The following is a 56936-nucleotide window of genomic DNA, read 5'->3' as shown; positions in this document are numbered from 1 at the left end:
CGGCGGTGGGTTTGGGGGATCGCGTCCACTACTACCCGGAGCAGCTTTCGGGAGGGCAGAAGCAGCGGGTAGCCATCGCGCGGGCCCTGGTCAGCCACCCCAAGTTGGTGCTGGCCGACGAGCCGACCGCAGCCCTGGACAGCAAGTCGGGCCGCGAGGTGGTGACCCTGATGGAGAAGTTGGCGCGAGAGCAGGGCTGCACCATCCTCATGGTGACCCACGACAACCGCATCCTCGACATTGCCGACCGGGTGTTGCACATGGAGGATGGCCGCCTGGAGAGCCAGGTTGTTGCCTAGTTTGCCGGGGCGTGGCGGCGGTACCACTCGATGGTGCGCTGCAGCCCCTCCCGCAGGCTCACCTTGGCCACAAAACCTATCCTCTCGCGGGCTTTGGAGACGTCCAAGCAGCGGCGCGGCTGGCCGTTGGGCCTGTCGGTTTGCCAGCGGATCTCGCCCCGAAACTCCATCAGCTCGCAGATGAGGGCGATGAGATCCCGAATGGAGATCTCCTCGCCGGTGCCCAAATTGAGTGGCTCAGGGCTGTTGTAGAGCTGGGTGGCCAGGAGAATTCCCCGAGCCGCATCTTCGGCGTAGAAAAACTCGCGGGTGGGGCTGCCATCTCCCCACACCTCGACGTAGTTCTGGCCCCGCTGCTGGGCTTCATGCACCTTGCGGATCAAGGCCGGGATCACGTGGGAGCTTTCCGGATCGAAGTTGTCCATGGGGCCGTAGAGGTTTACCGGCAGGAGGTAGATGCCGTTGAAGCCGTACTGCTGCCGGTAGGCCTGCAGTTGCACCAGCAGGGCTTTCTTGGCGATGCCGTAGGGGGCGTTGGTCTCCTCCGGGTAGCCGTTCCAGAGATCTTCTTCCTTGAAGGGGACGGGGGTGAACTTGGGATAGGCGCAGATGGTGCCCACGCAGACAAACTTCTCCACCCCCGCCAGGTAGGCGGCGTGGATGAGCTGGGATCCCATGATCAGGTTGTCGTAGAAGAGCTCCGCCGGCTTGGCCTGGTTGAGGCCGATGCCGCCCACATGGGCCGCCAAATGGATGACGACATCTTGTCCCTGCACCACCTCTTGGCAGACCTCCCAGCGGCGCAGGTCGTGGGTGCGGGAGCGTGGGATCCGCACCTGCTCCGGCTTGACCCCCAGGAGTTGCAACTGCTGCAGGACGTGTTTGCCCAAAAAGCCGCTCCCTCCGGTAAGCAAGATGCGCTTTTGGCTGAGATCGATGGCACTGGACAAGCTGTTGGGCGTCATGGCTGGCGCGGAAAATCCCCGGCTTTCATTATGGGGTAAGGCGGCAGCTCCTAACTGCCCAAGCCTGAAGACAGCTCTGCCTGTAGCCGCTCCTGGGCCACCTGCAGGGCTTGGGCCAGTTTCTCTGGCTGTTTGCCGCCGGCCTGGGCCAGGTTGGGCCGCCCACCGCCACCGCCGCCTGTCAGCTTGGCGATCTCGCCGATAAAGGAGCCCGCTTTGAGACCAAGTTTCTGCACCGCCGGGCTAAAAGCCGCAACCAGGCTGACCTTGCCAGCTTCCGGCACCGATCCCAGCACCACTGCCCCTTCTCCCAGTTTGTGGAGCAGATGTTCGGCAGCAGTTTTCAGCGCCTCGGGGGGAGTGGATCCCAGTTCCGCCGCCAAGATCTGCAGATTGCCAACAGCTACAGCCTGGGGCAGGAGCCGCTCTGCCTGCAGCAAGGCCAATTGGCTGCGCGCCTCCTCGAGCGCCCTCTGGGCGGCCTTCAGCTCCGCCTGCAAAGCCGCCACCCGCTCCGGGATCTCCTGGGGCTTGGCCTTGAATTGGGCGCTCAGCTCCCGCACGACGCTATCCCGCTCGTTTAGGTATTCCAGCACCGCCGGCCCAGCTACCGCCTCGATGCGGCGGATCCCGGCCGCTACGCCACTCTCGGAGATGATCTTGAACAGGCCGATCTCGGCAGTGTTGCTGACGTGGGTGCCGCCACAGAGCTCCATTGACACCCCCGGAAAGTCAACCACCCGTACCTCGGCGCCGTATTTTTCCCCGAACATGGCTATTGCCCCCCTGACCTTGGCCTCTGCCAGGGGCATGATGGAGACTTGCGCAGGATGGGCCTCGGCAATCCAGGTGTTGACCAGATCCTCAACCTGCTGCAGCTCTTCGGGGGTGAGGGGACGCGAGAGGGTAAAGTCGAAACGCAGCCGGTCAAAAGCCACTAGAGATCCCGCCTGGCTAATAGAGGGATCGACAACCTTTTTCAGGGCTGCCTGCAGCAGGTGGGTGGCTGTGTGGTGGGCCTGGGCGCGCCGCCGGCAGGCCAGGTCAATCTGGGCCTGCACCGGATCCCCCACCCGCAGGATCCCCCGTTCTACCCGGCCAAAGTGGACAAACAGATCCCCCCGCTTCTGCACATCCTCCACCCGCACCAACACTCCGTCGCCGGCCAGGTAGCCGCGATCCCCGATTTGGCCCCCGGACTCCGCATAAAAAGGCGTGCGATCCAAAACCACCTGCACCGACTGCCCGGCCTCTACCTGGGGCACCGACTTCCCTTCCACCAGCAGGGCCTCCACCACGCCGCGGGCAGAAGACTGGCTGTAGCCCAAAAACTCCGTCTCGATTAAAAACTCGGCCAGCTCGTCCAGGGATCCCTGGGCCGTGACGTCGAGGGTTTGGTGGGCGGCGCGGGCCCGCTGCCGCTGTTTTTCCATCTCTTGCTCGAAGCCCTGCACATCCACGCTAAAGCCGCGCTCCTGGGCAATTTCCTGGGTCAGCTCCAACGGGAAGCCGTAGGTGTCGAAGAGCTTGAAGGCGTCGGCACCCGAGATCTGCTTGGGCGCGCCACTGGCCGTGACGTTGGCAAACAGATCAAACAGCAGCCGTTCCCCCCGCTCCAGGGTCTTGAGAAACTGCTCCTCTTCCCGCTGCAGCTCGGCCTTGATCACCGCCTCCCGCTCCCGCACCTCCGGATAGGCGGCCTCCGCCAACTGGATGGCCGTCTCCACCACCGGCAGGGTAAAGGGCTCGCCGATCCCCAAGAGGCGCCCGTGGCGCACCATCCGCCGGATCAGCCGCCGCAGCACATAGCCCCGGTCCACGTTGGAGGGGATCACCCCATCGGCAATGAGATGCATCACCGCCCGCGCGTGATCCCCAATTACCTTGAGGGAGACTTTCTGCTCGGGGCTGGCCTGGAAGTAGTCCACCCGGGCAATCTCGGCCGCCTTCTGCACAATAGGGAAGATCAAATCGGTCTCATAGTTGTTGGGGACTCCCTGCAGCACCTGAGCCAGCCGCTCCAGTCCCAGGCCGGTGTCGATGTTTTGCCTGGCCAAGGGAGTGAGGCGGCCCTCGCTGTCCCGGTTCAGCTCCATGAACACCAGGTTGTAGATCTCCAAAAAGCGAGAGTCGTCCCCTAGGTCGATCTGCTCATCCCCCAGCTCCGGCTTGAAGTCGTAGTAGATCTCCGAGCAAGGGCCACAGGGGCCGGTGGGGCCGGCAGCCCAGAAGTTGTCCTCCTCCCCCATGCGCCGGATGCGGTGGGGTGGGATCCCGATCGCATCGCGCCAGAGGGCAAAGGCCTCCTCATCTTCTCGAAAGACGCTCACCACCAGGCGCTCTGGCGGCAGGCCAAACACCTCTGTCACCAGCTCCCAGGCCCAGGTGATGGCTTCTTTTTTGAAGTAGTCGCCAAAGCTGAAGTTGCCCAGCATCTCAAAAAACGTGTGGTGGCGGGCCGTCCGTCCCACGTTCTCGATGTCGTTGGTGCGCACGCATTTCTGGGCAGTCGTGACCCGTGGGTACTGTGGATCCTGATGGCCGAGGAAAATCGGCTTGAAGGGCAGCATGCCGGCGATGGTCAGCAGCACCGTCGGATCCTCCGGCACCAAGGAGGCGCTGGGCAATACCTGATGGCCCCGCTGGGCGTAGAAATCCAGAAAAGCCTGCCGGATGGCGGCACCGGAGAAGGATGGAGACATGGCCAAGGCAAAGGGTAACTGTATTGATCAATTCTAGGTTTTTTGGCTCTGGGGCAGTTGAACTCCCGCTCTCGGATGGGGCCAGTGTCGCTCCCCAAAGCGACACAATCTAAGCGATTTCTCTGATTGAGCCCAAGTGGGCAAACGCTAGGATCAGCCTGTTCGAGGCGGATGCGCAAGATTTTTCTCTCCTTGGTCTAGGCTAGATGTATCTCTAGCAACTTGCTTGCCCGCCCATCGGCCCCGTCTCGGTTACCTAGACGTCAGCCGGTAGCGCCTGAATGATATGCCCAACTGCTACTGCCTCAATCCGGACTGTCTGCGGCCGGAAAATCCCCCGGCTGCCTCCACCTGTGCCTTCTGCGGGCAGCCGCTGCTGCTGCGCAATCGCTATCGCGCCTTCAAGCGTCTGGGGCAGGGGGGATTTGGCGCCACCTTCTTGGCCCGCGATGAGGACATGCCCTCCAAGCCCTGGCGGGTGATCAAGCAGTTGCGCCCGGCTGAAAATTCGCCCCAACTGGCCAGGCTGGCGGAGGAACTGTTTAACCGCGAGGCCGAGGTGTTGGAGCGCCTGGGGGAGCACTCGCAAATCCCCAAGCTCTACGCCCACTTCCAAGAAGGCGGCAAATTCTACTTGGTGCAGGAGTTTATTGAGGGGATCACGCTTGCCCAGGAGATGCGGCGCAACGGGCCTTTTTCCGAAGAACAGGCTCGGCAGGTGATGCAGGAGGTGCTGCTCATCCTCAGCTATGTCCACAGCCACAACACCGTCCACCGCGACATCAAGCCGGCCAACCTGATTCGCCGCAAAGAAGATGGCCGCCTGGTGCTAATCGACTTTGGGGCGGTGAAGCAGCTTGGGCCAGGCCACACGTTGTCGGAGGAGGGAACGGCCATTCGCTCCCTGGGCTTTTCTCCGCCGGAGCAGATGGCCGGCCAGGCGGTAGGCCCCGCCAGCGATCTCTACGCGCTGGCCGCCACCTGCCTCAACTTGATGACCCTGGAGTCGCCGGCCAAGTTTTACGACCACAACACGGGCCAATGGGATTGGTCGGATCGCCTGCAGCTCAGCCCCGAGTTCGACGCCATTTTGCGCCGCATGCTGCACCCGGTTATCAGCCAGCGCTTTGCCACGGCTACCGAGGCGTTGCGGGCTCTGCAAGGGATCCCGGTGCAGGAGGGCCCGCCTTCCTCGCCGGTCATCTTGCCCCCTTCTCCCTTGACTGCCGGCTCCAGCCCGTTGCTGATCTCCGACCATTGGACCAGACGCCGTTCAACCTCCCCCCCCCCTGCCCGAACAGATGGGTTCTCGCCTACGCCGCTCCCTCGGCCCGGCGCGGGAGACATGCTGCCCCTGGGATCGGTTCCCACCGGCTGGGGGAGCACCACCGGTTTTACCCAACTGGGCCAAGCCAGCCGCATCACCGGCGGCGGGCAGATCAAGCCAGCCACCCCGCCGCGCATCCCGTCTTTGGCGGGGGCGGATCTGCGGGGCAAGTCTTTTGCCAACCAGAACTTAGCCGGTTACGACTTGCGCTGCGCCGACCTGCGGGGGGCCGATTTTTCGGGGGCCAACCTGCAGGGAGCCGATCTGCGCGGGATCCGCTTCAACACACCGCAACCCCGCTGGCTGCGCTTTTTGAGCCGGCTCCTCGGCTCGGCCAAAACCTTGGGCGAGATCCTAGCAGGCCTGGGAGGGCTCTTGGGAGCCGGGAGCCTGGCGTTTTTGCTCGTCCATCTCGCCACGCGCAATGTGGTTTATGCCTTGGGGGCGGCTGGGATGGCTTTGGTGGTAGCCGGGTCGGTGCTCTGGTCTGCAGGCGGCAGAACTTCCCTGCCACGCCAAGCCGAAGAAAAGGGCAAGCGCTTCACCAGCTTTTACAAAGCGGATCTGCGAGGGGCACAGATGGATAGGAAGCTGCGGGAGTTCGCCCGCCGCCAGGGTGCCATCTTGAGCTAGAGCAGATCCGTTCCCGCCTTAGGCTATGGGAGGAAGGCCTCTGCGGAGGGCCTGGCTCACCTGCTCCGCCAGAGGTCGGCAGGCCACGGCTTTCCCTTGCCGCCGATCCCCTGCCTGGTCGTAAAAGACGATGCCTTCGGCGCGGGAAAGGCCCAGGGCCAAAAACAGCAGCTCCAAAACCCCAAAGGAGGTGGCCTCTAAGTCCGGCGCTTGCTGCCGAAGTTCCGCCAGCGTGGCTTGGGCATCTTCCAGGTGGCCAAAGGCCGGGATCCACAGATGGCCGGGGGGCTCGGGTTCTGGGGGGGAGTCCGCCCCGGCGGAGCTTTCCACCACCCGCACCGTCAGCCAGCCACCATCGGGGTAGCGCAAGGTGGTGTACTGCAGGTGATCCAGGTGTTGGGCCACCTGGGTGAGCACCTCCGCCACCTGCTGCATCGCCGCTGTCGGGATCCCGTTCTGCGGGGCCTCCTCTACCAGCGTTGCTGCCTGGGCCGCCAGACTAGATACCATGATTGACAACCATCCTCATCTAAGTTCAGAATAGGTATTCGCAGCTCCTGGGGCTGTAGTTCAATTGGTTAGAGCACCGCCCTGTCACGGCGGAAGTTGCGGGTTCGAGCCCCGTCAGCCCCGTACCTGTTAGGAACACTGTAGCCTACATCGGCAAGCGGGTCAGCCCTGCTATTATAGGTACCTTGCTCCGTTAGGGTAGGGAGATGTGTGCCTTGCGGTATCTGCGCCCGGATTTGCTTCACCTCAAGCCCTATGATGCCGTGCCGCCCCAAGCTGCCGACAAGTTGGATGCAAACGAGTTTCCCTGGGATTGGCCGGTGGGCTTCAAGCAGAAACTCTCCCTCCTCTGGGAAAAAGGGATCCCGAGCAACCGCTACCCCGATGCTCATCACCAGGGCCTCAAGCAGGCCATCGCCGCCTATGCCGGGGCAGATCCGGCCCAGATTAGCCTGGGCAACGGTTCCGACGAGCTAATCCGCTCCCTGCTCATCGCCACCTGTGTGGGCGAGCGGGGCAGCGTTTTGGTTGCAGAGCCCACCTTTTCCATGTACGCCATCCTAGCCCAGAGCCTGGGGATCCCGGTGGTGCGGGTGCCCCGCCATCCCGAGACGTTTGCTCTGGATCTGGGGCGGTGTCAACAGGCCGTAGCGGAGCAGCGGGTGCGGGTGGTGTGCTTGGTAGATCCCAATTCGCCCACCGGCAATGGCCTGAGCACCGCTGAGTGGGAGTGGGTTGAAGGGTTGCCCGCCGAGATTTTGGTGATCCTCGATGAGGCCTATTTTGAGTTCAGCCAGCACACGGCCCTGCCCAAGCTGGCGGAGCACCCCAACTGGGTTATCTTGCGCACCTTCTCCAAAGCCTTTCGCCTGGCAGCTCACCGGGTGGGCTATGCCATCGGCCATCCGCAGCTTATCCAGGTGCTGGACTCCATCCGCCTGCCCTACAATCTCTCGGCCATCTCCCAGTGGGCCGTTCAGATCGCCCTGGAACATGCCGAGGAGTTTTTGGCCGACCTACCCCTCATCCGTCAGGAACGAGATGCCCTCTACCAAGCCCTGCAGGAACTGCCGGGGGTGCGGGTGTGGCCCAGCCAGGCCAATTTTCTCTACTTCCGGGTGGCAGGATGGGATCCCCAGGATCTGCAGCGGGCCTGGCAAGAGCTGGGAACTTGTGTGCGCTGTACCGGCGGCGGGCTGCGCCTAACGGTGGGCACCCCTGAAGAAAACCAACGCGCCCTGGAGCGGCTGCGGCAGATCTTGCGGTAGTTGGCTCTACTTCCAACTCCTTCTCAACCTGGGCCGAGCAATCGCTGAATCAGGCTATGAACTTGCTGGAGCTGCCTCTCGTTGAGCCGCTTCAGTTCCTCGCGGATTGCCACTTGCAGTCTCTGAGCTTCAGTTTGCTCCCGCTGCAGCAGCCAACTTTGAACAGGGCTGGGGTGCTCCACGAAGTCATGTGGCCAGGGATCCCATTCCTCCAGCTCGGGCTCTGCCTGGGGCAGTTGCTCACGCCAGCGCTCTTGAGCGCGGCTAAACTCCTCCGCCAAAAGATCGGTCGGTCGTCCCTCCGCCTGCAGAGAATCTCTGTACTTCTTGTGAACCAAAAGCCAGCGCTGCCGAATCTGAGAGCGTTGCCATCTTGGGATTCTACCGATTCTGTTTTCAGCAAAGCGCTCATAAAACCTGAGCGCATCTCGGTAGCAGCCCAGTCGCTCGTAGGCTAGGCCCACCTCCAGCGGCTGCAGCCACCAAGCGTGCTCCCCGCGCACACTGCTTACCACTTCCTGCAGAAAATCCCGCAGTCCAGGGAGCTTCCACCTCAGCTCATCCCAGTTGGTTTCCATGTCTCGAGCCATGCTGGCCACCAACTCGTAGTCATGTCCGCGCTGCCACGCCTGTGGGTGGGCCTGAACCACTTCCCAAAGCCTGCACCACTCGCGGCGCCGGATCAGGATTCGCAGCAGCAGCGGCCACTCTTTCAAGCGCTCCAGGCTGAGAATGACGTCGTTGATGTACTCCTCCCACTCGCCCGCGAGGGGACGTCCCGCCTCCTGCCATTTGCTCACCACTGCTGCGTCCTGCCGGTCTTTGGATAGCCACCTCACCTGGCCAGGCGGCTTCTCCAATTGGATCTTGGCTCGGTAGTAGCGGGAATGCTCCGTTTGGCCACCTTGATCCCAAATGGCAACTGCCTCCTCAAGTTTTTGTTGCTGGAAATAACAGATGCCGAGAATCTTGTGATATTGCCCTGCGAACGGCTGCCGCTGGCCAAGAAAGGCCAAACGCTCCCTCAAAGCCTCAAGAGTCTCTTGCCAAAAAAGTTCACGATCCTCCGGCTTAGGACAAAAAGTCCCTAGGTTATCGAAAACTTCCTCCAGCTCCGCCAAAAACTTCTCCACACAAACCTTCCAAGTCAGATCCGAATGCTTCGGGCTGACCTCAACGCTCAACCAATCTCGCACTCGAACTATCTGTCGAAAGCGCTCCATGGACTTGGCAGAGCTGCTTTGGGTTACCACCATCAAATCCACCAGAGGACCGTAGTTAGGGATCTCGGAGCACCTGGCAAAGTGAGTAGAACGATGCTGCTGCAACTCTGACCAAGCTTTTGCCTTCCAAAAGCACTCCCAGGCTTCTCGGATGAGATTTCTATTGGGTAGGGCGGATCTTTCCAAGCTTAAAAACTGACGGCCTGCAGAAACGTAATCCCTCTGCAGCTTGAGGATCCAAGCTTGGCATTCCTGTTCTAATTTCTGGTTGCCTGCCTGCCGAGCAAAGGCGCGCGCATCTTCCAAGAGCTCAGGATTTCCCTCCTCTACCCCTTGCCTAAGAAACCCAAGAGCCAAGTCCAGCACATCCTGTAAGTTTTTATCCGTCCAGTATTGGATGCCAGTGCCTTGAGCGAAGCCGGCCAGTACAGGCGGATGCGTTTGCCATTGGGATCGATCGGGCTGCAAATGAGAGTGATTGAGCCAAAAGTCAATCTCCAAGGCAGGATCCCAGAATTCCCGCCAGCCGGCTGCAGTATCCACAACAGCTAAGGCTTCGATGGGGCGGGTAATACCAACGTATAGCTGGTTGAGAAAATAATGTAGTTGCAGGGATACCTTCTCTGCAGCTTCTTGAGCGTAGTGGTTAAGCCTTCGGCTAAAGTTTTGTCGATAGCAGTCGCCAAACTTGTAGAGAATGATCTTTTTGAACTCCATGCCCTTGACAGCGGTAACAGTCTGCAGCAGCGCCGGCTTGAGATTTTGCTCCAGCTCTTCGGCAAAAACCCTCTGGAGGTCGGGATCTTGGCGCACGTAGTCCAGCTCCTCTCCTATAGAACAAGGCAGGATGCAAACTGTACCCGTGCTGTTCCTGAGCATACTCCTCAGCTCATGTTGAGTTAAGTTCTTGTCTTGGCCATCCAGTACAAACTTTTGAGCTGGCCTCCCCGGTTCCTGAAAACGCCAAGGCTGCTGTGGGCAAATCCCCCGATCATTGCTAAGAACTCGCCGCCACAAGTTGATAAGGTTGCTAAAACGAGTAATCTGAGGGCTACAGCGGTAATTATTTTTTAACTCCCGGGGACTTGGAATCTCGAGAGAATGGCCGGGCAACAAGTAAGCACGGATATGCTCGTAGAGATACCTCCTCAGGGCACCCCAACGAAATCCTGTAGGATTGATAGTTTGCAGAGGATCCCCAGCAAAAGCATAAGGTAAACGCTCGATAGCCCAATCCAACTTATATTTTCCCCAGGGGGACAAGCAGAAAACAATATTCAGTTCAAGCTGGGTAAAGTCTTGAACCTCATCACAGAAAATGACTGGGTGAATTGATCTAAGAAAACCATTCTGTAACACATCCCTAGCCAAATCTTGATCGTCCCAGTAGCTTCCGTAGGTAGTTCGTTCTTGATAACCCGGCCAAACTTGCTCGTATATTCGATCAAAGACTTCTACATTTACAGTGCGGTCGGCTTGAGGCAATTCCCGATAGCAATCTGGATCCAAGTAGTCGCTTACTCCATAGCCCTTGATCAGAGTACGAATCGTATGCCAAGCTAATTCTACATCACTGCGGCCGCGGTACCAGCTCCGGAATCGATAAAAATTGACATATCGCTCCGGTTGATAGCGTTCTTGTCTCTCTGGTGGAAGGCAGCTTAACAGGTAGTCCTGGAAGGTGCTAAAGAAAGCTTGACATCGCTCAATTTCCCCTTCTGAGAAGTCACTGCCTCTCTCTCGGTAACGATGGTTGACCCGCAAAATTGTACTTACCTTGCTGCGGGCTTGCTGTACTAGACTCGGGCTATAGGTTAAAAAGAGAGGACGGTACTGAAAGCTTCCTTTGCTTGAATCCTTCAGGTAATGGCTGCAGTAATCAGCAAAACGGTAATACAACATCAGAGATTTGCCGCTCCCAGCTCGCCCGTTGATTAGTAGAGGCATAGAGGTGCTTTGGAGAATTTCTTCTTCCTCCATCGACAAAGCTAAGTTCCCCTCTGTAGTCTCCTGGATTTCCAGCCAGACGTTTTCATCTGCAACCATGGAGTCGGGGTAGGCGCGGCGGGCATATCGCTTCCAAATCTCTAAAGATTGTGGGTGTTGGAGAATATCCGGCTGATCGGCCCCCCTCCCAAATAGGCAAGTTCGGCGCCCCAGGTCAAACCGCTCTCTCTGCTCCGGAGCGTGGTCGTAAACTCCAATTAAAAATGGAGATAAGACTTTTTCCTGCTCACATACCTGCACCAGGCTGATAGCCAGATGTATCGAGCCTTCCCGCCAGCACCTAACCTCAGTTTCTGGATAAAACAGTGGTAGTTTCCAGTAGAGATTCCCTTTCTCATCGCCAATGATGAATTGCTCTACCGCCCGATACACTTGGCGCCGCTGTTCTAGAGAAAGGGCTTGCACTTGCCGAACCCATTCCCCGCTTTCCAACACAAGCCGCTCCTGGCGGTTGGGAGTATTTAAAAACTGTATCCAATCGTACAGTTCGTTGGGCAGAGGGAGGAGCTGGTTTTGCCGCGCTTCTTCTTGTTCATTTTCCGCTTGCCTTTGTGCCAGCCATGCCTGTAGCTGATCGTCAGACACCCAGTTCCTCACCCGCTCTTGATAGCTGGGATCCTGCCGCCGCTCCAGGAACTCTCGGTACTCGTGGCTGCCTCTCCCCCAAAGGCCAAACAAGACCAAAACCGGCACCTCTCCCAGATAGCGCAGATCAGCCACCAAGCGAACGTTGCGCCGGAGGTTGCGTTTCCAGTAGGGGTAGCGAACGTCGAACAACCGGCTTAAAAGGGTGCGATCCCCCTGCTCCAGCCGTTCTATCAGCTCCTCAAGGTTGTATGGCGCTCCTGCCTCCAAAACTTCTTCTGGGCAATACACGTACATGGGATCCCACTGCTCAAGCTGTCCTGGTTTGAAGGCCATCTTAGAGGCGGCCTGCCTTGTCTGTCAGGTCTCTCTCAAAACTTGCTACCAAACTGAGAGACTAACCAAACAACTTCAATTGAAGCTAGAGTTAGACTTTTAAGCTTTGATAAACTGTGCTGAACTGTTAGAGAATCCAGGCTGTTACCGCGCGGCCCTAACGCCCATGCCTCTGTCAAGCTGTCTGGCGGCAGCATTCTCAGCAGAAGCCGATCGAACCGGCAGAGAAAAGGTTGCGACAGGGATCCCGCTGGCTCTAGATGAGGTTGTCCAAAGTGAACTTTGGAGAAAGGTGATGGGATCCTCCCCTAGCTGGATCGGTTTGCCCTCCCTGCTGGCAACAGCGGTCTTGGATCATTGAAGCAGAACGGGGTTTGGATCCCATCTCGTCTCAATACAGCTTTTTCCGACGTGGGGGGAGTTCTGTAGAACGGTGGGATCCGGTTGTTACCCCTGTTGACCGGTTTTTCAAGAATTGTCCACCCTACTACCCAAGGAGCGGCTATGCAATTGGTTTACTTCACCCCCATCCTCGATGTGCGCGTGCAGCAAAGCACCCTTGACTTCCCGAGGCAGCAGAGCTCTGGAGAGCACCCTCGCACTTTCTTCCCCACGCCATTACAGGTTTGGGAGAGCGGCGAAGCCTACATCGTCCAGTTGTGGGCGCCGGGGGCCAATCGGGAACGCTTCCACATCGAGGCCACAGCCCAGCAGCTCTCCATCAGCGGTGAGATCCAGCTTCAAGGCCCTGAAGGTGCTGAATTACGCTACCAAGAGGTGGAGCCTCAGCCTTTTCAACGCACCCTCAAGCTAGCCAAAAGCATTCAGCCGGAAAAAGTCTCGGCCATCTACCGGGATGGCATTCTCACCCTCACCCTGCCCAAGGCCGATGCCGTGCGGGCGGTCAAAGTTCAGATAGGAACCTCAACTTCCGCAGCTGAGCCGGAAACTTTAACGGTGGAAAGCCAGCCTGCCTAGTCTCCCTTCTCCCCAAGCGAGAGGGGGCAGGGGGGAGGGAGTTCGGCTAGCTATCCCACTGCACGCGCACCTCGTCCCCTACTTTGAAATCCAAGGTGCGGCTGGCGTTGCCCCGGTTTTGCGCGATCTCCACCCAGCCGGAGCTGCCCACCAGGGCAAGCAGCTCGCCCTCGCTTCCCTCGGCAAAGGTGGCGGCGGAGCGGATGGTGATCCCCTTGATCCAGGCCCTCCAGTTGCGGCCCTCTACCCAGTTGCCAGGGAGAGTGGTGATGCCGTTGCCGAAGCGGTCGATGGACTGGATCACGCCGCGGCCGCCGTCGGGTTCTGCCTGAGGTGGCGGCCAGTCCCAGCGAACCAGCTCGGCCACATCCAAGGGATCCCCCAACTCTGCCAAGGGGATCCCGTTGGCCAGGTGGGCGGCCACGGGGGCAAAAATATCCCGCCCGTGAAAGGTACGGCTGGGGGAGGGGGTGCGCCAATAGCGGGGTCGGTTGAGTTCCACAGCAGCTAGAGGTGGGGATTGCTCCAGAACGCCGCTGAAGAGGCCATTGTCAGGGCCGACCAAATAGCCTCCTTGGGTTTGGATGGCCACCGCCCTTCGGCTGCTCCCCACCCCTGGATCTACCACCGCTAGGTGAATGGTTTCAGAAGGTAAATGGGGATAGGCCGTCATCAAGGCAAAACGGGCCGCTGCCACGTCCTGAGGCGGGATTTCGTGGCTAAGGTCGATAAACTGAACCTGGGGCGCGATCCCCCAAATCACCCCCTTCAGAATGCCCACGTAGGGATCCTGAAGACCAAAATCAGTGAGTAGGCTAATGACCTTCATTGGCGAGCTAAGCAGCGCTTGCCAGCCCTCTGGGAACTTTTAGCTCTCCTACGGCAGGTGGTTTTTACGGGGAAGAGGAGTCTTTTGCCAGTTCCGGCTGCAGCGGCTGGGGATCGGCAATGTTGGGCAGCTCCAGACAGTAGCCCGCCCCGTAGACAGTTTTGATGTACTGGGGGTGGCGCGGATCCGGCTCCAGCTTGGTGCGCAGATGGCGGATGTGGACGCGAATGGTCTCGATGTCGTCGTCGGGCTCGTAGCCCCACACTTCCTGCAGGATTTCGCTGGGGGAGACTGTCTGGCCGTGCCGCTGCATCAGGCAGTGGAGCAGGTCAAACTCCAGGTGGGTGAGCTTAATGGTTTTGCCAAACCACACCGCCTCGAAGCGCTCTGGCACCAGGGTGAGGGGGCCATAGGTGAGGATCTCGCCGTGTTTGGCCGTCTGGGGAATGCGATCGGCACGTCGCAGCAGGGCCCGCACCCGCACCAGCAGCTCCTGCACCTCAAAGGGTTTGGTCAGGTAGTCGTCGGCGCCAGCGTTGAAGCCTTCAATCTTGTCTTGGGTTTGGCCGAGGGCGGTGAGCATCAGGATCGGGATCTCGCTGGTGCGCTCCTCCCGCCGCAAGCGCTGGCAAACCGTCAGGCCGTCCACCTGGGGCAGCATCAGGTCGAGAATGATGAGATCCGGAAGAACCTGCAGAGCCAGTGCTTGTCCGCGTACCCCATCGGTGGCCTTCACGACCTCATAGCCCGCCAACTCCAGATTGATACGCAGAATATCCAGAATTGAAGGGTCGTCCTCAATGATGAGTATGCGAGCCATAGCCGGTTGCAGCCCAAACTGCGGATAAAACGTTTTGTTAAATCAGCTAACAAGAGTCCAAAGCTTTACGACTCAAAGTTTACTTAATTCTAGCCTCATTGCAAATCTGGCCGGGAGGCGGGTGGGCGCCGCTCCAGGGGAGACCCTTCATCCGGCTTGGCGGGCACGCTTTTTCGGATCCCCTTTGGGAATGGCGGCGATGAGGCGGCGGGTATAGTCCTGCTGCGGGTTCCGGTAGATCTGAGCGGCAGGGCCAATTTCTTCGATGCGGCCTCGGTTCATGACCAGAATGCGGTCGCTCATGAACTTGACCACGCTCAGGTCGTGGGAGATGAACAGATAGGTCAGTCCCAGCTCCTCCTGCAGATCCTTGAGCAAGTTCAGCACCTGGGCCTGTACGGAGACATCCAGGGAAGACACTGCCTCGTCGCAGACGAGCAGGCGCGGCTCCGAAGCCAGGGCGCGGGCAATGCAAATCCGCTGCCGCTGCCCGCCGGAAAACTGGTGGGGCAGACGATCCAGCGCCTCGGGATCCAACCCGACTCGTTCAAACAGGCGTTGGGCTCGTGCTCGCCGCTCGGCGGCGTTTCTCCCCATCCCGTGCAGCACCATCGGCTCCATGACGCTGGCTCCCACACTCATGCGCGGATCCAAAGAGGCTGCCGGATCCTGAAAGATAAGCTGGATCTCGCGGCGCAAGCGGCGCAGGCGCCGAGGCGGCAGGCGGAGCCAGTCTTCTCCGTCGTAGATTACCTGGCCGGAACTGGCGCGGATTAGACGCAACAGGGTTCGCCCCAGGGTGGTTTTGCCGCAGCCGGACTCGCCCACCACCCCCAGGGTTTCGCCTGGATACAGGTCGAAGCTGATCCCGTCCACAGCTCGGATCTCGCCCACCTGGCGGCCCAATGGCCCGCGACGGACGGCATAGTGGGTGCGCAACTCCCGCACCTGCAACAGAGGGGGCTGGCTGCATATCTGGCGCAGCCGTTCTTCCTCTTCGGCGGCTGGGATCTCCAGTTGCTGCCACCGCTCCTCGAGGGATCCCCCCTTTTCCTGGAAATCCTGGACGGTGGGCAGCCGCCGCAACCGCCGCTCCAACGGTGGGCGACAGGCCAGCAGGCCGCGGGTGTAGGGGTGCTGGGGATCCCAAAAGATCTGTTTCACCGATCCTTGTTCCACGGCTTGGCCCCGGCACATCACCACCACCTGATCCGCCAATTCCGCCACCAAATTGAGGTCGTGGGTGATGAAGAGGATCGCCATCTGTCGCTGCTGCTGCAGATCCCGGAGCAGGCGCAAGATCTCGGCTTGCACCGTTACATCCAAGGCGGTAGTCGGCTCATCAGCAATCAACAGCTTGGGGTTAGAGGCGATGGCACAGGCGATGGCCGCCCGCTGGATCTGGCCGCCGGAGAGCTGATGGGGATAGCGCTCCAGCATCTGGGGAGAAAGCTGCACTTCCTCAAACAGGCGGATGGCTTGGGCGCGGAGCTCCGCTGGGGGGAGGGAGGTGTGGGCCCTCAGGGTTTCCCGCAACTGCTGGCCACAGGTGTAGAGGGGGTTGAGGGCGGTGCTCGGCTCTTGGAAGATCATGGCGATCTGGGAGCCGCGGTAGCGCCGCCGTTGCCGGGGATCCAGCCGCAGCCAGTCCACTGTTCCCTGGGGGCCCTGAAAGAGAATGGTGCCTTCCACCCGAGCGGAGCTGGGCAGCAAGTCCATCAGCGTCAGGGCGGTTATGGTCTTGCCGGATCCGGATTCCCCCACTAAGCCCAGGACTTGTCCGGCCCCCAGTTGAAAGGACAGCCCATCCACCACCGGGGATCCCAAGCATTCTGCCTGGCTGCCGGCAGTGCGGCTGGGCAAGAAAACCCGCAACCCCTGAACAGTCAGAAGGGCAGAAGTGACAACCGGAGCGACATCGGCCATGGCTGAGGGCGGCGATCGAGGGATTGGCAGGATTATAGACCACCGCTCCAGCTTCCCTTCTTTCCCCGCTGGGGCAGCTCCAGGACTTCGGCAGCGTCGCTGAGGGAGTCTGGGTCTCAGCTACAAACTCAGCTCAGGATTGCCAAAACCTTAGCGGGCGGGCCGGAAGATCCCAAAGCAGGAGGTGTAGCCGTGCAAAAAGGTGGATCCCCCCACCGGGCCGATCTCGCCGTTGCAAAAAAAGCCCCCCAGGGGTAGCTCTCCCAGCAATTCCCGAAACCGTTGCGAGTCAAAGTTGGGGGTACCGTACAGCCCCTTGCCTCGTCCCAGGCAGGAGAACATCAGCGCCCCACAGGGATCCGGCTTGGGTTGAGAGGAGCGTTCTGCGGGGTAGCTTTGCTGTAGGTTGCGCTCGGCACAATAGCGGCTGAGGGCCCACCGCAGATCTTCCGCCGAAGTCTGGGCATCGCGCAGATGAAACTGCACCGTCTGGCCGGGGCGCACCCGATCCCCGATGGCGATCGCCCCCACCCGTGGATCGATGCCCAGGATCACGCGAATGAGAAAATCTCCCGACGTCGGCTCGGATTTGAACTCGTCCATCAGCAGGCCGATGAAGAGAGCTTGGCGGGCCAAGCGTTGATCCGATGGGCTGAGCCGTTCGGCCAAATCCTGTAAGACCGCCAAAGGAGGACGCCCCTCCAAGCTGAGGATCACATTCCCCTCCGCTTCGGTGACGCGCAAGGGATCCCCAATCGGGCGACATCCCTGAGCCACCACCGCATCTAGCACCACGTTGCCGGAGAGGGCCAGCCCCACCGTGCCTTCCCGATACAGCTCCCGCCGGGGTGTGGGGGTACGCGCATCCAGCAAAAACAGAGCATTGCCGCGAGGGCCGCGGCCGCCACTGGCCAATCCCCCCACCTTGACCGCCCCCGGATAGGCAAAATCCAGCCCTTGCAACAGCTCAGAGATTCGAGAGGAAAATCCATCCGCCAAGAGCAGAAAATGGGGCTTGCTCTGCGGCAAAACTCCAACCAAGTCTATCCAGGCCGAAGGAGGTGCATCCAAGTCGGGCAATTGGTTTCCCCGCAAATAAAAAGGGTGCAAGGCCACATCCGGCAGCACCGCCAAAGACAGCGACAGGGCTGGCCCCTCCTCAATTTCATGCCCCCCACCCACGATCCCGCCGCCGGAGCAGCCGATCAAAACGTCCACCTCCAACAGCTCCGACAACAGGGGCAGCACGCGAATGTACTCGCTGGCAAAGGCCGCCGACACAAACAGGATCCCCAAGTTGGGCCGCAGCGGCTGAGAGGGGACGTACCCGGTGAGCAGCCCCGGCAGGCTGCCGGATCCCACCGCCTGCACCTGTCGCGTCAGGGCGCTCTTCAGTTGGGCTACCTGGAGCTTAGCCTTAGCTTCCTCCACCACCTGCCGCAGAGCCGCTTCCAGAGAAGGGAGCTGGGAGAGCGCGTTCACCCACTGCATCGGCGTGTTCCTACGGTCTGGAGTTTGCTTTTTTAGGCTAGCAATTTATGCCCGGGACTGGCTGTTCTGCGCAGCCTCTTGTTTGAAACGTGTTTAGGGCAGATAGGGCCGCGGATCCACAGGCGCGCCCCCGCCGGGGCGGACTTCAAAGTGCAAGTGTGGCCCTGTGCTGCGGCCCGTATTGCCCCGGCTCATGATTACCTGGCCCTGCTGCACATACTGGCCCTTGGACACATAGATCCGGTGACCGTGGGCGTAGCGGGTAACGATCCCGTTGGGATGGCGAATATCGACGCGATTGCCGTAGCCATCCCCGGCATTGCCGGCAAAAATGACCTCCCCCTCCTGAACGGCTACAATGGGGGATCCCACCGGGCCGGGAATATCGACCCCCGCATGGAAGCGACCGCGACGGTAGCCAAAGCCGGAGGTGATTTGCCCCGCAACCGGCCAGATGAAGCCACTGCTGCGGGCCGGAGGAAGAGCTGGAGGAGGAGCTGCCGGCGCTGGCCGAGCTTGGGATTGGCTCCGGGCTCGTCGCCCGGGGGCCGGCGGGGCGGGCTGCGTGCCAGGCGCCGGAATTGTCAGGCGTTGGCCAATGCGTAGCCAGTGGGGATTGCGCAAGTTGTTAGCCTGGATGATCGACCGCTGCGTCACCCCATAGCGAGCGGCAATCCGCTCGATGGTGTCGCCAGCTCCCACCGTGTGGACCAGCGAGCCACCGGCCAAGAGGGCCTGTCGTTCTTGCTGCATCTGCTGGGCCTGGCGTTGCTGCTCGGCCTGTAATCGAGCTTGTTCCTGGGCTTCCTCTTCCTGGCGGCGGCGTTCTTCTGCCTCGCGGCGGGCGAGCATCTCGTTCTCGCGCCGGATCAGCTCGCCCACATCGCCGGGGATGAGCAGTCGTTGGCCAATGCGCAGATACTCAGGCCGATCCAGGGGAGTTGCCTCGATGATCCGCTGCTGCGGAACCCGGTAGCGGTTGGCAATGTCTTCCAGTGTATCTCCCGGCTTGACGCTGTAGATCAATCCCGGCTGGCTGGGGATCAGCAGCTTCTGCCCTGGCCGCAGCGGCGTACTGGCTTGAATGCCGTTGGAGACAGTGATGGCGGCGGCATCGAGCTGGTACATCTGGGTCAGATGCCAGAGGGTTTCCCCCGGCTGCACCTCATGCTCGAGAATGCCTCGGGGCCCTTCCCCAGTCGGAATCTGGCCCGCCTCGAAGGCTTGCCGCAGTTGGGCTTTTTTTTGCTCGTAGTTCTGCTGCAGGGCGCCGGACAGCGTGTGCACCGAGGGCGGAATCGGCTCCGCTAGCCGGGATCCCCAAGGGTGACGAGAAAGCTGGCGTTGATGCAGCGTGGCCACCCCCGCCAAGCCCAGCATGAGCAAGAGGCCGGTGGCCCACCTCGGGTAGCCCCGTCGCGCCGGAGCCAAGGTCGAGGGATCTGGATTTTCTAGCTCGGCTGGCTCATCGGAGGGGGCCGGCCCTGACTCTTCCAGGGCATCGGCGTGGGGATCGGCCTCCAGCTTCAGGAGCCACACCAGGCCCGTTAAGCTGAGAGAAAGGGCTAAGCCAGCCCACCGGAGTCTTGACGGGGCAGACAGAAGTGCCGGCTCTCCCCCCTCGGCAGCCCGCTCCTGAGCGGTCGGGATCCCTGCCGGATCCTTGGGCGGAGAAAGGGTGCTCACGGCAGCGCTATGGATGTCCAGCTCCCTCCCCTGGGCATCTGAGAACGTCAATCTTTGGGGCATCCTCACACCAACAGGCTGACACTAGAGTGAAAGAGAAGATGTCAAAATTGAGGCCAGCGGCCCCTTGCTGCAAGCTCCACCGAGGCCGGTGAAGCCCAAGCGCAGTTCGATAATGAATACGTTGGTTCGCACTCAGGTTAGAGTACCGTAGTTAATAAATCTAGACAAGTCTTTGCAGGTAACTTCAGCTAAAATGCTTGTCCCACAATGATTTCAGCCTTCGGCCTGTTGAGATTTTGTCGAGCCTTATCCGATGTAGAACAGAGTGTGCCACCGTGCCGATCTGGAAGATAAAGCCCGCTTTGCTGTAGCTGAAACTACAAACCAGGATTCTCCATGACTTTGGTTGTCTACAACACCTTGACTCGCCGTAAAGAAGTGTTTCAACCCTTCGGTGGCTCTGAGTCCATTTCTGCCGACGAGGCGGCGGGCGGGGAGAAGCCGCTGGTGCGGATGTACGTCTGCGGCGTCACGGTTTACGACCTCTGCCATCTCGGCCACGCGCGCACCTATGTGGTGTGGGATATGGTGCGTCGTTACCTGGAGTGCCGCGGCTACCGGGTGAAGTATGTGCAGAACTTTACCGACGTGGACGACAAGATCCTCAAGCGGGCCTTAGAGCGGGGCGAGTCGATGCAGGCGGTGGCGGAACGCTTCATCGCCGAGTATTTCCAAGATATGGATCGCCTCAACATCAAGCGGGCCGATCTCTACCCCAGGGCAACCCGATCGCTGCGGGCCATGTTCGAGCTGATCCAATCGCTGGAGCTCAAGGGCTTTGCCTACCGGGTACGGGATCCCCTCGCCCCTCAGGGGGAGACTCCTGCTTACGATGTCTACTATGCCGTCCGTAAGTTCCCGGATTACGGCCAGCTCTCCGGTCGCAAGCTGGAGGAGCTGGAGGCAGGGGCCAGCGGCCGGGTGGGAGAAGAGGGCGCTGGCAAACGGGATCCCTTTGACTTTGCCCTTTGGAAGGCGGCCCCCCCTTCCGAGCCGGGGTTTGAGTCCCCTTGGGGTTGGGGGCGACCGGGCTGGCACATCGAGTGTTCGGCCATGGTGCGAGAGACTCTGGGGGATCACATCGACATTCACGCTGGTGGGGCAGACCTCATTTTTCCCCACCACGAGAACGAGCTGGCCCAATCCGAGCCAATTACCGGCAAGCCGCTGGCCAAGTACTGGCTGCACAACGGCTTTGTCAACGTCAACGGCCAGAAGATGTCCAAATCTTTGGGCAACTTCACCACCCTACGACAGGCCCTTGCCCTCTATCACCCCATGGCCCTGCGGCTGTTCCTGCTGCAGACCCATTACCGCAGCCCGATTGACCTCACTGAAGCAGCAATGGAGGCGGCCAGCCACGGCTGGGAGACTCTCCAAAAAGGGATCCACTGCGCCCAGCAGTTTGGCCAAGGGGGATCCCCCGATTCCGAGGCGATGAGGGCTTTCCAGACGGCCATGGACGACGACTTCGGCACCCCTGGGGCGCTGGCTCTTGCCTTTGAGCTGGCCAAGGAACTGATCCGCGAGCACAACCTCTTGACCCACCAGGGCCACACCCACCTGCAGCCGCACTTGCTGAGGCAGAAGGGCGCCGCCCTGCTGGAGATCTTGGCCACGCTGGGCTTCTGCTGGCCCCAGCCTGCCCAGGGATCCGAGAAAGCTGCCGCCAACGGGGAACTGGCCAAGCTTCCACCCCTTGAAGACGCGCGGATTGAAGAGCTGGTGGCCCAACGCACGGCGGCCCGCAAGGCGAAAAACTTTGCCGAAGCCGATCGCATTCGGGAGCAGTTAAAGGCTCTGGGGATCACCCTTATCGACCAAAAAGACGGCACCACCCGTTGGCTGCGGCAGTAGGCAGGCGGGGTTGGGATTGCCCATCACGCAGGGATCCCCGAGCTGGAAACGGCCTTTCGGTAAAACTCAGCCATTTCGGCAAACCACTCGGCCCGCGAGGGATCCCAGGTGTAGAACATGTGGCCGCCGCGGTAGTGGCGCAGGGTGAGGTTGGCCTTGAGGCGGGGATCCAGCTTCATCAAATCCACCAGGTGGTTGGAGGCAAAGTAAGGGGTGACCAGGTCGTAGAAGCCGTGGTGAATGCTCACCCGCATGTGGGGGTTGAGGGCCATGCTGCTGCGCAGCTCGTCCATGGCGCCGATGAACCCTTGCTTGAGCTCCCCCTTGGGGGCGAAGCGCCAGGACTTGAACACCTCTAGGTTCAGGAGGTGATAGGTCAGCTCCGTGTCCACCTGCAGGGTCTCCCGCAGGTGGCTGTTGATGGCGGCAGTAAACAGGCGATCTACCCCATCTAAGGTGGGATCGGATCCCTCGAAGGTAGGCCGATCCGGAAAGGGATCCACGGTGGTTACAGAGGCGTCGTAGAGCCCCAGCACCAGCCGCTGGGAGCGCAACAGCTCGCGGGCAAAGCTGGCCGGGTCGATCCGCCCCCCCTTGTGGGCCACATACTCCGGCGAGAGTCCGATCCCTGCCGCCATCTCCGCGTAGATGGCCTGCCGCTCCGCTTCTGGCATCGCCTCTCCCATGGCCAAGAGGGGCAACAGCCGCTGGCGGGCAAAGCCTTCTGCTTTGGGCAGCAGGATCTGCAAATCCTCCCCCCAGCCACACCGCCCATGATAGGCTGCTGTGGCGACATAGGAGGGGAAAAGCATTGCCCAGGTGCTGAGGTTGTAATCGGTGGTCTCCAGCAGCCCGAACTCGATGGCCGGCGAGATGAGAATAGCCCCCGACAGGCCCACGCCAAACTTGGCTTGCAGCTCCTTGGCCAGCCGCGCCACCCGAAAGCCCCCGTAGCTCTCGCCGGCAATGAAAATGGGAGAGAGCCAGCGCTTGTAGCGCGAGAGGAAGCCCTGGATAAACTCGCCCAAGGATTGCAAATCCCGCTCCACGTCCCAAAAGGGAGCCTCCTTGGGGGGCTCGTCTTCCTTTTCCTCCGCCTGGGTGGGCTTGGCCGCCGGATCGGATTTTTCCTGAGAACTTTTGGCGTCTTGAGACTCCTTGGGCAGGGCGCGGCTGAACCCCGTCCCCACCGGATCGACAAAGACCAAATCAGAAAACAGCAGCCAACTTTCGCCGTTATCCACCAGTTGCACTGGCGAGGGCGGCAAGCTGCCGTTGGGCCCAAAGCGGAGGCGTCTCGGCCCCAGGGATCCCATGTGCAAATAGGCAGAGGCCGCCCCCGGCCCGCCGTTGAAGACGAAGGTGAGAGGCCGCTGTCGGGAGTCAACCTCCTGCCTCAGATAGGCGACGTGGAAGATCTCGGCTACCGGCTTTTCCCGCCGGAAGAGGGTCTGCCAGCCGGCCACCGCCCTGTAGGGGAAGGACTTTCCCCCGGCGTTGAACGTGTGCTCCGTGGTGTGCAGGACAGGAGTGGACTTGGATTCTGCAGGCATAGAGACACGGGATCCACAACTTGCTGATCCAGTGAATCACAAGTTGCCGGATCTCCACCCCTGCCTTGGAATAGAAGCCGGGGATTACAGGGTGAGCGGCGCTTCCAAAGTCAGATTAAACGACTGGCCGGGGCGCAGCACCACCACCTGGGGAGCGGTTACATTGCCCACCACCACGCCAGCCACTGCCCCGCCTAGAACATTGCCCGCCGAGACGCCGCCGCTGATGGCTCCCAAAAGGGTGCCTGCGACTGCCCCGATGGCTGCATCCTGGGCGATGGCCTCAGCCGAATACTGGCGGGGATCCTTCTCGTCGTGGAGGATGCCGGAAGAGGCCTGCAGGCTATAGGTGCGACCGCCGAGGACGATGGAGGTGGCAACAAAGCGGGATCCGCCCGGTGCCGGTTCCATTTGCCCAAAAACGCGGCTGCCCGCCGGGATCACCAAACGCCCCTGGTTGTCGAAAATGTTTTGCGTGACGGCCACCTCCAGCGGGTAGATGGTGTCGGGGTAAAAGTATTGCGGCCCTTCGCTGCTGAGGCTGCCGACGGGAATAATCGTCCCCTGCTCAAGGCGGTAGGCACCCAATTGGAAAAGCGGCTGGGCCTCTCCTGGCAAGGGGGCCAGCAGAGGGATCCCTGCCAAACCGATCGCGGCTGCTGCTAAGATAGCTTTCATCCAGAAGTCTCCAATTCTCCGAAGTTCTGCACGTGCCCGCGGCCTTTTCGGGCCGAGGTTTGTCCTTTTGCGGTTTTCTCTACACTTCCAGGTTACCCAATCCCAGTTCCGGTTTCCTTTCCGACTCGAGTAGCTTGGTTTTCAACTTTGGGCAGTTTTGAGCGGCCTAGGTGGCCAGTGAGTTTTTCAGACAGGCTCAAAAGTGCTGGAAGGCCTGCTGGCGGCTGAGGATTTGCCCGTCCTGCAACCGCACCGTCCCCTGCGGATCCCAGCCGGTTACTTCCCCAATCCAGGCGGCTCCTGGCAACTTTTCCAACAGATGCTTGGCCACCGACACCTCGGCACTGAGAAGCAGCTCAAAGTCTTCGCCCCCATAAAGCGCCCACTCCAAAGCTTGGGCCGGGAACGCCTGGCGCAAAGCCACCGAAATCGGGATCCGCTCCGCCGCGATCCGCGCCGCTACCCCACTGCTCTGGCACACCTGCACCAGGGCGTCCGCCAAGCCATCGCTGGTGTCCATGCCGGCCAGGCGCAGAGGACCGGGGAGCGCTTCCAAAAGGGACAGAACATCCAAGCGCGGGCGCGGGTATTGGTGGGCTCTGATCAACTGCTGCCGCTGTGCTGCCGTGGCTGAGGATCCCTGTTCGGGATGGAGCAGCAGCTCCAGGCCGGCCCGCGCGTCGCCGTGGGGCCCTGTGACCACCAGCCAATCGCCCGGCTGAGCCCGTCTGCGCTCAATCGCCCGCCCCGGCTGCACCGATCCCAGGGCCGTGATCGCCACAAACCGCTGCGGCGACCGACACAGATCCCCCCCCACCAATTCTGCTCCCCAACGGGCACAGCAGGCCCGCATCCCTTCGTAGAGCTCCTCTACCCAAGCCACCGGCGTGGATCCCGGCAGGCCCAAGCCCACCACCAACGCCCGCGGACGGGATCCCATCGCTGCCAGATCCGAGAGATTGGCCGCCACCGCCCGCCAGCCCACCGCGTGGGCCGGGGTTGTCACGTCGCTAAAGTGAACCCCCTCCACCAAGACATCGGTGCTCACCACCAACTGCCCCTCAGGAGCGGGCAACACCGCCCCGTCGTCTCCCACCACCTGGGCAGGACAGTAGCGCTGCACGATCTGCAACAGCCCCGCCTCGCCGATGGCCGAGATGGGCGTGGGAGAAGAGCTGCTCTTGGGTTGAGGGAAAAAGTCGGGAAGATCGCTGAACAAAGGAGCCCCTGGCGGATGCACGCAGCCAAAAACCTATGGTTGCAAAATGTTAGGGGCAGTTGGCGCCGGTCAAGCCCAAGCCCCTACTCGTCCAAAGATTGGACATTTTGCACAATTCGAGAGAGCTCGTTCTTCTCATCCACATTGATGCGGGTCGGGGATCCGCTGATAATCCGCTCGTAGCCGCGGAAGGAATCGCGAATTTGAATCCCCGAATCCGAGATGAGGTACTCGCGGATGCCCTTGTCATGCCAGGATCCCCGCATTTTAAAGACGTTGAGCGCCCGTGCCATCTCGCCGCGAATCTCCACATACTGCAGCAGAATGATTGTGTCGGTGATGGTGGAGATGTGCGACTCGGTAATGGAATGGGATCCCATGAATTGATCGGTGGTGTTGGTGAAAAAGCCGGTGATCTCCTCCTGCTTGGCCAGGCCGGTTACGCCGATAACAAACTGTCGAAAAGCATTTTGGCTCACACCCCGCGCCAGCGCCGACAGCGAGTCGATGGCCATGCGGGAGGGCTTGAAGGCCATCATCTCGGTTTTGATCTTCTGCAGGTGGTCTTCCAGGCCGGCGGACTCGGGGTAGGCGCAGATGATCTTAAGGAGGCCTTGCCGCTCAAACTCCTCAAAGTCGATGCCCCAGGAAGAGGCATTGCGGGCAAGCTGGGCCCGCGACTCTTCGTAGGCAAACAGGATGCAGCGCTCCCCATTTAGGCAGCCTCGCTCGAGGAACTTGCTCACCAGCGAGGTCTTGCCTGTGCCGGTGGCGCCGGTAGCCAAGATAATCGAGTCTTTGAAAAAGCCACCGCCGCACATCTCGTCCAGCTTCTCGATGCCGGAAGAGACGCGCACGTTGGAAGAGCGCTGCGTCAGTTGCATCGCTCCCAGCGGGAAGATGTTGATCCCCTCGTTGGTGATGGTGAAGGGATATTCCCCCTTCATGTGGGTGGTGCCCCGCAGCTTCAGGATCTCGATGGTACGCCGCCGCTTCTCCCCCTCCAGGATGTTGCGCAGGATCACCACGTTGTCGGAGACGAACTCCTCCACCCCATAGCGGGCGATGGGGCCGTACTCCTCAGTGCGCTCGGTGGTCATGACCGTGGTGACGTTGGCCTGCTTGAGGCGGGCTGTCAGGCGAAACAGCTCCCGCCGCACCACGCCCGCCGGCTCATACTGCTGAAAGATGGCCGTTACCGAGTCGATGGCCACCCGCTTGGCTTTGTATTTGCGAATGGCATATTGGATGCGCTCGATGAGGGCCGACAAATCGAAATTGCCGCTTACCTCGTAGCCCTCCGGATCCGGCGAAGCATCCAGAATAAAGAGCTGCCCCTTGTCGATGAGGGCCTGCAGATCCCAGCCGAAGCTGGCGGCGTTGCGAATGATGTCGGCAGGGGTCTCCTCAAAAGTAACAAAGATCCCTGGCTCCTGGTACTTGACAATGCCGTTGTAGAGAAACTGCAGGGCAAACAGAGTTTTGCCGGTGCCGGAGGTACCGCTGACCAAGGTGGTGCGGCCCAGGGGCAGCCCGCCGTGGCTGATGTCTTCAAAACCCTCGATACCCGTCTGTTTTTTCGGGATCCCCCGCGGCTCGGGCCCGCCCAGGAAGTAGGTCGATGGGATCCCCTCCGCGGCGTTACCTTGCAGCTTTTCTGACTCAGAAGGTTCCAATGGTTGGTTCATGCCCCTCTCTCCCCTAAAACCTGTCCTAAGCCTCTTCGTCCAATTCTTCGTAGAGCAGATCTAGGCCGATGAGCACCTTCTCTCGGTTGGACAGATCGCCGATAATCTTCCGCACCGGCGGCGGCAGGATTTTGGCCAGGGTCGGTGTTGCCAGGATCTTATCTTCCTCTGCCAGTTGCGGATTTTTCAAGACGTCGATGACTTTCAGGCTGTACACGCCGCGGAACTCTTTTTCCAGAATGTCTTGCAAGGTGCTGAGGGCGCGCAGAGAATTGGGGGTATTGCCCGCCACGTAGAGCTTGAGGACATAGGCTTTGCGAGTGGACATAACCTAGGGATCCCTTGGGGCAGATTTGGGAATGGAGCGGCGGTACATTTCGCTCAGGTGGGCCATCACGTCGATGAGAGTGAGGCGGTAATCCAGCAGGATCTCTTCGCTGCGACCCTCCAGTTTTAGTTGTTTGGCAAAATCCTCCATTAGGTTCATGTGCAGCTCCAACAGTTGGGCGGCGCCGATGTCGGCAAAAAAGGCAAGGGCCACCAGCTCGTCGATGCGGGCATTGACGGTCTCAGGAGATTGAAAATACTCCAGGACAATAGCCTGGTAAAGGTTACGCAGCCGCCGCATGAGGGCCTGCTGCTCGTCGGGGGGCAGGTGGCGGTAGAACAGCTCCGGATCCCGATGGTAGTACACGCCGGCGTAGCCGAGGCGTTCCCGCAGCTTTTCCGCCAGCCGCCGCTGCTGCTGGTGCGTGTAGAGCAGGTAGGGCTGATCCTTGGGGTGAGGGTTTGCTGCAGGCAGGCTGCAGGTGGGGGAAATCTGGAGAAACAGGGCAATGGCTCGGTTGATCAGCAGCTCCAAGGGAGAAGCAGAAGGAGTGGCCTGGGATCCCTTTGGCGGCAACAGCTCTGACGGCGAGACGAGGCGAACCAGAGTGGCGTTGTGGTAGAAAAACCGCTCCCGCTTGAGCAGAGCTCTCGCCCCCGGAGGAACAGGGGGGGAGGACGCTTCGCCGGAGCGGCTGGCGCCGCCTTCCGGTTTGAGCTCTTCCGACACAATGGCCACCACTGTCGGCAGCAACAGTCCCTGCTTGCAAAGCTGACAGCCCAACGCCTCCAGCTTGTCCAGCCGCGTCGCTTCCACCAGCAGCACCAGGCAGTCCGGATGGTTTTCCTCCCCTCGCAGAGCCTCCAGAAAGGCTTCCGGATCCTGGAAGACCTCAGCCACAAAGCGTTCTGGCGACAACAAAGCCTCTGCCGCCAGCGGCTCTCCAGCAGGCGGCTCCCAGTCGAGCAAAAGGCTGATGTGCAGTGGGTGGGTGTCGGGCTTCAATAAGGATAGAAAACGATAAGAACCGCCTTCGATCTTAAATCTTAAATCTTCTTAAACCTGACCGGAATCTGCCTTGGCCTTCAGAGTCAGCCAAGGGAGACTCAAAGAGAGCGTGCCATTGCCGCCTACACTAGGGGTGAAAGGCCTCTGGGAGCCCTATGGTGCCCCTGATCATCGATTGCGACCCCGGCCAAGACGACGCGGTGGCCCTGCTCCTGGCGATGGCTTCGCCGGAGCTAGAGGTGCTGGGCATTACCACGGTGGCCGGCAATGTCTCTGTGGAAAAAACCAGCCGCAACGCCCGGCAGATCTGCGAGCTGGCCGGCTGCCCGCAGATGGCAGTCTATGCCGGCTGTCCCCGCCCGCTGTTGCGCCCGCTGCAGACTGCCGAAGAGGTGCACGGCAAAAGCGGGATCGACGGGGCCAACTTGCCGGAGCCCCAGATGCCGCTGGGATCCCTGCACGCCGTGCAGTACCTGATCGAGACCTTGATGGCGGCGCAGGAGCCGGTTACCCTGGCGCTGCTGGGCCCGATGACCAACTTGGCAGTAGCCCTGGTGCAGCAGCCCCGCATCGTGGAGCGCATCCGACGTCTGGTGTTCATGGGGGGATCTGCCTTTGAGGGAAACACCACCCCGGCCGCCGAGTTCAACATCTTCACCGATCCCCATGCTGCTCAGATCGTGCTCAGCGCCGGGATCCCCGAGGTGGTGATGCTGGGCCTGAACGTTACCCAGCAAGTCCTCAGTACGCCGGAGCGGATCGAGCGGATCCGCGCCCTCGGCACGCGGGTAGGCCAGACGGTGGCCGACATGCTCGCCTTCTACGGCAAGTTCGACATCCGGCGCTACGGCCTGCCGGGGGGGCCGCTGCACGATCCCTGTGTAGTCGCCTACCTGCTGCAGCCGCAGTTGTTCGAGCTCAAGCCCTGCTACGTGGAGGTGGAGACGGCTAGCCCCCTCAATCTGGGCCGGACGGTGGTGGATCGCTGGGGGCTGAGTGGCCGCCCCGCCAATGTGCAGGTAGCTTTTGGGGTGGATGCCGAGGAGTTTTACCGCCTGCTCACCGAGCGCTTAGGCCGCTATCGGTAGTCGAGGTCGTCAAGGAGGTCGAGGTGAACCCTACCAGCCCAGTCCTAGTTCCCAAGCCGGCGTGGCTCAACCTGCCCACCGCCATCACCTTGCTGCGCCTTGGAGGGATCCCTTTGATTCTGCTGGGGCTGGGCCTGGGATCCCCGCTGGGGCAAGGGCTGGCTTTCTGGGCGTTTTTGCTGGCGGCGGCAACTGATTGGCTGGACGGCCACTTGGCCCGCCGCTATGGGCTGGTGACCGATGTGGGCAAGGTTCTGGATCCCCTGGTGGACAAGCTGCTGGTGCTGGCCCCGCTGCTGAGCCTGCTGGAGCTGGGGCGGATCCCCGCTTGGGGAGTGTTTTTGTTGGTGGGGCGAGAGCTGGCCATCGCCGGCTGGCGGGCCAACCAAAGCCAAATCCGCGGCGCCAATCTCTGGGGCAAAGCCAAGACGGTCGCCCAAATCCTGGCCATCGCCCTGCTGATCCTGAACTGGCCTATCGGGATCCCCTGTTTTTGGGTGGCGGTGGCCCTCACTCTGATCTCGGGGTTGACCTATTTGTACACCGACCATGCCACGCCGGACGCCTCTGCCGGCAAGGAGAGACCCCCTGCCTGATCGCGTCAGCGGGACGGAGTCCTCTCGCGTCAGCGGGACGGAGTCCTCAGACCCCACCCCTGAGCAGCGTATCCTCGGCCTCGACCCGGGGTTGGGGACGGTGGGTTTTGGCTGCATCCTGGCAGGTGCCGGCGGACTTCGCTCCCTGGACTACGGAGTCATCAGCACCCCTGGGGAGCAATCAATCCCGGAACGGCTGCAAACCCTCTACGAGGATCTAAAGGAGCTGCTGCGCCAGTTTCAGCCCCATCAGGTGGGGTTGGAAAAGCTCTTCTTCTACAAAATGGGCAACACCATCCCCATCGCCCAGGCGCGGGGGGTGATCCTACTCGTCCTGGCCCAGTATCATCTGGTGCCGGTGGAGTTCACCCCTGCCCAGGTGAAGCAAAGCCTGACGGGCTACGGGCGCGCTGACAAACAGGCCGTGCAAGCCGCCGTGGCCCGCGAGCTCAATCTGCCCAGCCTGCCCCGCCCCGACGATGCTGCCGATGCCCTGGCCATCGCCATCACCCTTTGGCACCACCGCTTTGCTTAGGAATCGGTCGGTGTGGCTCCGTCGAGATCGCTAAACTAGACTCAGTAGCGCAAAAAGCAAAGCCTTATGCCTTCCTCTTCTGTGGACGTACGTGAGCTACCCCTGTTTCCCCTGCCAGAGGTGGTGTTGTTTCCGGGCCGCCCCCTGCCGCTGCACATTTTCGAGTACCGCTATCGCATGATGATCAACACCATCCTGGAGACGGATCGCCGTTTCGGGGTGCTGATGTTCGATCCCCAGACGGGATCCCCGGTGCGGGTGGGCTGTTGTGCCGAGGTGTTGCAGGTACAGCGGTTGCCGGATGACCGCATGGACATTTTGACCTTGGGGCAGCAGCGCTTCCGGGTGTTGAACTACGTGCGGGAAAAGCCCTTCCGGGTGGGGCTGGTGGAGTGGATTGAGGATGAGCCGACCACTGCGGATTTGCAGGGCTTGGTGCAGCAGGTTTCCACCCTACTTCAGGATGTGGTGCGCCTCTCCGGCAAGCTAATGGAGCGGGAGACGGAGCTGCCGGAGCGACTGCCCACTACCCCGATAGAGTTATCCTACTGGGTTGCCAGCCACTTTCACGGGGCTCCCCGGGAGCAGCAAGCGCTGCTGGAAATGGTCAGCACCGAAAATCGCCTGCGGCGGGAAGCCGAGATCCTCGAGTCCACCCGCAAGCACTTGGCCGCCCGCACTGCCCTCAAGGATTTGTTCTCCGAAATCTCCTAAAATTTCTTGGGATCGCTTGAAAGACGCAGGCCACGGGGGAGTTGTCAGCCGTTCTGGCGCTCGCGTTGCCACCCGTCTCAACGGCGGCTGCAAAAGCCGGCTGAGGTTCAGTGATTGTCCAGGGATCCGATGTCCTACCCTCGCCGTTATCTGCGCTTTGCCTCCCGGGTTCTGGGCCGAGAAATGGAGATGCTCCACTTTGGGCATCGCGGCTACCCGCTCATCTGCCTGCCCACCAGCAATGGGCGTTTTTTCGATCTGGAAGATCGCGGCATTATCGCCAGCCTCGGCCATCACTTGGAGCAGGGCTATTTGCAGGCCTTTTGCGTGGAAACCCTCGATTGGGAGACCTTGTTCAACCGCGAGCTGGACGTGCCCCAGCGGCGGGATCGCTGGCTGTTGTTGGAGCAACACTGGGTAGAAGAGCTGATCCCCTACGCCAAAGCAGAAGCGCAAAATAACTTTCTGGTGGTGGCAGGCTTCTCTCTGGGGGCCACCCACGCCGTCAACCTCACCTGCCGGCACCCTGGCCTGGTGCGCCGTTGTCTGGCGCTGGGGGGGCCCTACGATGTGGCGGCCCTCGGCTCCGTCACCGGCTGGGATCCCCAACAGGCGGAACAGGAGCTGTATTTCATCAACCCCTTGGCCTACCTGTCCAACATGAGCCGACAACTCTGGGATCAGCTGGGCGGGCGCAACACCGAGCTAAAACTGCTCACCGCCCACCGCGACCACTGCCTCAACGACAATCTGCGCCTGGCAGAAGTCCTCCGCCGCAACGACATCCCCCATCACCTGGAGGTATGGGAAGGGGATCACGACTGGCCCACCTGGCAAGCGCAAATCCGCGCCTTCGCCTAGGATCCCTTGCAGAGGAGTCAGAGAGCTTTTGATGAGAGAGCCTGGATGATCGAAGACTACTGGGTTGGCAGCCTGCACTTCAGCGAGCCTTTTGGGGACGACACCCTGGCCCGTCTCAACGCCCTTCCCCCCATTCAAGCCCGCAACGGCCAAGCCTACAAGATCCGGGCGGAACATGTCACCATTCACGAGGTGAACCTGGATTACCGCACCAAGTACCGCCTCATCCTAGACCGCTTCAGCTACCTTTACCCCCAGGCCATCGGCCTGTTCATGGGCTTTGCCTTCAGGGGGGTGTACATCATCAACAACCCCTTCAGCTTTTACTACTACCTGCGCAACAAAGATGCCGCCTACATGGTGGTCAAAGAGCTGGGGATCTCCATCCCCAAGACTTACATTCTGCCCCCCAAGGAGGCCCCAGCTTTGAAAGCCGAAGATTTTAAGTATCACAAGTTCTTCGATTGGCAGGGGATGGCAGAAGATCTCGGCTGGCCAATCGTGATCAAGCCGGCAGAGGGACGGGAGGCCATCGGAGTCGAAATCGCCTACAACATGGAGCAGCTTCTCTACTTTTACGACCGCTCCGGATCCCAGGTGATGATGCTCCAGGAGAAGGTTAAAAGTCCTTATCCCTGGCAGATTCGCGCTCTCTGTATTGGCCGAAAGATCATCCCAATTAAATACATCTTTCGCAAGTTCGATGCCAGCGAATATCTGTTCGATCCAGAGTTTCTCACGCCGGAGATGGGCAAAAAAGTTATCGACACCTGCCGGATCATCAATCGGGCGTTGGGCTATGAAATGAACTCGGTGGAGCTGTTTATCGACGAACAAGGGGAGCTACAGGCCATTGACTTTAACAATCCGGTGCCCGATGGCCGCCTCAAGGCTTTGGGAGAAATTTTTTACAACGATTACCAGCAGGCCCTTTGCGATTTGGTCGTAGATATTGTGCGGGAACAGCGTCCTTTCGACTTCTTGCCCCCAGACGTCAACCGCTTTGCCCAGATCGCCCGGCGAGCCGACCTCACCCGTGAGCAGAAGTTTCAGATGGCTCTCGAGCTGGCCAACCGCTACTACGAGCCCAGGGATCCCGAATAAAATAACTTAACAAAAGCACGGTCTAGCGCTGGGAAAGCTTTGGGCTGGGCAAAGAGCAGTTGCCTGGCTTTCGTCTATGGGACCCTTGAGGCGCAGGGATTCCATCCTAGGTTGAGCTTAGAGGGGGGATCCCCTCCCAGCCGCGGCAGGGCAAGTTGGTCTATCCGGACAGGCAAATGTCAACCGGTTTGAAATTGCGCTGGTGCCACGATATTCGCGGGATCCCAGCATCTGCCTGGCAAGCGCTGCAGACGGAGCGCACCTCTCCTTTTTTGGAGTACGAGTGGCTGCACAGCCTAGAAGCCTCCGGCTGTGCCAGCCGCAACACGGGGTGGTTGCCCTGTCACCTGTTGGTGGAGTCGGATGGGCAACTCATCGCCGCTGCCCCCTTGTATTTGAAAAGCCATAGCCAGGGCGAATTTGTCTTCGACCAAGAGTGGGCTGCGGTTGCCAACCAACTGGGAGAACGCTACTACCCCAAGCTGATCGGCATGGCCCCTTTTACGCCGGCCACCGGCTATCGCATTCTCGTCCATCCCGACTACTCGGAAGCAGAGGTGTGGCCGTCGATGCTGGCTGCTATCGATCGCTTCTGCCAGGACAATGATATTTCGCTGTTCAGCCTGCTCTATGTGGACTTAGACTGGCGGGCCCAACTGGAGGCCGATGGATTGACTCCCCGAATTACCCACAACTACCAGTGGCACAATCCCGGCTATCGCTCTTACGAAGACTTTTTGAGCCAGTTCAACGCCAACCAGCGGCGCAACATCAAGCGAGAGCGGGCCGCCATGGAAAAAAGCGGCATAGAACTCAAGATCTACACCGGAGAGGAGATCACGCCGCGCCTTCTCTCTCTCATGTACGACTTTTACAGCAACACCTGCGCCCAATTTTGGAACTGGAGCAAATATCTCAACCGCCGCTTTTTCGAATCTCTCTATCCCAACTACCGGCAGCGGCTGGTGCTGGTGGCCGGGGAACGAAATACAGAAATTGTGGGGATGTCTTTTTGCGTCCGCAAAGGGGATCGCCTCTTTGGGCGCTACTGGGGCTGCCGAGAAGAGGTGAAGTTCTTGCACTTTAATGTGTGCTACTACGAGCCGATTGCCCTAGCCATCCGCGAAGGGATCCGCAACTTTGATCCCGGAGCTGGAGGATCCCACAAGATTCGGCGGGGATTTCCAGCCACTCCCGTGTATAGCTACCACCGTTTCTACCGCCCCAGGCTAAAGCAGGTGCTAATCCCCTATCTGAATCGCGTCAACCCTCTCATGTTGGCTGAGCTGGAGAGGGTAAATCAAAACGAGGTTCCCTTTCGAGAAGATATTCTACCCTCTCTGTCTACTCTTACGCGAGGTTAAATGAACTACCACTGGATAAGCTTTTTCTGAACGGCTGCCATACACATGGCAACGCGAGCGTTGATCTCATCTTCAGAGCCAAAGATATCCAGTTTCTCTTTGAGCCTTTGAATACAGTTTTGTACGGTTTTTTTGCTCGTGTGAATGCGGTCGGCGATGGCCTGGTCGGTGAGGGCCTCTTTGCAGAGCAGGTTCAAGACCTCGATTTCCCGCTCCGTCAGCTTTGTTAAGCCGCGCAACTCTCGCGGCATGCGCAATTCCCCATTGAGGGCACTTTTGGCTCCTTCCAAGAAGACACTGCGCCGCTCCATTTTGTTGACGGCGGCAAATCCGCCCTGGTGCTTGCTGATTAGGCCCACCAGGGGAGTTAGCAGCAGCGGCTCGCTGGAATAAACCATCACGTTCAGGGTGGGGTAGTTCTCGAAAATATGGCGCAAGAACTCTAGGCCCGGCTCGGCAGACTGTTCGCCGCTGGTTTGGCCGTAGAGCAAGTCGGCTACTACCAAGTCCGGCTGTTCCCGCTGCAGGCGCAGGATGGCGTCCATCGGGTTGGAGACTGTGATGCACTGAGCATCGGCTGCAAGCCGTTGCAGCCATTCGCAATTGTTTTGGGCGACCTCGGGATGATCCTCGACAATCAAGAACTTGAGCGGGGCAGTTCGGCTCTCGACCTCAAACATCGATCCACTCCTCCAAATCCAGCGTCGGCTGCGGGGGGACGGCCAAAACCCCTTTGCAGTTTAGGGATCCCACCGACAAACTACCCTAGTGTAGCCCCAAGTTGGGCCTGAGAAGGCGCAGCAGGGTAGGCTAGAGGGTGATGTTAACCGGATCCCGACTGTGGTACCCCTGCAAGATCGCAACCCAACCACCCGCACTGCCTACGTTACCTATGCTTTGGTGCTTATCAACATCCTGGTTTTTGTGTATGAGCTTACCCTATCACCGCAAGAGCTGGCGGCTTTCTTCCGAGAGTGGGCAGTGGTGCCAGCGGAACTGACGGCCAGCTTTCGGGGGGAGGCCACCTCTTCGCTGCGCCCCGAATGGGTAACGCTATTTACCTCGCAATTTTTGCACGGGGGCTTTTTGCATCTTGGCGGCAACATGCTCTTTTTGTGGGTTTTCGGCAACAATATTGAGGATCGCTTGGGGCATGTGCGCTACCTCATTTTTTACCTGACTTGTGGAGCCTTGGCCGCCCTAACCCAGTGGTTTTTCGATATGGAATCCACCATTCCTTCGCTGGGGGCAAGTGGGGCCATTGCCGGGGTGTTGGGAGCTTATATCTTGCGTTTCCCGCGAGCTGAGATCCTGACTTTGGTACCCCTGGGCATTTTTATCACAACCGTCTACGTTCCCGCCTGGGTGTTTTTGGGTTTTTGGTTTGTACAGCAGGCGTTTTACGGCATCGCCAGCCTGCAGACGCCCACCAACATCGGCATGCAGGGGGGAGGGATCGCCTACTGGGCCCACGCGGGCGGCTTTGTGTTTGGGGCCATCTTGGGGCCGCTGATGGGGTTATTTTCTGGCAAAAGCCCTTATGACCGCCAAGCCGCTTGGCGACAGCCCGACAGGGACCTGTTCTGATTGAACCTCAATCCTTTTTGTGTCAGAGACCAACTTGAGAGGAGGAAATCATGGTTCGTCTGTCTGCCAAGCCCCTAACCCTGGAAGAGTTTCTGCAGCAGCCAGAAGCTCAACCCGCCAGTGAATTCATCGAGGGAGAGATCATCCAGAAGCCCATGCCACAGGGAAAGCACAGCCTACTCCAGGGGGAGCTAACTTCTTTTATCAACGCAAACCTCAAACCCAAACGCCTCGGGTGGGCATTTCCAGAGTTGCGCTGCACTTTTGCCGGCTATGCGATTGTGCCCGATATTTCTGTGATCGCCTGGGATCGGATCCCTGTGGATGAAGATGGCACCATTCAAAATCTCATTCCCTTTTGCCCAGATTGGATGATCGAGATTCTCTCTCCCGATCAAAATCAAATGAAGCTGGTCAAGAAAATTTTGATCGGCTTGGCCCACGGCTGCCAGATGGGGTGGATCGTAGCTCCCGAAGAAAGGCTCGTTTTCGCCTACCCTGCCGGACAGCAGCCAACCGTGCATGAGGATCCGCAAGAGCTGATCCCCGTTCCCGCGTTTGCCCAAGGGATCCAACTGACGGTCGAAACGTTGTTTGGTTGGATGCGGGTTCGAGCTGACGAGAGCGGCAAGCACAGCGGAGATACACAGGCGGGGCACTCGCCTAACCCCAGCCCTTCCGGTGCCCAGTGAGAAAAAAGCCGAGACCGGCTGGACCAGTGGCACGCCTTGCTGACAAGCTGCCCCAGCCTCCCTCGCCTCCATTTCAGTCGGCGCTGTAGAGAGCAGGAGCTTGGGCAACCGTCGCTCCAATAGAGGAGAGTTCTTGGCGCAGCAGCGCCACCAGGGCATTGGTGGACTGGTCGTAGAGGCTAGTGACCAGCTTGGGATAGAGCCCAATGCCGATGATGGGGATCAGCAGGCAGGCGATGATGAACACCTCCCGCGGCTCGGCATCCACCAGTTCCTCGTGTTCGGTCAGCTCTTTGTTTTCCGGGCCAAAGAAGATCTGCCGCAACATCGACAGCAGGTAGATAGGAGTCAGGATCACCCCAACCGCCGCCAGAAAGACCACCACCAGCCGGAAGGGGAGGGAGTAGGCATCGGTGGTGGCCATGCCGATGAACACCATCAGCTCCGCCACAAAGCCGCTCATCCCCGGCAGAGCCAGAGAGGCCAGCGAGCAAGCGGTGAACATGGAGAAAATCTTGGGCATCTTCAGGCCGACGCCGCCCATTTCCTCCAGCTCCAGCGTGTGGGTGCGGTCGTAGGTGGCCCCCACCAAGAAGAACAGGCTGGCCCCGATCAGCCCGTGGGAGATCATCTGCAGCATGGCGCCGCTCATGCCGATTTCGGTCAGGGATCCGATCCCGATGAGGACAAAGCCCATGTGGCTGATGGAAGAGTAGGCGATCTTGCGCTTGAGGTTGCGCTGGGCAAAGGAGGTGAGGGCGGCAAAGATGATGTTCACCACCCCCAGCACGATCAGCACCGGCGCAAAGTAAAGATGAGCATCCGGCAGCATGCCCGCATTCATGCGCATCAGGGCATAGCCCCCCATCTTGAGCAGGATCCCGGCCAGCAACATGTGCACCGGCGCCGTGGCTTCGCCGTGGGCATCGGGCAGCCAGGTGTGCAAAGGGAAGACGGGCAGCTTCACCCCGTAGGCGATGAGGAAGGCCCCATACAGCAGCAATTGGAAGCTCAGCGGATAGGCCTTGTGGGCCAGATCCGTCATGTCAAAGCTGATGGGATCCCCGTAGAAGGCCATGGCCAGGCCCGCCACCAGGATAAACAGGGAGCTGAGGGCGGTGTAGAGAATGAACTTGGTGGCCGCATACAGGCGGTTGTACCCCCCCCAAATGGAGAGGAGCAAATACACCGGGATCAGCTCCAGCTCCCACATCAGGAAGAAGAGCAACATGTCCTGCACGGCGAACACCCCGATCTGCCCGCCGTACATGGCCAACATCAGAAAATAAAACAGGCGCGGCTTGAGGGTGACCGGCCAGGCGGCCAAGATGGCAAGCGTGGTCACAAAAGCCGTGAGCAGGATCAGCGGCATGGAAAGGCCATCGGCCCCCACCGACCAGCTCAGCCCCACCTGCGGCACCCAGGTGTAGCGCTCCAGCAGTTGTAAGCTTGTCTGGCTGGGGTCATAGCCGACATAGAAGCCAGCCAGCAAAATGAGCAGGTCGGTAACCGCGATGAAGAGGGCAAACCAGCGAACCCGTTCTGCCAACTTTTGCGCGTAGACGCGGGTAGTGGGATCCCCAGCGGGCGCCGGGATCAAGGGGATGAAGAGGGCGGCCACCACCGGATAGACGATGACCGTGGTCAGCCAGGGAAACTCGTGCAAGCTGGGCAGCGCCATGAAGATAACCTCGTTACGCTAAGTTCATACCACACCCTTCCAGGGGGATTGCCGTCGGCTACAGCCAACAGCCTTTTACCAGAATCGCTCCTGAGTATCTCTGCTCAGCAAACCTCCAGAACTATCTTAAGGCTCTTTACCTAGTTTGCCGGGATCCCTGGCCGGGCTCGACCAGGACTCAAGCATTGACCTGGTCATCAAACCTGGCTATTAGAAACCTCATCACCTGGCCCCCGGCTAGCCGACCCTGCGCAATTGCGCCTGGACAGGACTGCCGCTGTTGGATAACAGTAGAAATAGTACTTAACAACCAAGCCAGGTCCGCCCTTGGCGGGCGGTGAGGGGAGCCTCTGGGGGAAGCTTTGAAGTATGGCACTGCATGCGGAGTTACACCGCCACCTAGGCGGTTCGGTCGTTCCTAGGATTTTGTGGCGCTACCTGCATCGCCAGGGATCCCCTCTGGCAGCACGCTTTCCTGACTACGCCGAGTTTGAGGAGTTCTACACCCGCCCGCGCAACACCCTTGAAGATTACTTGGAGCTGCACACGCTAGTGGAACAGGTGCAAACCCTGGAAAGCTTACCTTATTTCATCTACCGTCTGCTGCGGGGGGCCTATGTTTTTGAGGATTTGGCCTATCTAGAGATTCGCTACACCCCCTATCTGCGCACAGATCCCAGCTTGGACGAGGCGGATCGCCTCAAGCAGATGCGCCAAGTTATCGAAACGGTAGGGCAAGCCAGCCAGCAGCGGGAATATCCCATCGTCACCACCCAGATTGTGTGTTTGCACTCCCGCCTGCCCAGCCATATCAACCGCGCCATGGTGGAGGCCGCCGCCGAGTCCGAATACGTGTCTGCCATCGACCTGGCGGGGGGAGATAAGGCCTACGGCGAACGCATGGACGAGTGGATTGAGCTGTTCAAATATGCCCTGGCCCGTGGCCTCAAAACCACTGCCCATCTCTATGAGACTTTGGATGGCTGTTACCCAGAGCTGCTGCCCTATGTCTCGCGGATTGGCCACGGGATCCAGATCCCTCTCCACTACCCAGAGCTGCTGCCAGAGCTGGCGCGGCGCGGCCAATGCCTGGAGGTCTGTCCCACCACTTACCTGAAGACGGGGACGCTGCCCAGCTTGGAGCCCCTCAAAATCGTCTTCGACCGCTGCTTTGACGCGGGGGTAGATATCGCCATCTGCACCGACAACGCCGGCCTGCACAACGTGCGCCTGCCGTTTGAGTACGAAAACTTGCTCACGCACGACATTATCGATTTCGACCAGCTCAAGCGCTGTCAGGAGGCGGCTTTTCGTCACGCTTTTGCCTGGCCCTACAAGGAGCACCCCGCCTCGTTGCTGTCGGAGCTGCAGCAGTCAGCCTCGAAGTCCCTAGTTCCCCTCTGAGAGGGGCAAACAGGACTTTGCTTGACATTTCCGCCGCCAGACTTGGTCGCGCTTGCCCGGCGAGGGCTGGCGCAGGTCAAAACGACATCCCCCTGAGTCGGACAGCGGCCTCCTGTAGGCTGCTCTCGGAGAGGTCAGGCAGCTCAAGGCGAGCGCGGATACGGTTAAAGTGTTGCTGCAGGCCGTGGCGATAGGTGGGATCGTAGTGCTGCTGCAGTAGCTCCCGCACAAATTGCGGCCAGTCTTGGGCGTCGATGAGCTCAAACCAGCGCTGCAAACAGGCCTGGCCGTAGCGGGACTTCAAAGACAGCAATTTTTCCTTTAGCGCCTGGGGGTGGGCTATCCAGTGGGGATAGTGGGCGATCAACCCCTTCACCCGTTCTTCTAGAGGCAACTGCACCTCTACGCAGTCGGCTTGGGTGATGGCCTGCCAAAGAGCAGGGGGCAAATGAAGCTGGCCCACTTTGGCACTTTCCGACTCCACCCAGACCGGCTTGGCGGGATCCCACTGGAGAAAGGCCTGCACCAGTTGACTTTCAAAGCTCTTCTGAGTGGGCTGCGAGGTTCCCCACTCGGCCCCCAGCACCGATCCGCGGTGGCAGGCCAGCTTTTCCAGATCGAGGACTTGGGCTCCCCGCTGCTGCAGATGGCGCAGCAACTGGGTTTTGCCGCTCCCCGTTGGCCCGCAGAGGACGCGGTAGGTAAACTCCTGGGGCAAAGTCTGCAGTTGTCGGCGCACCCAGGCGCGGTAGGTTTTGTACCCCCCTTGCAAGACGGTTACCTGCCAGCCCACCTGGGACAACACCAGCGCCAGACTGGCCGAGCGCTGCCCGCCCCGCCAGCAGTAGATGAGGGGGTGGTAGTCCCGGCCCTTGTCGGCAAAGTGGGTCTGCAAATGGCGGGCGATGTTCTGGGCCACCAGGCTGGCCCCCCGCTTGTGGGCTGTAAAGGGATCCACCTGCTTGTAGAGCGTGCCCACCTCCGCCCGTTCTGCATCGTCGAGCACGGGCAAGTTGATGGCCCCCGGCCAATGGTCTTCGGCAAACTCTGCCGGCGAGCGCACATCGATAATTTCGCTGTAGGTGTGCAGCCAGGGCTCTGCAGTGAAGTGAATCGGAGGAGACACAAACCTGTGGATGGAAATGGCAAGCTAGCGCAATCTTGAACAGTTTCTAGCTTAGCCAACGCTGCTGCTCAAGGAAGCCCAGGGCTAACCCTAGCCTATCCCCTCGCAGGTGGACTTCTCGCTTTTCCAGAAGTTTAGGCAAGGTCTCTGGAACATGCAGGATGCCATTTGCCGCTCTCAAAAAAGTTATAGAAGTTTTCAGGCTCTCCAGGTGCCACCTCAGATAGAAAGGTGAGCTCGGACTTTTTCTTCGTCCATTTGGTCAGTCGGCCCCTCCATGATAAGGGATCCATTTTCCATAAGATAAAAGTAATCGGCCAGACTTTGGGCAAACTCAAAATACTGCTCCACCAGCAACACCGAAACGCCCCGCTCCTTTTGAATGCGGCTGATGGCTTCTTCGATCTCGATAATGATAGAGGGCTGGATCCCTTCTGTGGGCTCATCCAGGAGCAAAAGTTTGGGCTCCGCCACCAAAGCTCTGGCGATGGCCAGTTGCTGCTGCTGCCCACCGCTCAAATCCCCACCCAGCCGTTTAAGAAAAGAACGCAGAATTGGGAATAGGTCATAGACAAACTCAGGTATGATCCGTTCTCTGTCCGGTGCCGCTTCTAGCCCCACCAGCAGGTTTTCCTCAACCGTTAGGCGGGGAAATATCTCTCGACCTTGGGGTACATAGCCAATACCGGCGCGGGCTCGCCAATTGGGAGGGTAATGGTTGATAGGACGGCCCTCAAAAGCAATTTTGCCTGTGCAGTCTTTCAGAAGTCCCATCAGGGCTTTAAGTGTGGTGGTTTTGCCCATACCATTGCGGCCCAGAAGGCAAACCGCTTGGCCGGGAAAGATCTTAAAAGAGAGATCCTTCACAATTAAACTCTGACCATAGTAAACCCTCAAGTTGGAGACCTCCAGGAGAGGCCCGGATCCATCTCGGGATAAGTTTTGTGTTGCGGTCGCGTTTTCCGTATTCATAGGCCTGCGCATGAGTCGATTAGATACAGAACTATAGCCTCTTTGCTTAGTTTTTCCCCTTGTGGGATCCGAGATAGACCTCAATCACTCGCGGGTCGTTTTTCACATCCTCAAAGGTACCTTCGCACAGCACCGAGCCTTGGTGTAAAACGGTAACCTTGCGGGCAATTTGTCGGACAAACACCATGTCATGTTCGATCACCAAAATGGTGTGGCTTTGGGCTAAGGATTGAATTAACTCTCCTGTAGCTTCTGTTTCTTTGTCCGTCATCCCGGCCACGCATTCATCCAGCAGCAGCAAATCCGGATCTTGAGCAATCACCATGCCGATCTCCAGCCATTGCTTTTCTCCGTGGGAAAGCAGCCCTGCCGGAACCCGATCCTTACGGCTGAGGCCAATGGTTTCCAAAAGAGCATCCGTTTTTTCTCGCAGATGCTTTTTGCCAAGTAGGGTGGAAAAAACCCTTTTGTCAGGGTTGAGGGATAGCTCCAAGTTTTCTCGCACGCTCAAGTTTTGATAGACCCGCGGCGTCTGAAACTTGCGCCCAACACCCAAATTCGAGATCTCATGTTCCTTGAGCTTGGTCAGATCTTTTCCTTTAAACAGCACCCGGCCTCGAGTAGGCTTAACCTTGCCCGTCAGCACATCGAGAAACGTAGTCTTGCCTGCCCCATTGGGGCCGATGACCACCCGCAGCTCCCCTTCCTCCAGAGAGAAGTTCAGCCTGTCCAAAGCCTTGAAGCCATCAAAGCTGACGGTGAGATCCTGAGTTTGTAAAATTTGTCGGGTGGCGGTGGGAGCTGCAGTAAGCATGGGGATCACATCCAAGAACGGAAAGGCCAAAGGTCAAACCGGATTCTCAACCCATCAAATAAACCCATCAAATAGGAGAGGAAACTTGGCATCGCTGGCTCACCCATGGGATCCTCTTACCTTAAACTTATATCTTGCACATAACTGACATCCTCAAGAGAAAGCCAGATTTAAGCTGGGGAAGTATCTGCCAAGCGCCTGCGCCAAAGCTGAACGGTGACCCAAAGTCGCCTGCCTTGGGTGCGCACCCAACCCACCAGTCCATCCGGCAGCACCAGCACCACCAACAGGAACAATCCCCCCTGGAAAAATAGCCAAATCTCCGGAAAATTTTCGCTCAGCAAGCTCTTGGCAAAGTTAACCAACAGAGCCCCCAGCACTGCCCCCACCAAACTGGCCCGACCGCCCACCGCCACCCAGATCACCATTTCAATGGAAAAGGGAACGGCCATCGCATTGGGAGAGATGATCCCGGTTTGCAAGGTAAACAAAGCTCCGGCAATGCCTGCCAGGGCAGCAGACACGGCAAACACCAGAACTTTAAAGCCGGTGGGATCGTAGCCGGAAAAACGAACCCGCGGCTCGTCATCTCGAATGGCTACCAGGATCCGACCGAATAGGCCGCTGGTCAGCCAACGACACAGAAGGTAAGCCAAAACCACCGCCAGAACTGTAGTGACATAGACAGCGAAGCGCATCTCGGACGAGTTGACATCCAGGCCAAACAAAGTCTGGAAGTTGGTCAGGCCGTTGGTGCCATTAATTAAGCGCTGTTGGCCGTTGAAGAAGTTAAAGAAAATGATCGTGGTGGCCTGAGTTAAAATGGAAAAATAAACCCCTCGGATGCGATTTCTCACCACCAAATACCCCAGGGCTGCCGCCACCAAAGCCGGGATCAAGACCACAGCAACAGCCGTAAACGGAAACGAATAAAAGGGATACCAAAACCAGGGCAATTCCGTTACCCCGTAGAGGCTGAAAAACTCCGGTATCTGACCTTCCGGCAATTGCAATTTCAGGTGCATCCCCAGAGCGTAGCCCCCCAAGGCAAAGAACACCCCATGCCCCAGGCTGAGCATGCCGGTATAGCCCCAGATGAGGTCGATCCCCAAAGCTACAATGCTGAGGGCCAGAAACCGCCCCAACAAGTTGAGCCGAAAGCCAGACAGCACAGTTGGGGCCACAAAGATCAAGGCCAGCACCAAAACGATGAGGATCCCGGCCTCCCACAGAAGCTTGCGAGAAGAATTGGGATCCCCACCCGCGGCGGGAGCAGCCACTTCATGATCAGCACGGGGGGAATGAACCAGTTTCATGGGCTTTGTGAGGGAGTAGAAGATGGAGAGTCTGGTCCTAGAGTTTTCGCCAAGCGAGATCATTCCCTAGGCATCCACCATACGACCTTTTTCGGGGAAAAGGCCCCGAGGTCGCACCTGCAAAAAGGCCACGATCAAAGCAAAGACCATCACCTTGGCCATGCTCGTGGTGGCAAAAAAGTTGAGGGTATCGGTCAGGATGGGCACGTTGGGAAAAATCAAAGCCAGCGTCCCTGAGCCGATGACAAAGTTGGCAATCCCGATCCCAAGCGCTGCCACAATGCTGCCCAAAAGCTTACCGACACCCCCCACGACAACCACCATAAAGGTATCCACGATGTAGTTTTGGCCGGTGTTCGGCCCCACGGATCCCAGCAGGCTGACCGCCACGCCGGCTACTCCCGCCAGACCCGAACCGATGGCAAAGGTAAGGGCATCCACCTTTTGCGTGGGGATCCCTACACAGGCGCTCATGGCCCGATTCTGGGTAACCGCCCGGATGCGCAGCCCCCAGCGGGTGCGTTGCAAGAAGAAGTACAGCCCCAGGATGCAGAAGACAGTGAGGGCGATGATAAACAGGCGGGTATTGGGCAAAAACAGGTTGCCCACCGGGATCCCACCCCCCAGCCAACGGGGAGCGGTCACATCTTTGTTCTGGGCTCCAAACCAGGGTTGAGTGACTGCTAAAGCATAGGTTTGCGCCAGCACCCGCCCCCCCACCGCTGCAATGGCCGTGGAAAGCACCAGTAGCAGCGCCAGCGTCCACCCCTTGAGACGCGGCCAATCCGCCCGCCTGGACAAAAGCCACCAGCCGCCGAAAAAGAGCACCGCGAAGGCCCCCAAGCGGAAAGCCAGCACCCAATTGACGCTGCGCACAAACTGCTGCAGGATCAGGCTCACGCCCCAAGTGGCCAGAAGGGTTTCCAGCGGTCGGCCATACAAAAAGCGAATCACCCCCCGCTCCAGGGCTAGTCCCACCAGAGCCGTGACGGCAAAGGCAGCTACCAAAGCTGGGAAGATGTACAGATCCCGCCAGGGATCCCCTAGGGGACGAAAGGCATTTTGCACGACGAAGGTGGTGTAGGCCCCCAACATCATCAGCTCCCCATGGGCCATGTTGATGACCCCCATGAGGCCGAAAACAATGGCCAAGCCCAAGGCGGCTATCAGCAAGACGGTGCCAATGCTAATGCCGTTGAACAAGCTGTCCAGGAGCAAGGTCATGGGCAGGGGATCCTCCTTCCAACTAAACTAGGGAGGCTAACCGAGCATCTAGGCGGGATCCCCGACCCTATCCAAACGGCAAGGGATCCCAGCCCTGGCCAGGACTAGCTGACTTTGTAGCGACCGCCCTTGGCCGGATCTGACCAATCGCAGGCAAAGCCCTTGGTCTCTGCCACAAACTGGTTCCAGGGCTGTGGTTCCACGGCATCCGTAGAAAAGATGACATCAAACAAACCGTCAGAGCGCACCTGGCCGATCCGCACATACTTGGTCAGGTGGTGGTTGGTGTTCATGGTTACCAAGCCTTCAGGGGCATCGAAGGTCTGGCCGTAGGCTGCCCGCCGCACGGCGTCGATTTCTACTGTTCCCGCTTTTTCCACTGCCTGCTTCCAGATGTAAACCATGATGTAGGCGGCTTCCATCGGGTCGTTGGTGACGCGGTTTTGGCCGTATTCTGCCTTGAAAGCCTCCACAAACTTCTTGTTGGCAGGCGTATCCACCGTCATAAAGTAGTTCCAGGCGGCAAAGTGCCCTTCCAAGAATTCGGGGCCGATGGCCTGTACCTCTTCTTCAGCAATGCTGACGGACATGGTAGGATAGCGATCTGGCCCCAGCCCTGCCCCTTTCAACTGTTTGAAAAAGGCCACGTTGCTGTCGCCGTTCAAGCTGTTGTAGATCACACCGCCATTGGGAAGAGCGGCCCGGATCTTGCTGATGATGGGAGTAACTTCTGTGCTGCCCAAAGGCAGATAGTCTTCACCCACCACCTTGCCCCCCAGGGCTTCCAACTGGGCCTTGATGATGGTGTTGGCCGTGCGGGGGAACACGTAGTCGGATCCCACCAGGAAGAACTCTTTGCCCTTGTTCTTGAGCAGCCATTCCACCGAAGGCTCGATCTGCTGGTTGGGGGCAGCGCCGGTGTAGAAGATGTTTTTGGAGCACTCTTGTCCTTCGTACTGCACGGGATACCAGAGCAGGTGCTGCTTGGATTCAAACACCGGCAACACGGCTTTGCGACTGGCCGAAGTCCAGCAGCCGAATACCGTTGCCACCTTGTCCACATCGATCAATTTGGTGGCTTTCTCGGCAAAGGTTGGCCAATCGGAAGCGCCATCCTCGATAATCGGCTCGATCTGCTTGCCCAAAACCCCACCGGCGGCATTGATCTCTTTGATGGCCAGCTTTTCCGCATCCACCACGCTGGTTTCCGAAATGGCCATGGTGCCGCTAAGGGAGTGCAAAATGCCAACGCGGATGGTCTCTCCCTGGGCGTAGGCGGGCACGGATCGCTTCACCCAGATCTGCGGCCCTAGGGCAGCCCCGGCTCCGGCCAGAGCGCCCATTTTCAGCACTTGACGACGATTAAATGATAGAGCCATCGGTGATCTCCGAAACGAAGTGAGTGCAAAGGGTATTAAGAAGTCCAGTTGTTGCAGCAGCCCGGCCAACAGAGGGAAGCACTTAGCTCATCACCTCGCCCATGTGTTAAATTTGCCCAACTGCAGTCGGCTGAGGCTTTCACCGAATGCCTTCCCAACGTCAACAGGGGAAAGGCTAATTCTGCAGTCGAGAAAGCGTTGTGCATCCCTGTTGCCTTAACGTGTTCCATCAAACCCATTCAGCCCGGAGAGAATTGTATCGCGGGATACCTTTTCCCAGAATCCGAGCCTGTTCTCGGCTCCCTTTCCCCACAGGCTGTAGGCAAAGGCAGGGATCCCTTGCTGCCGGCATAATAGGGGTTCTGGGGTCGAGAATTAGTTGAGAGTTAACAGCTTATGGTGCAGCAGGCCGGCTATGGATCTTGGCGATCCCCGATTACCGCTGACCTGGTGGTGACGGGATCCCTGCGCTTGGGACAGATGGTTTGGGATCAGGGGGATCTCTACTGGACGGAGGGCCGCCCGCAAGAAAAAGGGCGCAATGTGTTGATGCGGCGCTCTGCCGACGGGATCCTGGTGGAGCTGACACCGGCACCTTTCAATGTGCGGACACGAGTGCATGAGTATGGGGGTGGAGCTTATTGGGTGTCGGCAGGGGTAGTGTATTTTTGCAACTTCGCTGACCAACGGCTCTACCGCCTGCTGCCGGGTTCAGATCCCCAGCCCCTGACGGAAGCAGGCCCCTATCGCTATGCAGATGGGGTGGTGGATCGGGCGCGTGGACGCATCCTCTGTGTGCGGGAAGATCACAGCCGCCAGGGAGAGCCGGAAAACAGCCTTGTCTCGATTGACTTGGAAAGCGGATCCCAGCGCGTTTTGGCCTCTGGGCACAATTTCTATGCCAACCCTCGCCTCAGCCCCGATGGCCAGACCTTGGTATGGCTGACCTGGGATCACCCCCAGATGCCCTGGGACGGCACAGAGCTGTGGCGGTCTGAGGTGAACCCTGACGGCAGCTTGGGAGAACCTCAAAAGCTGGCCGGTGGCCCTGCCGAGTCGATCTTCCAGCCCCAGTGGTCACCGGAGGGGGATCTCTACTTTGTTTCCGATTGCAGCGGCTGGTGGAACCTCTATCGCTGGGATCCCCAGGGCCCCATTCCCCTCTGCCCTATGGAAGCGGAGTTTGGAGAGCCGCAGTGGGTGTTTGGCCTGAGCACCTACGGCTTCTGTGGCGATGGGCGCATCCTGGCCTGCTACCAACAGGGGGGTCTGTGCCATTTGGCCTACCTGGATCCCCAGTCGGGGCAACAGGAAGAGATCCCTTTGCCCTACACCGAGATCCACAATCTGCAGGTAAGTGGGGAAAAAGCCGCTTTCCTGGCCGGATCCCCGACGGAAGCCACTGCCTTGGTCTGCCTAGACTTACCCTCCAGCCAAGTGGAGGTGGTGGCCCGTTCTAGCAGCGTGGCGGTAGAGCCGGAGTACTTGTCGATCCCAGAGCCTATTGTTTTTCCCACCGGTGGCGGCAAGGAAGTGGCCTATGCTTTCTTCTATCCCCCCAAAAACCGAGACTTTGTTGCCCCTGCTGGCGAAAAGCCACCCCTGCTGGTGAAAAGCCACGGCGGGCCCACCGGGGCGACGGCAGCCGTGCTCAACCTAGGGATCCAATACTGGACCAGTCGGGGGATTGCCGTTTTGGATGTCAACTACCGCGGCAGCAGCGGCTATGGGCGGGCCTACCGGGAGGCCCTCAAGGGCCGCTGGGGCCTTGTGGACGTGGAAGATTGCATCGCTGGGGCCCAATTCTTGGCAGCCCAGGGCAAGGTGGACGGGGAGCGGCTGCTCATTCGCGGCGGCAGCGCCGGCGGCTACACCACCCTGGCGGCCCTGACGTTTCACACCGTCTTCAAGGCCGGCGCCAGCTACTACGGGGTGAGCGATCTAGAGGCCCTAGCCCAGGAGACCCACAAGTTTGAGTCCCACTACTTGGACAGCTTAATTGGCCCCTACCCGGAGCGGCGGGATCTCTACCGGGAGCGCTCTCCCATCCACCACCTGGAGGGTCTCAACTGCCCCGTTATCTTCTTTCAAGGCCTGGAGGACGCCATCGTCCCTCCCAACCAAGCAGAGAGGATGGTGGCTGCCCTGCAGGCCAAGGGGATCCCGGTGGCCTATGTCCCTTTTGCCGGTGAGCAGCACGGCTTTCGCCAGGCAGCCAACCTCAAACGGGCCCTGGAGGCAGAGCTTTATTTCTACGCCCAGATCCTAGGGTTTCCCTTGGCGGAGCTTATCGAGCCGGTTCCCATTGCCAACTGGCCTCCTCCTCGTTGAGGTTACTTGTCCTGGCTCAGCGCCTCCCCATTGGGTATCCTAGTCAAGGACGCTGGGGAAGGGAGGCATGCAGAGCAGAACAAGCCACCGGCAACTCTGGAGGCGATGGCTTGCCGCGACCTTAGCAGCAGGCGGAGTACTGGGCGGCGTCCTGTGGGGCTTTTACGCCTCCTCCTGGGCAGAACCTGTCGAGATGGCGGCGGCGCCTCCAGCACCCCTGAGCTCGACTTCTGGCGCCGCCTTTTTGCGCGCCTACAAAGCCCTGCAGGCCGGCCAAGCGCAAGCGGCCCTGGAGCACCTGCAGGGCTTGGAAGAAAAGCTGCCAGTTCTCACCGACGAGATCTGGAAGCTCAGGGCTCAGGCTTATGAAAAGCTGGGGGATCGAGAAACAGCCCGCCAGATCTGGTGGCCCAAGATCTTGCAGGAGTATCCCCACAGCCCGGTGGCCGCCTACGCCCTCTGGGGAATGGGCCAGGTGGATCAGTTGCGGCGGCAATTTCCCACCCACCCCCTGACGGCCCGCGCCCTCAAGCACCTGCTGGAGCTGGATCCTGACCGGTATGACCTGCTGCGGGATCTGGCCTTGCACCACCCGCAAACCCCTGGGTTAACGCCGCTGCTGGATCGCTGGCGGCAAGCCCAAGAGGGATCCCTCACGGCCTCCGATTGGCAGATCCTGGCCGATGCCTATTGGGAGCAGCGGGAGTACGGCAAAGCCGCCCGCGCCTACGGGCGTGCCCCCACCACCTCTCGCAATCTCTACCGCCAGGGGCGCAGCCACCAGATCTCGCGGGAGTTTCCCCAGGCCAAAGCGGCTTACCAAGCGCTGCTGGCACAGTTTCCCGATGGGCCAGAGGCTTCTCTCACCCGCCGCCGTTTGGCGGAACTGAGCGACCTGCCGACGGCGATCGACTTGCTTCGCCAGGTGGGATCCGGCTCGGATAGAGAAGCTCCAGAAGCGTTGCTCAGCCTCAGCCAACTGTATGACCGCAACGGCAGCCCGCAATCGGCCCAGGCGGTGCGGCAGACCCTTTGGGAGCGCTTCCCAGTCAGCGAAGCCGCGGCCACCGCCGCCTGGACGGTGGCTTGGCGCCAGGCGCAAACGGGCAATCTCAGCCAAGCCATTGCTCTAGCCCAGCAGATTGGCTTGGCCCAGCGGGATACGGAAATGGGGGCGCAACTGCTCTACTGGGCCGGCAAATGGCGGGAACGGCTGGGGGAGGTGGCTGCGGCGCGGCAAACCTATCAGCAGGTGCTGCGGCAGTTTCCCCACACCTACTACGCCTGGCGGGCGGCGGCGCAACTGGGCTGGCCAGTAGGAGATTTCTCCAGCGGCCGCCAAAGGGTTGAGGTGGATTTTCAGCCCGTTCGCCAACCTTTGCCCGCCGTTTCCGAGGCTACCCAGACCCTGCATCTCATTGGCGCTGGCCAACTGGCCTGGGAGCGCTGGCAGGGGGAAATGGCTCTGCTGCAACGGGATCCCGGCCAGATGAGCGTGGCCGAGCGCTTTGCCAGCGGCATTTTGCGCAACAACGCCGGCGAGCACCTGCGGGGCATCAACCAGGTGGCTGCCCTGCGCTTTAGCGCCGAGCCCGACCCGCTGCTGCCGACCCTGAGACAGCGCCAGGATTTCTGGCAGGCCATCTACCCGCTGCACTACTACGCCAGCCCAGAAAACACCTGGGAAAGGGATCCCTACGCCCAGCCCGGCCTGGCCCGCTGGTCGCGGCAATTTAACCTCAATCCCTTGATGGTGGCGGCCCTGATCCGCCAGGAATCCCGCTTTGAGCCAGAGATCGTCTCGGCCTCGGGAGCGCTGGGCCTGATGCAGGTGATGCCTGCCACCGGCCGCTGGATTGCCCAAAAAATCGGCCTAGCCCAGTACAGCCTCACCAACCCCGCCGACAATCTTCACCTGGGATCCTGGTACTTCGACTACACCCACCGCACCTACCAAGACAACACCCTCCTGGCCCTGGCCAGCTACAACGGCGGCCCCGGCAACGTGGCCAGGTGGCTGAGCCGCTTCGGCTTTGAGGATCCCGATGAATTTGTGGAGCAGATCCCCTTCGCCGAAACCCGTGGCTATGTCAAGTCTGTCTTTGGCAACTACTGGAACTACTGGCAGCTCTACACCCAAGAGGGGCGCACCTTGGTCAGCCAGCGCCTGCAACCGCACCTGTCAAATGATTGACGTTCTCCCCAGCCCCAAGGGGCGGGAATTCTTTCTTGCTCATCGCGAGCTACGCAGACGTACCGGTGAGATTGCCACCGCACGCCTCCTTCTTTCCCCCCCGTATACGGAGGGATGAAAGAGGGCGCGGGGCCTGCGCCGCCAAGGTTTTGGTCAAACTAGTGTCCAACCTGAGCGAGAGGCTGGAGGGTAGCCTCCGGCGCGATCTGTTGGCCAGCAGGCTCACAGCTCTTCTAGAGCTAGCGTCGGGAGGAGGTCAGCCTTTCCCCCAGCAACTGCACCGAGTAGGCCGCCAGCCCCAAGCCCACCATGAAAAACATGAAGGCGATCAGGGAAACGGATCCCACCAGCAGGTAGCGCACCAGAATGCTGATCCCCCGCGCCAGGGATCCGCTTTCCAGGTCGATGGGCGGCAACTTGGCCAGCATCGAGAGCAGCAATTGTAGGAACCCATAGCCCAAACTGGCAGCAAAGGCAGCCCCCAAGAGGGCGCTGAGGGGATGGGGGGAGGACGGCATGGGGCAGCACCGGAAAACTCACCCTTATTGTAGGCTCCAGGTACAATATGAGCGTTTGTCCTGAGAACGAAATGATGGGGAGCGGGTCTGAAGCAGTTTCCCACTACGAAGTGTTGGGGGTTTCGGTGCTGGCGACGGCAGCGGAGATCAAGTCTGCCTATCGCCGTTTGGTCAAGTACCACCATCCCGACAGCCTGCTGGCCAAAAAAGACGGGGCTGCTGCTGAACGCATTCGCCAGATCAACGCCGCCTACGCGGTGCTCAAGGATCCGCAAGCCCGCCGCGAGTACGACCGACAACTGCGCGCTAGCTGGGCCTCGCGCCACCCTCAGCCGACGGGCTCCCCCTCGGAGACGGTCAGCCAGGAGGCTATTGCCCGCGAAGCCTGGATTCGGCAGGTCTACACTCCTCTGAACCGAGTTTTGGGGCCTTTACTGTCTTCTCTCAAGCCGCAGTTAAATGCCTTAGCGGCAGATCCTTTTGATCCCGATTTGCTGGAGGCCTTTGGCCTGTATCTGGAGGAGTGTACGCAGAAACTGGCCCAAGCTCAGCAGATCTTTCGCCGCCTTCCCAATCCCAGCAGCCTAGGGGGGGTGGCTTCTCGCCTCTACTATGCCCTCAACCACTTGGAAGATGCCCTGGAGGAGCTGAGCTATTTCCCGCTGAACTTTGACGATCGCCACCTGCACACTGGGCAAGAGCTGTTTCGGCGGGCGGAAGGGTTGCGTCGAGAAGCCATAGACACCTACGCCCAGAGTTCGCCCTAGCGAGACCCGCCGCCGGGTGGAGAGGGGCGGGAATCGTAGGGGGTGGGAATGTACTGCACGGAAGGACGGCCCATGCTGGCCTGGGGGTACAAGTCCATCAGGGCGTAGATCTGGGGCGGCAACTCGGTGGAGATGGGCAGGCCCAGCTCCCGCGCTTCTTCAGCCGTAATCGGGTAGTCGTGGGTCACCCGCCCGCTGGTCAGGGCCTGGATGAGGGGCTCGATGCGTTCGGGGGCAATTTTGCGCTTGGGCACATCGTCCTTGAGCAGCTCCCGCACAAAGTTCTGCACCTGGTGCATCGCCTTGCGGGCCAGATCTGCCAGGATCAGAGTCTGGTCGTCGATCTCGGCAATGGGCTTTTCCGCCACCACCTGCAGAATACTGGCCGCAGCATAGCCGCCCAACTGGGGATCCACCGGCCCCAGCACCGCATTGGCATCCATGACAATTTCATCGGCGGCCAAGGCCAGCATCGTCCCCCCCGACATGGCGTAGTGGGGCACAAACACCGTCACCTTGGCCGGATGGCGGATCAGGGCGCGGGCAATTTGCTCGGTGGCCAGCACCAGGCCACCGGGGGTATGCAAAATCAAATCAATCGGGGTATTGGGTGGGGTAAGGCGAATTGCCCTCAACACCTGTTCGGAGTCCTCGATGCTGATGTAGCGGGAAACCGGGATCCCCAAAAAACTAATCGACTCCTGGCGGTGAATGAGCAGAATCACCCGGCTGCCCCGCTTTTGCTCCAACTCCCGAATGGCCATCAAGCGCCGGAACTCTTGGGCACGACGGTTCAGCAGAGGTTGCAAAGAGCTGAAGATCAGGAAAATCCAGAACAGGCTGCCCCAGTCCACTTTCGCGCCTCAAGCGGGATCCCTTTGCCTCCAGCATAGAGGATACGGAACCTCTGGTGATCTGCAGGCCTCACGCGTTGGGTTCAGACGCCGCAAAAAAGCGATCCAAGGCCCGCAGCAAATCCGGTACAGAAGTTTGGTTAATCCAGGAGCGAATGTAAGCCCGCTGCTCCGCCAAGTTTTCAAGACGGCCCAGCTTTTGCATGGCCAAAAGGCGGCTTTCTGCCTCGGCGCGGTTGATTTGTAAGTCCAGCCGCTGCTCCGGGGTGAGGGGATGCTCTGTCTGGGCCAACAGGTGATCGGCCACCATCAGGAACACCAGAGGCCCCGCCAGCTCCACCTGAGACTCGGCTTCCGGCTCAGAATCGGCCCCGGCGAGATCCTGGAGATCTTGAAAGAGATCCTGCCCCAGTTGCAGCAGCTCTTCTGCTGAGGCAGCCCGCAGCGCTGTCTCCGCAGCAGCCCGCAGCGGCTCTGGGGAAACCTTGTGGCGAGCGGCCAATTCTGCCAGGGCCTGTTCCCATTGATCCCGTTGGGCTTGCAACACAGCTTTCTCTTGCGGAGAAAAATCCAGCCGCTCCAGCAACACCTGCAAAGCCACAGCCCCCACCAACAGGGGCGGAAAGCGCAACAGGGTAGAGCCGGATCCCGCCTGCTCCAAAAAGGCTTCCAAATCGGGGCCGGATCCCCTGTCCAACAAATCCTGCAGGTAGGCCAGCACCTGCGGCGGCGAAGTCAGCCTCAGGATCCCTCGGGCCTGCGCCCGCAACTCTGCCGGGATCCCAAGGGTTTGCAATTGGGCTTCCGCCCGCGCTTGCGCTTCCGCAATCACCTCTGGCAAATCCGCCGTCGCCTGACCGGCCTGTAAGAGAACCTGGCTGGTGTCCTGCAGCAAGCTGGCCGCCTCCACAAACAGCAGCAACTGAGGGATCCGCAGCGTCGGCAAGACCATGTTAACTAAGCCTCAGATCCGCAGCGGATCCCGCAGATTCTGGATCGGCTGGCGCAGCGGAACGGGTTGGCCCGTTGGGCTTGTGCCAGTGCAGGCCAATCAGCGCGTCGTACAAAAAGCTCCAAAACTCCCCTCTCTCCCAGATCCCCAGCGTTTGCTGGCAGTTACGCGCGTCCAGCTCAGGTTTGGCCGCCCAGTAGGCCGCCTGATACTTGTACCAGGGAACCGAGGGCCAGAGATGGTGGATCAAGTGATAGTTTTGCCCCAGCAGCAGAATATTGGTCAGCCAGCCAGGGTAAACCCTGGCGTTGTACCACCGCTCTTGGGATTGAAAAGGGCGATGGGGCAGATAGTCGAAAAACAGGCCCAACAAGAAGCCCATAATAAAGGCGGGGGGCAGCCAATAGTTCATGATGTAGTCGGTGTAGCCAAAGTGAATGGCCAGCGCAAACGTTAGGATCACCACCAGCCGACTCAGCCCCCATTGCAGCAGATCCCAGCGACCTTTGCGCCAGAGCTGCCGCTTGAAGAAAAACACCTCATGGTAGAAAAAGCGCGGCGCAATTAGCCACAGCGGCCCGCCCGTAGACACATAGTGATCGGGATCGTCTTCGGGATGGTTGACGTGGGCATGGTGTTGCATGTGCACCCGCTTAAAGACCGGATAGACAAAGCCCTGTAACAGGGCAGAGCCATGGCCCAGCGCCTCGTTTAAAAAGCGGTTGCGGTGGGCCGAGCCGTGCGAGGCATCGTGGATCACTGTGCCCAGAACATACAGGGCGACAAAATTCAGCCAAAACACCAGCCAGCGGGGCCAATGCCAAAAGGCGTACCCGCCAAAGCAAGAGGCCGAAAGCGCCACCGCCGCCAAAAACATCAGCAGGGTGGGATTCCAAAATTCTGGCGGCGGCCCCAACAGCTCACGGGGTAACGCAAAAGGCTTGGGATCCGGTTGCGGAGTCGCAGCAGCAGTCATCGGCAGCCATCCTTGGGTGTGCACAGCGCAGACGGTGAGGATGGATTAAGGCAACAAAGCCAGGTCATCACCTCAAAAGCGGGGGAAGAGAACAATTTGTTAACTTTCGTTAGTATACGGCAGAGAGCTGCTCCCCTCGTTGGCCCAGGCCGGATTTTTCTTGCCAACTCCAGCCCGTCTCGACCGTTCCCGGCGAGGGGTAGATCGGCCATGAGGCCAGAAGAAGCCACAGTGTGAGGTTTTGTTGCGGCCTCTGTTGCAATTCATGTGGGGATCCCTTTGGGAGTTGCGGAATGGGGGTAATCTAGGGGGCGGTTAACCTGAGCTGAGGAGGAAAACCATGCTGCCCATTGTTGCGCCGTTGGCTATGACTGCCCAAACCAGCCCTTGGTCTCCCCTGAGCGCGGTGATTATCCTGCTCTGCACAGGGCTGGCCTACCTAAGCTTCAAGTCCTCTTCGGGTGTGGCTTCAGAAACCGGGCCTGTGTTGGGGATGACCTGGCCGGAAGTGCTGGGGGTCGCCAGCTTCGGCCATCTGCTGGGCGTGGGGGTGATCTTGGGCCTCTCCAATATGGGGGTTCTCTGAGGCATTTTCCGTTTACATTTCTTGACCTTAGCGGGAATCTCCGCCCGGCAATGTTAAACTCTCTATCAATCCTGAAAAAGAGCAGTTTCTCCAGCTCCACTTCCTTCTTGTCGAGGTTTGTTGTCATGCCTGCGATGATGCTCCTGGCGGCTTTGCCAGAAGGCTATGAGTTGTTCGATCCCCTGATCGACATTTTGCCGATTATCCCCGTTTTGTTTTTCCTGCTGGCTTTTGTTTGGCAGGCGGCGGTGGGCTTTAAGTGAAGCCCTCGGAATCTGCGATTGGCAACTACGGACTTTGGGACTGCTTTTGCTTACCCCTCTTGTTCTGGCGGGGGGGTAGTTTTAGTTGGGGCAGGTTTGGGGCAGGCCGCTGCGCCGCAGGCCTGATTCTCTGCCTTGCAAAGCTGAGACTGGCTGGCTGGGGTTCAGGGCTCGCGGTCGAGGGCGCCGGTAATCCAGAGCACCCCTGCCAAGCAGACGAAGTGGGCAAAGGTAACGTTGATATTGGCAGCCAGCAGCAGCACTCCTGCCGTCTGGGTGCTCAGCGTGCGGGTAAACAGCCGCACCAGCAGCTCTCCCACCTGCGCCTCCATAGCGATGAGGGCCAAGAAAGCGCCGGTCATGCTGACATAGGTAACCCATTGCAACTGCTTGGGCAGATCCAACTGGCTTGGGGTAGCGGCGGATACTGAGCGGCGCTCCGCCTGGAGCAGGTAGCGCCAGTTAAAGAAGAGACCGGCTGCCAGGGTTAGAAGGGTAAACAGGGTAAACCAGAAGGCGATAAAGGCCCCCGTCGAGTCGTCGCGATAGAGGGTATTCTGGCCAACCAAAAATCCCAGCCAGAGCAGCAGAGCTGTTGCCCCCAGAACCGCCTGAAACCAGAACCCGAAGCGGCGCGTCAGGCGCAAGCGAGACTTCATGCGCTCGACAGCCACCCGTACTGACGGCGACATAGGCTCGTTCATCGCTCTCCCCCCGCTCTCTACGGACGAGCACTGACCTCCGCTTCCAGCCTACCGCTATCTTCCGTCCTCCGTCACATCCAGGCCAAAGCGCTGCAGGGGATCCAAGGGGGGTTAGGGTTTGGGGCTAGGGCTCACGCTGGGATCCCCGCTTTGCAGGCGCAGGATTTCGGCTTCGATGCGATGTCGGAGGGTTTTGCCTTCTTCGGAGCGAATCCACAAGGTAATGCGGTTGTATTCGGGCACGGTCATGCCGTGGCGGGTGATGATCTCGGTGGCGGTGCGAATGATCTCCCGCCGGATATGATCTTTGCTGGCCGGATCCGCGGTGGCCTGGGAGCGCTGCTGGGCCTGTTGT

Annotated in this window: 49 protein-coding genes and 1 tRNA gene (1 of these 50 running past the window's edge); 21 read left to right on the top strand and 29 right to left on the bottom strand. The window is 59.8% G+C overall.

Annotated elements, in window-relative coordinates; all coding sequences use genetic code 11:
• On the top strand, nucleotides 1–299 hold the final stretch of the coding sequence (locus NW848_RS07290; RefSeq protein WP_011430702.1) for a DevA family ABC transporter ATP-binding protein. Its footprint begins 439 nt before the window's first position; the window shows 299 of its 738 coding nt (coding positions 440–738); the start codon falls outside the window, past its left edge; the stop codon is at nucleotides 297–299.
• On the opposite strand, the gene NW848_RS07285 is transcribed toward NW848_RS07290, so the two are convergent.
• Together NW848_RS07285 and alaS are read right to left on the bottom strand one after the other, a co-directional pair.
• Nucleotides 296–1264 (bottom strand): GDP-L-fucose synthase family protein, encoded by a 969-nt coding sequence (locus tag NW848_RS07285; protein ID WP_041438425.1) that lies wholly within the window; start codon nucleotides 1262–1264, stop codon nucleotides 296–298. The genes NW848_RS07290 and NW848_RS07285 overlap by 4 nt on opposite strands.
• A gap of 50 nt (nucleotides 1265–1314) precedes the next feature.
• A complete protein-coding gene (alaS, locus tag NW848_RS07280; RefSeq protein WP_099813066.1) occupies nucleotides 1315–3966 on the bottom strand; it encodes an alanine--tRNA ligase in 2652 nt (883 codons plus the stop codon).
• 286 nt (nucleotides 3967–4252) lie between these two features.
• On the opposite strand from alaS, the gene NW848_RS07275 reads away from it, so the two are divergent.
• A complete protein-coding gene (locus NW848_RS07275) occupies nucleotides 4253–5926 on the top strand; it encodes a serine/threonine-protein kinase (protein WP_011430705.1) in 1674 nt (557 codons plus the stop codon).
• A gap of 18 nt (nucleotides 5927–5944) precedes the next feature.
• Here NW848_RS07275 and NW848_RS07270 read toward each other — a convergent pair whose 3' ends face one another.
• Nucleotides 5945–6436 carry a hypothetical protein gene (locus NW848_RS07270; RefSeq protein ID WP_011430706.1) on the bottom strand — a complete coding sequence of 164 codons (492 nt, stop codon included), beginning with the start codon at nucleotides 6434–6436 and terminating at the stop codon, nucleotides 5945–5947.
• Nucleotides 6437–6485: 49 nt separating this feature from the next.
• Between NW848_RS07270 and NW848_RS07265 the strand changes: the two genes are divergently transcribed.
• Nucleotides 6486–6559: transfer RNA gene (locus NW848_RS07265), tRNA-Asp, on the top strand.
• 83 nt (nucleotides 6560–6642) lie between these two features.
• Nucleotides 6643–7704 (top strand): histidinol-phosphate transaminase, encoded by a 1062-nt coding sequence (locus NW848_RS07260; RefSeq protein WP_011430707.1) that lies wholly within the window; start codon nucleotides 6643–6645, stop codon nucleotides 7702–7704.
• Nucleotides 7705–7727: 23 nt separating this feature from the next.
• On the opposite strand, the gene NW848_RS07255 is transcribed toward NW848_RS07260, so the two are convergent.
• A complete protein-coding gene (locus tag NW848_RS07255) occupies nucleotides 7728–11339 on the bottom strand; it encodes a hypothetical protein (RefSeq protein WP_414510857.1) in 3612 nt (1203 codons plus the stop codon).
• 1020 nt (nucleotides 11340–12359) lie between these two features.
• Here NW848_RS07255 and NW848_RS07250 point away from each other — a divergent pair.
• Nucleotides 12360–12833, top strand: a complete 474-nt coding sequence (locus tag NW848_RS07250; protein ID WP_011430710.1) for an Hsp20/alpha crystallin family protein — start codon at nucleotides 12360–12362, stop codon at nucleotides 12831–12833.
• A gap of 46 nt (nucleotides 12834–12879) precedes the next feature.
• Here the strand turns inward: NW848_RS07250 and NW848_RS07245 are convergent, their stop codons facing one another.
• From NW848_RS07245 to NW848_RS07225, 5 genes are all read right to left on the bottom strand, one after another.
• A complete protein-coding gene (locus NW848_RS07245) occupies nucleotides 12880–13662 on the bottom strand; it encodes an S-adenosyl-l-methionine hydroxide adenosyltransferase family protein (protein WP_011430711.1) in 783 nt (260 codons plus the stop codon).
• A 64-nt stretch (nucleotides 13663–13726) separates the two neighbouring features.
• A complete protein-coding gene (locus tag NW848_RS07240; RefSeq protein WP_011430714.1) occupies nucleotides 13727–14482 on the bottom strand; it encodes a response regulator transcription factor in 756 nt (251 codons plus the stop codon).
• A 147-nt stretch (nucleotides 14483–14629) separates the two neighbouring features.
• The gene (locus tag NW848_RS07235) at nucleotides 14630–16408 is read right to left on the bottom strand and encodes an ABC transporter ATP-binding protein (protein ID WP_011430715.1); all 1779 of its coding nucleotides are present in this window, start codon (nucleotides 16406–16408) and stop codon (nucleotides 14630–14632) included.
• Nucleotides 16409–16558: 150 nt separating this feature from the next.
• Nucleotides 16559–17899, bottom strand: a complete 1341-nt coding sequence (locus NW848_RS07230) for an FIST N-terminal domain-containing protein (protein WP_011430716.1) — start codon at nucleotides 17897–17899, stop codon at nucleotides 16559–16561.
• Between the two features lie 93 nt (nucleotides 17900–17992).
• Entirely contained in the window at nucleotides 17993–19585 is a 1593-nt protein-coding gene (locus NW848_RS07225; RefSeq protein WP_414510856.1) for a LysM peptidoglycan-binding domain-containing protein, read from the bottom strand.
• A gap of 399 nt (nucleotides 19586–19984) precedes the next feature.
• On the opposite strand from NW848_RS07225, the gene cysS reads away from it, so the two are divergent.
• Complete coding sequence (gene cysS / locus NW848_RS07220) at nucleotides 19985–21505, top strand: cysteine--tRNA ligase (RefSeq protein WP_011430718.1); 1521 nt, start codon at nucleotides 19985–19987, stop codon at nucleotides 21503–21505.
• 23 nt (nucleotides 21506–21528) lie between these two features.
• Here the strand turns inward: cysS and NW848_RS07215 are convergent, their stop codons facing one another.
• The 6 genes from NW848_RS07215 to NW848_RS07190 all read right to left on the bottom strand — a co-directional run bounded on the left by NW848_RS07215 (nucleotide 21529) and on the right by NW848_RS07190 (nucleotide 27976).
• A complete protein-coding gene (locus NW848_RS07215) occupies nucleotides 21529–23058 on the bottom strand; it encodes a S10 family peptidase (RefSeq protein ID WP_011430719.1) in 1530 nt (509 codons plus the stop codon).
• Between the two features lie 84 nt (nucleotides 23059–23142).
• The gene (locus NW848_RS07210; protein ID WP_011430720.1) at nucleotides 23143–23736 is read right to left on the bottom strand and encodes a hypothetical protein; all 594 of its coding nucleotides are present in this window, start codon (nucleotides 23734–23736) and stop codon (nucleotides 23143–23145) included.
• Nucleotides 23737–23932: 196 nt separating this feature from the next.
• On the bottom strand, nucleotides 23933–24955 hold the full coding sequence (gene thiL, locus NW848_RS07205) for a thiamine-phosphate kinase (RefSeq protein WP_011430721.1): 1023 nt from the start codon (nucleotides 24953–24955) through the stop codon (nucleotides 23933–23935).
• An 83-nt stretch (nucleotides 24956–25038) separates the two neighbouring features.
• Complete coding sequence (kaiC, locus tag NW848_RS07200; RefSeq protein WP_011430722.1) at nucleotides 25039–26643, bottom strand: circadian clock protein KaiC; 1605 nt, start codon at nucleotides 26641–26643, stop codon at nucleotides 25039–25041.
• A 25-nt stretch (nucleotides 26644–26668) separates the two neighbouring features.
• On the bottom strand, nucleotides 26669–26971 hold the full coding sequence (kaiB, locus tag NW848_RS07195) for a circadian clock protein KaiB (RefSeq protein WP_011430723.1): 303 nt from the start codon (nucleotides 26969–26971) through the stop codon (nucleotides 26669–26671).
• Nucleotides 26972–26974: 3 nt separating this feature from the next.
• Nucleotides 26975–27976: a circadian clock protein KaiA gene (locus tag NW848_RS07190; protein ID WP_240527350.1), complete on the bottom strand. Its 1002-nt coding sequence runs from the start codon at nucleotides 27974–27976 to the stop codon at nucleotides 26975–26977.
• Between the two features lie 158 nt (nucleotides 27977–28134).
• Between NW848_RS07190 and NW848_RS07185 the strand changes: the two genes are divergently transcribed.
• From NW848_RS07185 to NW848_RS07155, 7 genes are all read left to right on the top strand, one after another.
• Nucleotides 28135–29067, top strand: a complete 933-nt coding sequence (locus NW848_RS07185; RefSeq protein WP_011430725.1) for a nucleoside hydrolase — start codon at nucleotides 28135–28137, stop codon at nucleotides 29065–29067.
• A 23-nt stretch (nucleotides 29068–29090) separates the two neighbouring features.
• Nucleotides 29091–29663, top strand: a complete 573-nt coding sequence (pgsA, locus tag NW848_RS07180; RefSeq protein WP_099813062.1) for a CDP-diacylglycerol--glycerol-3-phosphate 3-phosphatidyltransferase — start codon at nucleotides 29091–29093, stop codon at nucleotides 29661–29663.
• Nucleotides 29617–30198 (top strand): crossover junction endodeoxyribonuclease RuvC, encoded by a 582-nt coding sequence (gene ruvC / locus NW848_RS07175; RefSeq protein WP_414346959.1) that lies wholly within the window; start codon nucleotides 29617–29619, stop codon nucleotides 30196–30198. The genes pgsA and ruvC overlap by 47 nt, the downstream gene beginning before the upstream one ends.
• 66 nt (nucleotides 30199–30264) lie before the next feature.
• The gene (locus NW848_RS07170) at nucleotides 30265–30912 is read left to right on the top strand and encodes an LON peptidase substrate-binding domain-containing protein (protein ID WP_011430728.1); all 648 of its coding nucleotides are present in this window, start codon (nucleotides 30265–30267) and stop codon (nucleotides 30910–30912) included.
• Between the two features lie 129 nt (nucleotides 30913–31041).
• Entirely contained in the window at nucleotides 31042–31773 is a 732-nt protein-coding gene (locus NW848_RS07165; protein WP_414402445.1) for an alpha/beta hydrolase-fold protein, read from the top strand.
• A gap of 45 nt (nucleotides 31774–31818) precedes the next feature.
• Nucleotides 31819–32877 (top strand): ATP-grasp domain-containing protein, encoded by a 1059-nt coding sequence (locus tag NW848_RS07160; protein ID WP_011430730.1) that lies wholly within the window; start codon nucleotides 31819–31821, stop codon nucleotides 32875–32877.
• 176 nt (nucleotides 32878–33053) lie between these two features.
• Nucleotides 33054–34241 (top strand): GNAT family N-acetyltransferase, encoded by a 1188-nt coding sequence (locus NW848_RS07155; RefSeq protein WP_011430731.1) that lies wholly within the window; start codon nucleotides 33054–33056, stop codon nucleotides 34239–34241.
• 5 nt (nucleotides 34242–34246) lie between these two features.
• Here the strand turns inward: NW848_RS07155 and NW848_RS07150 are convergent, their stop codons facing one another.
• Nucleotides 34247–34921: a response regulator transcription factor gene (locus NW848_RS07150; protein WP_011430732.1), complete on the bottom strand. Its 675-nt coding sequence runs from the start codon at nucleotides 34919–34921 to the stop codon at nucleotides 34247–34249.
• Between the two features lie 160 nt (nucleotides 34922–35081).
• Here NW848_RS07150 and NW848_RS07145 point away from each other — a divergent pair, with 160 nt between their 5' ends.
• The gene (locus NW848_RS07145; RefSeq protein WP_414402444.1) at nucleotides 35082–35828 is read left to right on the top strand and encodes a rhomboid family intramembrane serine protease; all 747 of its coding nucleotides are present in this window, start codon (nucleotides 35082–35084) and stop codon (nucleotides 35826–35828) included.
• Between the two features lie 50 nt (nucleotides 35829–35878).
• Nucleotides 35879–36520 (top strand): Uma2 family endonuclease, encoded by a 642-nt coding sequence (locus NW848_RS07140; protein ID WP_099813059.1) that lies wholly within the window; start codon nucleotides 35879–35881, stop codon nucleotides 36518–36520.
• 73 nt (nucleotides 36521–36593) lie between these two features.
• On the opposite strand, the gene NW848_RS07135 is transcribed toward NW848_RS07140, so the two are convergent.
• Nucleotides 36594–38201 (bottom strand): NAD(P)H-quinone oxidoreductase subunit 4, encoded by a 1608-nt coding sequence (locus tag NW848_RS07135; RefSeq protein ID WP_414402443.1) that lies wholly within the window; start codon nucleotides 38199–38201, stop codon nucleotides 36594–36596.
• Nucleotides 38202–38570: 369 nt separating this feature from the next.
• Here NW848_RS07135 and NW848_RS07130 point away from each other — a divergent pair, with 369 nt between their 5' ends.
• Nucleotides 38571–39605: an adenosine deaminase gene (locus NW848_RS07130; protein WP_011430736.1), complete on the top strand. Its 1035-nt coding sequence runs from the start codon at nucleotides 38571–38573 to the stop codon at nucleotides 39603–39605.
• Between the two features lie 76 nt (nucleotides 39606–39681).
• Here the strand turns inward: NW848_RS07130 and mnmH are convergent, their stop codons facing one another.
• The 6 genes from mnmH to urtA form a co-directional block, all read right to left on the bottom strand.
• Nucleotides 39682–40731 (bottom strand): tRNA 2-selenouridine(34) synthase MnmH, encoded by a 1050-nt coding sequence (gene mnmH, locus NW848_RS07125; RefSeq protein WP_414508648.1) that lies wholly within the window; start codon nucleotides 40729–40731, stop codon nucleotides 39682–39684.
• 219 nt (nucleotides 40732–40950) lie between these two features.
• Nucleotides 40951–41715, bottom strand: coding sequence for an urea ABC transporter ATP-binding subunit UrtE (urtE, locus tag NW848_RS07120; RefSeq protein ID WP_414331328.1), 765 nt, complete (start codon nucleotides 41713–41715; stop codon nucleotides 40951–40953).
• Between the two features lie 34 nt (nucleotides 41716–41749).
• Nucleotides 41750–42517: an urea ABC transporter ATP-binding protein UrtD gene (urtD, locus tag NW848_RS07115; RefSeq protein WP_414402912.1), complete on the bottom strand. Its 768-nt coding sequence runs from the start codon at nucleotides 42515–42517 to the stop codon at nucleotides 41750–41752.
• Nucleotides 42518–42687: 170 nt separating this feature from the next.
• Nucleotides 42688–43896: an urea ABC transporter permease subunit UrtC gene (gene urtC / locus NW848_RS07110; protein ID WP_414402911.1), complete on the bottom strand. Its 1209-nt coding sequence runs from the start codon at nucleotides 43894–43896 to the stop codon at nucleotides 42688–42690.
• Between the two features lie 3 nt (nucleotides 43897–43899).
• On the bottom strand, nucleotides 43900–45057 hold the full coding sequence (urtB, locus tag NW848_RS07105) for an urea ABC transporter permease subunit UrtB (protein ID WP_414402910.1): 1158 nt from the start codon (nucleotides 45055–45057) through the stop codon (nucleotides 43900–43902).
• A 104-nt stretch (nucleotides 45058–45161) separates the two neighbouring features.
• Nucleotides 45162–46436: an urea ABC transporter substrate-binding protein gene (gene urtA / locus NW848_RS07100; RefSeq protein ID WP_414402909.1), complete on the bottom strand. Its 1275-nt coding sequence runs from the start codon at nucleotides 46434–46436 to the stop codon at nucleotides 45162–45164.
• Nucleotides 46437–46832: 396 nt separating this feature from the next.
• Here urtA and NW848_RS07095 point away from each other — a divergent pair, with 396 nt between their 5' ends.
• Together NW848_RS07095 and NW848_RS07090 are read left to right on the top strand one after the other, a co-directional pair.
• Entirely contained in the window at nucleotides 46833–48767 is a 1935-nt protein-coding gene (locus NW848_RS07095; RefSeq protein ID WP_414508647.1) for a S9 family peptidase, read from the top strand.
• 67 nt (nucleotides 48768–48834) lie between these two features.
• Nucleotides 48835–50961: a transglycosylase SLT domain-containing protein gene (locus NW848_RS07090; RefSeq protein WP_099813053.1), complete on the top strand. Its 2127-nt coding sequence runs from the start codon at nucleotides 48835–48837 to the stop codon at nucleotides 50959–50961.
• 239 nt (nucleotides 50962–51200) lie between these two features.
• Here the strand turns inward: NW848_RS07090 and NW848_RS07085 are convergent, their stop codons facing one another.
• Nucleotides 51201–51479 carry a DUF3082 domain-containing protein gene (locus NW848_RS07085; RefSeq protein ID WP_011430747.1) on the bottom strand — a complete coding sequence of 93 codons (279 nt, stop codon included), beginning with the start codon at nucleotides 51477–51479 and terminating at the stop codon, nucleotides 51201–51203.
• Nucleotides 51480–51526: 47 nt separating this feature from the next.
• On the opposite strand from NW848_RS07085, the gene NW848_RS07080 reads away from it, so the two are divergent.
• Nucleotides 51527–52246, top strand: a complete 720-nt coding sequence (locus NW848_RS07080) for a J domain-containing protein (protein WP_240527848.1) — start codon at nucleotides 51527–51529, stop codon at nucleotides 52244–52246.
• Here NW848_RS07080 and NW848_RS07075 read toward each other — a convergent pair.
• The 3 genes from NW848_RS07075 to NW848_RS07065 form a co-directional block, all read right to left on the bottom strand.
• Complete coding sequence (locus tag NW848_RS07075) at nucleotides 52243–53100, bottom strand: SDH family Clp fold serine proteinase (RefSeq protein WP_414508646.1); 858 nt, start codon at nucleotides 53098–53100, stop codon at nucleotides 52243–52245. The genes NW848_RS07080 and NW848_RS07075 overlap by 4 nt on opposite strands.
• Nucleotides 53101–53170: 70 nt before the next feature.
• Nucleotides 53171–54052, bottom strand: coding sequence for a hypothetical protein (locus NW848_RS07070; protein ID WP_099813051.1), 882 nt, complete (start codon nucleotides 54050–54052; stop codon nucleotides 53171–53173).
• Nucleotide 54053: 1 nt separating this feature from the next.
• The gene (locus NW848_RS07065) at nucleotides 54054–55028 is read right to left on the bottom strand and encodes a fatty acid desaturase (RefSeq protein WP_011430751.1); all 975 of its coding nucleotides are present in this window, start codon (nucleotides 55026–55028) and stop codon (nucleotides 54054–54056) included.
• 340 nt (nucleotides 55029–55368) lie between these two features.
• On the opposite strand from NW848_RS07065, the gene psaK reads away from it, so the two are divergent.
• A complete protein-coding gene (gene psaK / locus NW848_RS07060; protein WP_011430752.1) occupies nucleotides 55369–55614 on the top strand; it encodes a photosystem I reaction center subunit PsaK in 246 nt (81 codons plus the stop codon).
• 125 nt (nucleotides 55615–55739) lie between these two features.
• Nucleotides 55740–55877, top strand: a complete 138-nt coding sequence (locus NW848_RS07055; protein ID WP_011430753.1) for a photosystem II reaction center protein K — start codon at nucleotides 55740–55742, stop codon at nucleotides 55875–55877.
• Nucleotides 55878–56041: 164 nt separating this feature from the next.
• On the opposite strand, the gene NW848_RS07050 is transcribed toward NW848_RS07055, so the two are convergent.
• Both NW848_RS07050 and NW848_RS07045 read right to left on the bottom strand, forming a co-directional pair.
• Complete coding sequence (locus NW848_RS07050) at nucleotides 56042–56581, bottom strand: DUF3611 family protein (RefSeq protein WP_414508645.1); 540 nt, start codon at nucleotides 56579–56581, stop codon at nucleotides 56042–56044.
• A gap of 111 nt (nucleotides 56582–56692) precedes the next feature.
• Nucleotides 56693–56936, bottom strand: a 244-nt coding sequence (locus NW848_RS07045) for a DUF4168 domain-containing protein (protein ID WP_414510855.1), incomplete at its 5' end; no start/stop codon positions are given.

Source organism: Synechococcus sp. RC10A2, assembly GCF_047502605.1.
The sequence above is the reverse complement of the archived record's forward strand: the minus strand, read 5'-3'. Positions and strand labels throughout refer to the sequence as shown.

What these genes read in the sequence shown, in the direction of transcription:
- NW848_RS07285 (WP_041438425.1), bottom strand. Translation starts at nt 1,264, where the DNA reads ATGACGCCCAACAGCTTGTCCAGTGCCATCGATCTCAGCCAAAAGCGC.
- alaS (WP_099813066.1), bottom strand. Translation starts at nt 3,966, where the DNA reads ATGTCTCCATCCTTCTCCGGTGCCGCCATCCGGCAGGCTTTTCTGGAT.
- NW848_RS07275 (WP_011430705.1), top strand. Translation starts at nt 4,253, where the DNA reads ATGCCCAACTGCTACTGCCTCAATCCGGACTGTCTGCGGCCGGAAAAT.
- NW848_RS07270 (WP_011430706.1), bottom strand. Translation starts at nt 6,436, where the DNA reads ATGGTATCTAGTCTGGCGGCCCAGGCAGCAACGCTGGTAGAGGAGGCC.
- NW848_RS07260 (WP_011430707.1), top strand. Translation starts at nt 6,643, where the DNA reads ATGTGTGCCTTGCGGTATCTGCGCCCGGATTTGCTTCACCTCAAGCCC.
- NW848_RS07250 (WP_011430710.1), top strand. Translation starts at nt 12,360, where the DNA reads ATGCAATTGGTTTACTTCACCCCCATCCTCGATGTGCGCGTGCAGCAA.
- NW848_RS07245 (WP_011430711.1), bottom strand. Translation starts at nt 13,662, where the DNA reads ATGAAGGTCATTAGCCTACTCACTGATTTTGGTCTTCAGGATCCCTAC.
- NW848_RS07240 (WP_011430714.1), bottom strand. Translation starts at nt 14,482, where the DNA reads ATGGCTCGCATACTCATCATTGAGGACGACCCTTCAATTCTGGATATT.
- NW848_RS07235 (WP_011430715.1), bottom strand. Translation starts at nt 16,408, where the DNA reads ATGGCCGATGTCGCTCCGGTTGTCACTTCTGCCCTTCTGACTGTTCAG.
- NW848_RS07230 (WP_011430716.1), bottom strand. Translation starts at nt 17,899, where the DNA reads ATGCAGTGGGTGAACGCGCTCTCCCAGCTCCCTTCTCTGGAAGCGGCT.
- cysS (WP_011430718.1), top strand. Translation starts at nt 19,985, where the DNA reads ATGACTTTGGTTGTCTACAACACCTTGACTCGCCGTAAAGAAGTGTTT.
- NW848_RS07215 (WP_011430719.1), bottom strand. Translation starts at nt 23,058, where the DNA reads ATGCCTGCAGAATCCAAGTCCACTCCTGTCCTGCACACCACGGAGCAC.
- NW848_RS07210 (WP_011430720.1), bottom strand. Translation starts at nt 23,736, where the DNA reads ATGAAAGCTATCTTAGCAGCAGCCGCGATCGGTTTGGCAGGGATCCCT.
- kaiC (WP_011430722.1), bottom strand. Translation starts at nt 26,643, where the DNA reads ATGAACCAACCATTGGAACCTTCTGAGTCAGAAAAGCTGCAAGGTAAC.
- kaiB (WP_011430723.1), bottom strand. Translation starts at nt 26,971, where the DNA reads ATGTCCACTCGCAAAGCCTATGTCCTCAAGCTCTACGTGGCGGGCAAT.
- NW848_RS07185 (WP_011430725.1), top strand. Translation starts at nt 28,135, where the DNA reads ATGGTGCCCCTGATCATCGATTGCGACCCCGGCCAAGACGACGCGGTG.
- ruvC (WP_414346959.1), top strand. Translation starts at nt 29,617, where the DNA reads ATGCCACGCCGGACGCCTCTGCCGGCAAGGAGAGACCCCCTGCCTGAT.
- NW848_RS07170 (WP_011430728.1), top strand. Translation starts at nt 30,265, where the DNA reads ATGCCTTCCTCTTCTGTGGACGTACGTGAGCTACCCCTGTTTCCCCTG.
- NW848_RS07165 (WP_414402445.1), top strand. Translation starts at nt 31,042, where the DNA reads ATGTCCTACCCTCGCCGTTATCTGCGCTTTGCCTCCCGGGTTCTGGGC.
- NW848_RS07160 (WP_011430730.1), top strand. Translation starts at nt 31,819, where the DNA reads ATGATCGAAGACTACTGGGTTGGCAGCCTGCACTTCAGCGAGCCTTTT.
- NW848_RS07155 (WP_011430731.1), top strand. Translation starts at nt 33,054, where the DNA reads ATGTCAACCGGTTTGAAATTGCGCTGGTGCCACGATATTCGCGGGATC.
- NW848_RS07150 (WP_011430732.1), bottom strand. Translation starts at nt 34,921, where the DNA reads ATGTTTGAGGTCGAGAGCCGAACTGCCCCGCTCAAGTTCTTGATTGTC.
- NW848_RS07140 (WP_099813059.1), top strand. Translation starts at nt 35,879, where the DNA reads ATGGTTCGTCTGTCTGCCAAGCCCCTAACCCTGGAAGAGTTTCTGCAG.
- NW848_RS07135 (WP_414402443.1), bottom strand. Translation starts at nt 38,201, where the DNA reads ATGGCGCTGCCCAGCTTGCACGAGTTTCCCTGGCTGACCACGGTCATC.
- NW848_RS07130 (WP_011430736.1), top strand. Translation starts at nt 38,571, where the DNA reads ATGGCACTGCATGCGGAGTTACACCGCCACCTAGGCGGTTCGGTCGTT.
- urtE (WP_414331328.1), bottom strand. Translation starts at nt 41,715, where the DNA reads ATGCGCAGGCCTATGAATACGGAAAACGCGACCGCAACACAAAACTTA.
- urtD (WP_414402912.1), bottom strand. Translation starts at nt 42,517, where the DNA reads ATGCTTACTGCAGCTCCCACCGCCACCCGACAAATTTTACAAACTCAG.
- urtC (WP_414402911.1), bottom strand. Translation starts at nt 43,896, where the DNA reads ATGATCTCGCTTGGCGAAAACTCTAGGACCAGACTCTCCATCTTCTAC.
- urtB (WP_414402910.1), bottom strand. Translation starts at nt 45,057, where the DNA reads ATGACCTTGCTCCTGGACAGCTTGTTCAACGGCATTAGCATTGGCACC.
- urtA (WP_414402909.1), bottom strand. Translation starts at nt 46,436, where the DNA reads ATGGCTCTATCATTTAATCGTCGTCAAGTGCTGAAAATGGGCGCTCTG.
- NW848_RS07095 (WP_414508647.1), top strand. Translation starts at nt 46,833, where the DNA reads ATGGTGCAGCAGGCCGGCTATGGATCTTGGCGATCCCCGATTACCGCT.
- NW848_RS07090 (WP_099813053.1), top strand. Translation starts at nt 48,835, where the DNA reads ATGCAGAGCAGAACAAGCCACCGGCAACTCTGGAGGCGATGGCTTGCC.
- NW848_RS07085 (WP_011430747.1), bottom strand. Translation starts at nt 51,479, where the DNA reads ATGCCGTCCTCCCCCCATCCCCTCAGCGCCCTCTTGGGGGCTGCCTTT.
- NW848_RS07080 (WP_240527848.1), top strand. Translation starts at nt 51,527, where the DNA reads ATGAGCGTTTGTCCTGAGAACGAAATGATGGGGAGCGGGTCTGAAGCA.
- NW848_RS07070 (WP_099813051.1), bottom strand. Translation starts at nt 54,052, where the DNA reads ATGGTCTTGCCGACGCTGCGGATCCCTCAGTTGCTGCTGTTTGTGGAG.
- NW848_RS07065 (WP_011430751.1), bottom strand. Translation starts at nt 55,028, where the DNA reads ATGACTGCTGCTGCGACTCCGCAACCGGATCCCAAGCCTTTTGCGTTA.
- psaK (WP_011430752.1), top strand. Translation starts at nt 55,369, where the DNA reads ATGCTGCCCATTGTTGCGCCGTTGGCTATGACTGCCCAAACCAGCCCT.
- NW848_RS07055 (WP_011430753.1), top strand. Translation starts at nt 55,740, where the DNA reads ATGCCTGCGATGATGCTCCTGGCGGCTTTGCCAGAAGGCTATGAGTTG.
- NW848_RS07050 (WP_414508645.1), bottom strand. Translation starts at nt 56,581, where the DNA reads ATGAACGAGCCTATGTCGCCGTCAGTACGGGTGGCTGTCGAGCGCATG.